Here is a 57671-nt window from a genome sequence, read left to right as displayed (position 1 = left end):
CCTTGATGCCACCCACAGCGCTGGCCACCACCGCCGTCTCGCAGGCCATGGCTTCCAGATTGATGATGCCAAAGGGCTCATAGATGGACGGGCAGCAGAACACATCCGCATGCGAATACAGCGCGATCTTTTCCTGCAGCGGCACCATGGCCTGCACCCAGATCACTCCCGGACGGACCTTGCTCGCCTCGGCGACGGCGGCCTCCATCTCCTCCTTGATCTCCACAGTGTCAGGCGCTCCCGCACACAGCACCACCTGGAAACCCGGGTCCAGGTGCTGAATGGCGCGCACCAGATGCACGATGCCTTTCTGCCGGGCGATGCGGCCCACGAAGAGCACATAGGGCTTGTCGGGGTCGATGCCATGCTTGCGCAGCACGTCCGGAGCTTCGGTGCGGCGGTACTCGGCGAGGTCGATGCCGTTGTAAATCACGTGAATCTTGTGCGGGTCGAGGTCGAAGTGCTGGAGCAGATCTGCCTTCGTTCCTTCGGAGACGGCGATGATGGCGTCCGCCATTTTCAGCGCGGTGCTTTCCAGCCAGACCGTGAAGTCATAGCCATGGCCGAGCTGCTCGCGCTTCCAGGGGCGCAGCGGCTCCAGCGAGTGCACGGTCAGCACCATGGGCACGCCGTAGTTCAGCTTCGCTAAAATGCCGCCGAAATGCGCATACCACGTGTGCAGGTGGACGAGGCTGGCATCGATGCCGCTGGTGTTGAAGTCCAGGCAGCGCTGCAGCGCGCCAAAGACAGACTTCAGATTGAGCGGACTGTCCCAGCCGGTGGTGTCCAGACCGAAGCCCTGGACCTTGAGGTTTCCCACGTGGCTTTGCTGGTCGCCGAAACAGCGCACATCCACCTCCATCAGCTTCGCGAGCTCGCGGGTGAGGTATTCGACGTGGACGCCGGCGCCCCCGTAGATGTGAGGTGGGAATTCGTTGGTAAGGAAAAGGGCTTTCATGAGAGACGAATGCGGGCGGGGCGGAGAGGAAAGATCAGGGCAGTTGCAGTATCACTTCTCCTGCGATTTGAACCACTCCTCGATAGCGGGAATGTCAAAAATACGGAAGCGTTTTTTCACACGCTGTTCCAGCGCCAGCTGTGCGTGCTTGGCCACGTCGAGCGAGGGATCTTCCTTGATGGACTTGATGAGCTGCGCGTTGGTTTCCGGCAGGGGGCTGCCCAGCAGCAGGAAGCAGACCCGCAGGCGCACCTCCCAGGGCTGCTTGTAGTCTGCCAGCAGCTTCAGCAGCACCTCGGGCTTCACATCCGCCTCATCGCGGATGCTGCTGTCCTTGAACATTTCGGCCACCGGCAGGCGATAGCCCGGATCTTCCCGCTGCAGCAGCTGGATGGCACGCAGGGCGCGCATGAACTCGGCCTGCGCCGCCGCATGCAGGTGCTCCAGCTGCGGGTCGCGCATGTACTCCACCAGCAGTTCCAGCGGCCTGCGCTCGCCGGTGGCGATGGCTTCATCCGCATACTGCGTGAGGCGGTTGCGCTCCTTGAGCTGGATAAACTCCTGCTGTGTCGGCGAGACCTCCATTTTCATCTCGGCGATGCGTGATGTCCCCGCCTGGTCCGATGAGGAGGCCACAGGCGCTGGTGCGAGCTGGGGATTCTTCAGCGCCGTGGAGATTTTTTCCAGCGACTCGCGCGTGTTCTGCTGGGTGAGCAGCTGCTCCCTGCGCATGACGTCCACCTGCTTCTGCAGCGCCGTGATCTGCTCTGCTGACTGGGCAAGCTGCTCCCGGAGCGCACTTTCCGTGGCACCTCCCGCCGCGGCGGAGGAGCCTCCGCCTCCGGAGAGTCTGGGCTCAATTTTGCTCAGGTAAAACGACCTCCCCGCCAGGCAGAGCAGCAGGCCGACGACGAGCGACACGCCGAGCGAAATGACCAGGTAGGAACGGGTCAGGTGCGAGATTCGCGGATCTGGCTGATTGGAGGCCATTTCCTCGGACTGTGGGTGATCATGGCTGGCCACTTTTCCGGTTATACCGTTCTCCGCGTTTTGTTTCGACACTTTCTTTGTGTCGGCCTCGTCTTTTTTCCCGCCCCCGTCGGATTCTTCCGCCGGCGTCTTGCACCGCGCAAAGAGCAGGCCCTCCTCTTCTTCGTCTTCGTGGTCCGCGGGAGGAGTGTTGGGGGAAATCAGGTTAGACATGAACAAGCGTCAGTGACGTTACGCGATGAGGGTTGCCAGAATCAACAAACAAGGCCAGCCTTTGTCAGTCAATCCTAGTCATGGCAACAGAATCCTCCCAGAGCACCCACTTGTCCACATTTGCGCCAGCCCGGATGCACTCTTTGCAGCAGCCCGGGGCCCTGCGGCAGGTGGCCGTCTGGAGCCTGCCCGTGGTGCTGGCCCTGCTCTTTCTGCTCTGGCCCTACCAGCAGTGGGACTATGGCAAACGGGAGAGCATCCTCATCGGCTGGGCACGCTGGGTGCTCCGGCATTCGGACTGGTGGTTCTGCTTTGTGGTCCCTCCTCTGGTGGGCTGGCTGGTCTGGCTGCGGCGTGCAGAGCTGTTCAGACTGCCCCTGAAGGGCACCTGGCAGGGCATCATCCCTCTCGCCTTGGGTCTCTTTTGCTACTGGGTGGGGTACAAGGCGTCCACCGGTTATCCCGGCTTTCTGGCGGTACAAGGCGTTCTGGCGGGCTTCATCCTGCTGGTAGCGGGGAGGGACTGGATGCGCAGCCTGTTTTTCGCCTGGCTCTTCCTGCTCTTCAGCTGGCCCATGCAGCCGCTGGAGGATTCCCTGGCCTCTCCCCTGCGCCCCTACACGGCCTCCATGGCGGCCTCCATCCTGAACACCCTGGCTGTCCCTGCGGTGAGCGAAGGCTCCGCGCTGCAGTCCGCCCCGGATCCATCCGCCGGAAAACAGATCGGCGATGCCTTCAGCCTCGATGTGGATGCCAAGTGCAGCGGCATCAATTCGCTCTTTGCGCTCATGATGATCTCCGCGCTGCTCGGCAGTCTGGCGCTCAAGCGGCCCCGCTCCCGGCTCATCCTGTTTGCCTGCTCGGTTCCGCTGGCCGTGGCGGGCAATGTCGTGCGCCTGCTGCTGCTGGTGGCGGGGACATTGAAACTGGGATCTGAAGTGGCCGTGGGCAGGCACTTTGAAAATCACCAGGAAATGACCTTTTACCACACGATGGCAGGCTTTGCCGTCTTTGGCATCGCTCTGGCGGGCATGTTTGGGATTTGCTGGCTGTTTGAAGGGCGCGAGATGAAGGCCAATCTTCAGCGCCTGGGCAGGTCCGCGGACGCGGGAGATGCCTTTGCCATCCCGCAGCCGCGCCGCATGCAGGCCCATCTGCTGGCCGCCATACTGCTGCCACTGCTCACCCTGGGCATCTGCCTCGGCACAGACATTGGCTTTCACGTGGCCGCCCCCGGCGTCAAGCTCAGCGAAGAAGCCCCGAAACACCCTGTGCTGCCTTTGTCTCTGGACGGGTATCAGGGGCGGGAGCTTGAAATGACCATCGATGAAAAAAACCTTCTCGATGAAGGCGTGAAGCTGGCGCGCACCGGTTATGCCTCCGCCACCGGCAGGCAGATCCTGGCCACGGTGATCATGAGCGGTTTTGAAAAGCGCAGCCTCCACCGTCCCGAGGTCTGCCTGCCCAACCAGGGCTGGACCGTGAGCGACCGCATGCCCATCTCCATCCATCTCGAAGATGGCCGCGACATCGATGTCATGATGATGCGCGTGTTTCGCGATGTGGAGCCCCGGCCAGGCGTGCGCATCCGCACGCGGGCGGTTAATTTCTACTGGTACATCGGCTCTGACGGCGTCAGCTGCGCGGACCACTACGAGCACATCTTCCTGTCCTACTACGACGCCGTGTTTCGCAACATCCAGCACCGCTGGTCCATGGCCTCCATCTATGTGCCGCTGCCGGAGCAGCAGGTCGGCCAGGAAGATCCCATGCTTGAGCTGGGAGCCGTGGAGGACGGACGCGTTTTCATCGCCAAGCTGGCCCCCGCCTTCATGCTCACCCGTGAGCAGTGGCTCAGCGGCTCAAATCTTCCTGCGTCAGCACCTTGAACCCGGCATTGGAAAGCACCTCCGCCCCCACCTCCGGGGAGTCCAGGTGCAGCGCAAACACCGGGTGCTGCCCCGGCCGCGCGAACAGCGCATAGGTAAAGTCGATGTTGATCTCCGCCGAGAGCAGGGCGGAAAGCGCGTGCACCAGCGAATGCTCCGTCTCCCGCAGCTCCACCACGGTCACCGGAAACACCACATGCGGGATGCCTTTCTCGATGAAGAGCATTTCCGTGGTTTCAGGATCGCTGGGGATGAGGCGCACCAGCGCCAGCTCCGTGGTGTCCTGCAAGGACAGGCCCATCACCTCGATGCGGTGCTCCGTGAGCAGCTTCACCAAAGACATGAGCGCGCCCACGCGGTTGTGCAGAAAGACGGACAGCTGTTTCACCGGCGAGCCTGCTGGGGTGCCGGTCGCGGAGTGGGGCTGGGGCTTCGAGGTCGTCATGGGTGGCTTAGGGGGAGTTTCCGGGGGTTAATCACTCCTGCCCCACTCCTAGCCTGCGGGGCCGGAGGTGGAGCGGCGCTCGTCAAACAGGGTCACTCGCAGAGGAATGCTGGCCAGCGTGTCGCTCTGGTGCTGCACCAGCCAGCGGTACATCCCCTGGCGCTCAAACTTCAGACGCTGGAGCGTGTACACGATGTTGCGTGAAACAAAAGGGATGAACGATGACGGAAAGGTCACATCCAGCTGCGCGGGCATGGGCGGCAGGCACTCTTTGCCATCCGGATCCACGCAGCGGATCACGAACTCATGCTTTCCGGCGTCTTCCGCCTGAAAGATCGCCCGCACGGCGATGGAGCACTGCGGATGCACCACGGGAAAGGTCTGGGCGCAGAGCGTGTCAAACGCGCCCTGGATGCAGAGCTTCCCCTGGTAGTCGGCGGCAAAGTCACAGACGATTGCGAGCTGGATGTTCATCGTACTCGAATCGGTTACTGACGTCCAAAGAGCCTGCTGAAAAACCCGCCGATGCCCTTGCGAGGAGGTGGAGCCGCAGCCTGCGCCGGACGCACAGTCTGCGTGCGGGCCGCTTTTTCACCACCGCCGCCGCCGCCGGATGCCTCGTCCACCAGCGTTGCCTTGGGCACTTCCTTCATGGCCAGCAGCATGGGATCATCCGCAGGGGCTTTTTCAAAGATGTTGGTGAAGACTTCGTTCACGATCGGCGCGGCCTTTTTACCACCGCTGATGTCCTCTCCGGGCTCGCCCTCATACACGACAGCAAAGGCAAACATGGGCTTGCCTGCTGGCAGGAAACCCGTGAACCACGCCAGGTTCTGGTCCTTGGCGATGCGCCACTGCGCGGTACCCGTCTTGCCGGCGATCTCGGCCTGCTTGATCGCCGCCGCATGTCCGGTGCCACCGCCGCCATTGACCACCGCCACCATGCCGCTGATCACCGTCTGCCGTTGTTCGGGATTGAGATCGATGCGCCGGCGATCCTTCGGCTCGTAGGCCATGACCACCCGGTCCGTCATGTCTTGAATCTGCAGCACCAGACGTGGCTGCGGGATGCGTGTGCCGTCTCCCAGACCGGCCATGCACTGGCACACCTGCAGCGGCGTGGCCAGCACCATGCCCTGACCGATGGCGATGTTCGCCAGATCTCCCGGCAGCATCTTGTGGCCGCGATGCTGGAGCAGGTAGCTGTTCGTCGGCACAAAGCCCTCTCCCTCCGCCTTGAGCGGAATGCCCGTGCGCTCTCCAAAGCCAAGGCGCAGCGCCATGTTCGTGATGTAGTCGGCACCCGACTCCAGCGCGGCGCGGTAGAACCAGGTGTTGCAGGAACGCTTGATGGCGCTGACCACATTCATGGAGCCTTCACCCTCCTTGTTCCAGTTTTTGAACACACGGTCGCCGATCTCCATCGCGTTCGGGCAGTCAAACTGCGTCTTGGCATCCACCTTGCCGCTGTCCAGCGCACCCAGGGCCGTGACGATCTTGAACGTGGAGGCCGGCGGGTATTCGCCGCGGAAGGAGCGCGGGTAGAGCGGCAGATGCGGATCCTTCGTCAGCTCGTCATAGCGTTTCTGGCGGATGCCCGGCACGAATTCATTCAAATCAAATCCTGGGTTTGAAGCCATGGCCAGGATGTCGCCATTGGTCACGTCCATGATCACCATGGCACCGCCGGTGGTGTGCCGTTTCAGCGCATTTTCAGCGTACTTTTGGAAGTTGTAGTCGATGGAGAGCACCACGTTGCGTCCAGGACTCGGGGTGCGGCGCACATCTTCGGAGAGGCGTTTGCCATCGGGGCTGAAGAGCACGTTCACAATGCCCGCCTGGCCTTTGAGATCGCTGTCAAACGCGGTCTCGATGCCCTCACGGCCTTCCATTTCCTCAAACACCGGATCGCCATCCACAATCGGTCCCGTGGGCAGCGGACGCGTCTTGCCCGTGTAACCGATGATATGGCAGGCCGTGGTGCCCTGCGGGTAATGGCGCAGGTAGGCGGCCTGCAGCACCAGACTGCTGCCCAGCAGCGGCTTGAGCTTCTCCTCCATGTCCGGCGTGATCTCAACGTTCAGCCCCTCCTCCACTGAAAACACCAGCGGCAGCCAGCGGCGGTGCTTGTAGTGCATGAGCACCTTGTCGTCTGAAAGGGACCACGTCTTGCCCAGCGCCTTGTTCACCTTGTCGATGGTGCTGCGCGCAAAGGCGGTCACCTGTGAATCGCTGGCGCCTTCCATGTACGGCATGACCAGAGCGAGGTAATTGGCGGCGCGGTTCTGCGCAAAGGGAATACCGTGGCGGTCCACGATCTGGCCGCGCGGAGCAGGCACGCTCAGGGTCATGGCACGCGCCTCTTTTTGCGTGGCCCAGGAGGCACTCAGGTCCTGCTTCTCAGGCGCGGTAATCTTTGCCTTCTTCGCTTTGCTGTCCTCCACCTCCACCACCGGCTGTGCCTTCAGCACCACCTGGGCCTGCAATGTCGGGCCGAGCACGGTCAGCAGCGAAAGACCCGCTGCCAGAAACCGGCTGGTCAGACGCAACGAGGTGGGATCATACGATGGAAGCATGGGAAGAATTGGGCTGCCGCCAGTCCCTCTTCACAAGGAAACACGGCAGACCTCCGAACATGCGGTGACGCACCCCCTCCGTCAAGCCGCAGGTCAGGCCCCAATCGGGCAGCGCGCACCTTTCACTGACTCACCCGGAGCCGCATGAAACGTCGCGGATGCGCAGGATCGGTGGTCTGGTAAAGATCGGAAACTGAAACCGCACGCGGGCTGCCCATGGCGCTTTCAAGGATGCTCGCACCGGGCGTGATCACGCTGAAGGCAGCGCCGTTCGCGCTCTGCGCAAGGTCGGTCCAGGGCCCCGCCAGACTGTCCGCCGCCTGCACAATGAGCGTGATGTCATTGCGGCTCGGGTAGCGGTTGAAACTAAGCTGCAGTCGGTTTCCCGCGGCATCCACACCGGCCCCCGGCAGCACGCCACTGCCTGAGGAAACGCCCGCAGGATCACCACCCAGCGCATACTCCATGAGATTGGGAATGCCATTGTGGTTGGGGTCCGCCCCCGGCGCTGCATTTCCCGCCCCCGTGATGACACCAAAATACTGCTGCTGCCAGCCCTGATTGGCCGTCACTCCCATCCCGCTAAGCGAGATGTCAAAAGGACTCTTGCTGCCCCCCACATTGCTGACGATGTGCAGCCCAGCGCTGCTGCCCGCCGTCAAAGCACCAGGGGCATAAGTCACATTGAAGGTCACACTCTCCCCCGGCACAAAATGCGTGTCGCTCAGCGCACCCGCCGCAAAGTCCGCATTGTTCGCACCATCAATGCTTACGCTCAACCCGCTGATCTCCGCATCACCCGGATTGGTCAGCGTAAAAGTCAGCGCCGCACTCCCACTCCCCGCCACCACCGGCCCAAAGTCCACACCGCCAGTGCCATCGCTCAGCGCAGCGGATTGCGTCACCGCAATATCGGGCGTGGGAGTGGGCAGATTGGCCTGCACAAGATTGGGGGATACAGTGTTAAAGCCAACGGTGGTGAAATTACTACCACCCACAAAGAGATGGTTATTGGAGTCCGTGGCCAAGGCTTCAATAGTGGGAGTCGAATAAATCGGGTAACCGGCTGAAACCCCTGAACCAAGACCCGACAAGGTGCTGCCATTCCATTTCGCAATGCCACGCATGTAATCAGAATACTTTCCGCCTACATAAAGATTGGTTCCGCTGACAAGCAGCGCATAAATTGGGTAGAAGGGCACCCATATGTAGGAAGAAAACGAACTTCCATCCCAGACCCATATGCCAATGCTAGATCCCCCGACATAGAGACGCGAACCGCTCACTGCCAGAGAATAGACGATGTTTGGGTAACCCGAACCGAGAGCGCTCCAAGCACTGCCATTCCATTTGGCGACGTTGGAAACGGACACTGCTCCAGCTGTGCTGAAATAGCCCCCGACATAGAGATCTGTACCGGCCACAGCCAGCGCGAAAACTTCAGCAAAATCTCCTCCAAGACCCCCATCGAGCGCCGACCAAGCACTGCCGTCCCACTTGGCGATGTTGTTGGCGGTGATACCATCCGCTGCGCCGAAATGACCTCCGGCATAGAGATCGGTCCCGATCATGGCCAGCGCATTGACAGTTCCGCCTCCCGCACCACTCATCCCCTGCCCCAGGGCGCTCCATGCGGTGCCATCCCACCTAGCGATGCCGTTGGCGGCTACGCCGCCCGCCGTTGTAAAAAAGCCGCCGACATAGACATCGGTACCATTAACTAAGATCGCTGTGACGGTCCCATTCACGCCGGAGCCCAAAGCAGTCCAAATGCTACCATTCCACCTAGCAATGCCCTTAGCCTCCACACCACCAGCCGCAGTGAACGCCCCGCCAGCATAGAGATACGAACCACCGACCGCCAGCGCACGAACGGTGCCGTTGATCCCAGCGTAGAGCTGCGACAAGGCTTCGCCGTTCCATTTCACAACATTGTTACTGAAAGGATAACCATATCCTTGCAGAACGCTTCCCCCGACAAACAAATCCGTCCCGTTGACCTCCAGCGCGTAAATAGCGAGCGCCCCATACCATGTCGTTTGAATACCGACAGTGGACCAAGTGCTGCCATCCCACTTCGATACACTAGGCATGTCTCCCAATAACGACGACAGCCCCGCGGCATAGACGTTCGTGCCACTCGCAACCATCGCCTGCACTTCGTTCTCGGACCCCGTTTCGAGAAGTGTCCACGTAGAGCCGTCCCATTTTGCGACATTATACTGAACTTCCCTGGGATCAAACGGGTTGTAGAGAAAGGCCCCTCCAGCGTAAAGCATTGTGCCGCTGACCGCCAGCGTATTGACTACTCCATTCCGAATTCCCAAGCCTCCCCCCAAGGCAGACCAGGCACTGCCATCCCATTTGGCGATGCGATTCACGGAAACACCACCGGCGGTTCTGATGGTTCCCCCAGCGTACAAATCAGTCCCCATAACCGCTAGGGCGTTGATGTTGCCGCTCACTCCGCTACCTAGCGCCGACCAGGCACTGCCATTCCATTGTGCGATGTAACTGGCGGGCACTCCTCCCGCTGTGGAGAACGCACCCGCCGCATAGAGAGTGCTGCCGACGAGCGCCAGTGCAGACACGGAGTCGTCCACCCCCGTGCCCAGAGCCGACCACGCAGTTCCGTTCCATTTCGCGACGCGGTTCGCCGTCACGCCACCCGCTTTGATGAAAGAACCACCAGCATAAACATCCGTGCCGTTGACGGCCAGTGCCGTCACCGCTCCATCCACTCCAGAGCCGAGAGCACTCCATTTCACACCGTCCCATTTGGCAATATTGCTGGCCGAGGCTGCTCCCGCTGTGGCGAAAGTCCCGCCGACGTAGAGATTACTGCTGCCATCCATGATCATGGCGTACACCGTGCCATCGGTTCCAAGAATACCCGGATTCATGCTCACCCAGTCGGAATCGCTGAAGGTAGGATCAATCCGCACGGGATAAGTCGCTCCGGCATCCTCCACACATACCATGATGCGATCTGTCCCCACCCCCTCCAGCCTCGCGCTGAGTGCCCGCCCATTGGCATCCGTCACATGCAGTTTGCTGTAGCCAATCTCCCGCCCGCTGTTTGGCAGCGTGAGCTTGATGCCATAATCCGCCTGATCAACCCGCGCCCCCGTCACACCAAGCGTGACGCGCAGTTCTCCCATCCCTTCCGGGCGCTGCAATACCACGAAGTCCTGGCGCACGCCGTCTGCGCTCACCCGATACTCTTCCAGCAGGCCCGGGCGTGCAAAGGAGGCTGCCTCAGCCGTGACCATCACCGTACCGGTGGCTGGCAGGAGCCGTGGAGCAGTGGCAGGGCGGCCGAGGGCGGTGGCCAGCACGCGAAACCGCTCTGAACGGCCTGCGGCAGTTGCAGTGGAGGAAAGCCATAGCCCGTCCCCCTTGACCTCAGCTTCCAGCTTCTGAAACGAAGAACGCAACAACGCGCCCTCTGCAGTCGGCGTGATGGCGATGCCCTCGCCTGGGCATTGTTTCTGCGCCTCCACGCCAAGTTGATCCCATGGGATGGCTCTGGCTAACGCCGTCGTCGTTTCCACTGCTCGAAGTTCGAGCGTAAAAACCATCAGGAACCAGAGTTGAATAGCAGCACAAAGAAATTTCATCAGGCAGGACGAACGACCTCATCAAGTGACGTGAGAATAATTTCTACTCTTGAAAAACCACCGCCTTTTGCAAGTCGGAAATTCTTGCCACTGATGAAGTCGACCGGCCTTCCCTTAGAAGTGCGGCAGCGTTACTTCTTTTCCACCTGCGCACGCAGCGTATTCACCGCGGAGGCTGCGGTCAGCCAGTCGGCATAGCGGGAGAAGAGCAGCGTGAACTCGCCCTGCAGGGCGTCGATGGAGTGCTTGATGATCTTGTCCAGCGCCTGCGCCTCCTGTCCGCTGATGGGATGCCCAGGCACCCCGGGGCCGGCGAGGATGGCGTCGAGATCCTGCTTCAGCACGCCCCGCAGTTCATCGTTTTTACGCTGCTCATCGCCATAGATCTCGCCGAGTTCAGGATTGGAGGCCCTAACGGCCAGCTCTGCCAGCGTGCGGTTTTCCTGCTCCAGGCGTTCGATGTTGGACTTCAGGTCCTTGATCAGCTTGTTGCGCATCGTGTCCGTCTGGCTGGTGAGGCGCAGGTTTTCCCGGTAGTCCTCGCTGTCCACATAGCGCACGCCGCCAAAGCGGTAGTGGCCCGCGGCCTTGTAACGCGCAAACTCCTCATGCTTCGGGAAGGATTTGTAGAGCTCCACGATCTGCTTCACACGCTTCTCGATGCGTTCCTCAAAATCGTTGCTGATGCTCTGCTTCTGCGTCTGGGTGAGATTGAAGGTGGGGCGCACCATCTGCTCCTTCAGCCAGGCGCGCTTCTGCTGGTAGTAGCTGATGCTCTGCTGCAGGCTGGCAATGGTCTCCTCCTTCATCCGCGTCACCTTCGTGTGCGAGTCCTTCGAGTCCGTGACGGTGCGCAGGGTGGTGAGCAGGTCGTCAAAGCGGCTCTCAATGCGCTGATCCGCATTATGGATTTCGCTGCCCAGCAGGCTGGCGCGCTGCGCCTGGCCTGCGAGCCGCGCTTTGAGAATTGCCTGGGCTGGTGTGATCGCGGCGGCGGCGGGTGCCGGAGCAGTTGCGCCGGCGGCCGGAGCGACGGCTGAAGGCGGAGGTGGCGTTTGGGCTGTGGCGTTCATGCCAGCCTGCATCGCCAGCAGAAGCACCGCACAATGGCGGAGTGAGCAAAGTTTCATGGTGGAGGCAGCCGCTGTTGGCTGTCACAGCTTAAAACAGCGGCACCCCGCGGAAGTTTTCACCCCTCCGCAAACAAGGACCTGCGCAGCACAAGAGAAGCACTGCCGCAGGCTGAAACCACGCGCCGGAGGCTGCGCGCTACGCTCCGCGCAGCTTGCTCACATCATACAGCGTCAGCATGGAAGCCAGCACCTCGTCCCTCTTTCCCTGCTTGAGCTGGTCAAAGGTGACGTACTTGCCGGGGAGCAGCTTGAAGTGGCCGGAGCGCGTGCGGCGCAGGGCGCTGAGGTGCGCGCCGCAGCCGAGCTTCTGGCCCACGTCATGTGCATACGTGCGGACGTAGAAGCCCTTGCTGCACACCACGCGGAAGTCCACATACGGCGGCTCAAAGCGTGTGATCTCGTAATCATACACACGCACAAAGCGCGGCTCGCGCTCCACCTCCTGGCCTTTGCGGGCGAGTTTGTACAGCGGCACTCCATCGATCTTGATCGCGGAGACCATGGGCGGCATCTGGTAGAAATCTCCGCGCATGCTGTCAAAGGCAGCCTTCACCTGTTCGAGCGTGAGATCGGCAGGCACAGGCTTTTCCTCCGTGACTTCGCCCTCGGCATCCTGGCTGTTGGTGGTCTGGCCCAGTTTCAGGGTGCCCACGTATTCTTTGTCCTCAGACATGAGGAGATCCGAAAGGCGCGTGCCGTTCCCGAGCACAAGGATGAGCATGCCGGTGGCCATGGGGTCGAGCGTGCCGCAGTGGCCGATCTTCTTCATGTTCAGGCAGCGCCGTGCGACGGCCACCACATCGTGCGAGGTCATGTCCTGGCCTTTGTCCACCAGGAGGACGCCGCTAATCAATTCGTCTGACTTCATGTTCGAGTACTTGCAAAAATTTCTCCGCTGCTTCGCCGATGGGGCCCTTCATGCGCGCTCCTGAGGCCATGCGGTGGCCGCCGCCGCCGAACTGCCCGCAGATGGCGGACACATCCAGACGGCTGTCCTTGGAGCGGGCGCTCACGCGCACCTTGCCCCCGGCAACGTCTTCAAAAATGACGCAGCTCACCACGGAGTCGATCATGCGCAGGGTGTCGATGAGGCCTTCCGTGTCTCCGGGCTCCATGGAGATGGAGTCCATCAGCTCCTGCTTGAGCTGCCAGCTCACGATGCGGCCCTCCGCGCGGAACTGCATGTGATTGAGCATGTCCCGCATGAGCTCCAGCCGCCGCACGGGGTAGGACTGGTAAACGAGCTGCGACAACCGCGCGGTGTCCAGCCCGGCCTCCATCATCTCAGCGGCGATGCGGTGGGAGCGCGCCGTGGTGCAGGAGAACTGGAAGGAGCCGGTGTCCGTGGAAATGGCGATGAAGAGATTCTGCCGCACCGCGTCATCCATGGGCAGCCCATGCTCAGTGAGCAGATTGTAAATGATCTGCCCGGTGGCGGGCTCAGTGGGCACGATGAGATTGAGCGTGCCGTAGCCGGGATTGGTGGGGTGGTGGTCGATGTTTACCAGCACGGGCGCGGCATCCAGCAGGGCCTTGGTTGTCTCCCCCACGCGCTCATGCGTGGCGGTGTCCAGCGCGATGGCGAGGTCGATGCCCAGCGGCGGTGTGGCGGCATCTGGCTGCAGGACAGTGTCCGTTCCAGGAAGAAAGGCGAGATTGGAAGGCACTCCATCCTCCAGCATGGCGATGACATCCTTTCCCAAGGCCCGGAGACTCAGCGCCAGCCCGAGGACGGAGCCGACGGCATCGCCGTCCGGACGCACGTGGGCTACGATGGCAATGCGCTGCGCAGAGCGCATGGCGGCGACGATTTCAGCGGTGGTGGAGTTGGCAGGCATCCGGGGGGTGCGCACAAAGCACCATGGCCGGAAAGCTGCAAGGCGAAGATGATGCCGCCAGACGGAAGTTTGGCACGGGCAAAGACAGCAGCCACGGAAGGCTGCGCTCCAGGCTAACTTTTACCCACAAGTTTAAGAAACCCGGCCTGTACAAAAACCATAACGACTAAACTGTGGGTGATGATATCAACAGCGTCATCGCAAGGTTTGGGCAAGGGACAGGCAGAGATGCCGGGCTGGTCGTGGCATGAATTGCAGCATCTTGGTGGCCTTGAGAGGCGTCTTGTGAAAAGATTGGCCACCATGCTCGAAGACTGGGCGGCGCAGCCGCAGGCATCCATCCCTGAAAGCAGCCGCAGCAAGGCTGCGGCCAAGGCATCCTACCGACTGCTGGCCAATGAGCGGCTCAATGTCGTGGACCTCGAGCAGAGCCATCGTGAGGCGACATGGGGACGCATGCTGGGCCATGAGGTCGTGCTGGCGGTGGCCGATACCACGAGCTTCAACCACACGACCCATGACCAGACGGAGGGCATCGGGCCCATCGGCCAGGGCAACGGCAGTGCGCAGGGGTTCTTTCTTCACAGCGTGCTGGCATTGAGTGAAGCCGGCGAAGCGCTCGGTGTGCTCCATGCCCACACGTGGGCGCGTGCCTGTGACGGGCCGAGCCGCAGGCAGCGCCAGGCGCAGAAGAACCGCAAGGCGCTCGGTGAGCGTGAGAGCCACCGCTGGGTGAGCACTTACGAGGCCGTCGCGGCCCGGCAGGAGGAGTGGCGGCAGCGTGAGGCCCCGGATACAAGACTGCCACGTGTTGTCATGGTGTCGGACCGCGAGAGCGACATTTACGAGCTCTTTGTGAGCAATCTGCAGCACGATAGGCACTGCGCGGTGCTGGTGCGGGCGCTGCATCCGCGTCGTCTGCATGAAAGCGGGCAGATCGTGTGGGAGCATCTTGAGGCGCAGGCCGAGCTCGCGCACGTGGAGATCATGGTTCCCGCCCAGGGAAAGCGCCCGGAGCGGCGGGCCCAGCTGGCGTTGCGCAGCATGCCCGTGGAGCTCGGAGTGCCGCGGGACAAGGCGCGGTTCTTTGGTGCGAGCACCCCGCTGAAACTCTGGGCCATTGAAGCGGTGGAGAGTGAAGCACCGGCAGGCTGCGAGCCGCTGCACTGGAAGCTGCTCAGCAGCATCCCCTGTGCGGATGCAGCCGGTGTGCAGCGGCAGCTGCGCTGGTATGCGAGGCGATGGAACATCGAGGTGTTCCATCGCACGCTCAAAAGCGGCTGCCAGTGCGAGAGGAGGCGGCTGGGCAGCTACGAGCGGCTGCGCCGTGCACTGAGCCTGGACATGATCGTGGCCTGGAGGCTCATGGCGCTGCGTGATGCGGCACGTCAGCAGCCCGAAGCTCCGGCGACCCGATGGCTGGAGAAAGAGCAGTGCGAGGTGCTTGTTGTGTGGGCCACGCGCAAGAAGCCGCAAGCAGGTCCTGGTCCCACCATTGCTCAAGCCGTGCGCTGGATCGCACGCCTGGGCGGTTACCAGGACCGCAAGAACGATCCGCCTCCCGGAGCGGAGGTCCTATGGCGCGGTCTCCACCATCTCCATGACATGACGGAGACTTGGAAGCTGTCTCAACTTGTGGGTAAAAGTTAGGCTCCAGGGCTTCCTTCAGGCGAGACAGGCCATGCACCACTTCCACAAGGCCGCCGCGGGTTCTGGCTGCGAACGTTTGGTGACTTCTTTTGCAGCCGTCCGCCGGCTACCTGACCATGAACGAACCCATCACGCCGGCCAGCCGGATCGCCGCCAAAGAACAGTTCCGCAAAACGGTGCGGCAGTTCGTGGCCATCACCCGGGCGTTTTTCAAATCAGAACGGCGGGTGAAGGCGCGCGGCATGCTTATTCTGCTCCTGCTGCTTTCGGTGGCCTACACCGGCGTCATCGTTCTCACCAGCTACGCCGGGCGGGACCTCATGACGGCCATCGAGAGCAAGAACTGGCACGCCTACTGGGAGGCCATGGGCCGCTACGCCCTCACCTTTGTGGTGGCCGTCGTCATCAATGTTTACTACCGCTGGACGCAGGAGACGCTGGCCCTGCTCTGGCGTGAATGGCTCACACAGCACCTCATCAAGCGCTACTTCAACAACCGCGCCTACTACCGCCTGCGCGGTTCCGAGAGCATCGACAACCCGGACCAGCGCATCAGCGAAGACGTGCGGAACTTCACCTCGGACACCCTCACCTATGCCCTCATGCTGCTGCAGTCGGTGATGACGCTCATCGGCTTCTTCGGCGTGCTGTGGAGCATCTCCGGAATGCTGGTGGGCCTGGCAATGGTGTACGCGGCCTTCGGAACCTTCATGTGCATTGTCATCGGCCGGAAACTGGTGTCCCTGCAATACGAAAAGTACCAGAAGGAGGCGGACATGCGCTACGGCCTCGTGCGCATCCGCGACAACGCGGAATCCATCGCTTTCTACCGTGGCGAAAAGCGCGAGCACCGGGACCTCATCCACCGCCTCTCCGCCATCGTGGGAAACTTGCGCACCATCATCTTCTGGAACCGCAACCTGGGCTTCTTCCGCAACAGCTACAACTACCTCGCCCTCATCCTGCCCATCCTCATCGTCGCCCCCATGTTCATGAACGGCTCCAAGCCCTTCGGTGTGGTGACGCAGACCATTGAATCCTTCGCCCAGGTGCTCGGTGCCGTGTCTCTCGTGGCAAACAACTTCGAGGACCTCAGCACCTACCTCGCCGGCGTACAGCGCCTCGGCATCCTGTGGGATGACCTGGATGACTTTGACGCCGAAGAAGAGCGCAGCGCGCGCGAAAGCCTGCAGCAGATCGATGAAGCCGGAAACGCCGTAAAGCTCTGCAAGCTCACCGTCCTCACACCCGACAAGGCCAAGATCCTCGCCAAGGAGCTGACCTTTGAGCTCAGTCCAAACCAGAGCCTCATGATCATGGGCCCCAGCGGCAGCGGCAAAAGCTCCGTGCTGCGCACCATTGCCGGGCTGTGGGCCGGCGGCGTGGGCGCGCTGGAGCGCCCTGCCCTGCAGCATCTCATGTTCCTCCCTCAGCGCCCCTACATGATCCCCGGCAGCCTGCGCGACCAGCTCCGCTACCCGGACCACGACTGCAACGCGGACGACGACACCATCCGCCGCGTCGTCGAGCAGGTAAACCTCACCGACGTGCTCGACCGCGTCGAAGGAGATCTCGATCGCGTCATCGACTGGACCAACATCCTCTCCCTCGGCGAGCAGCAGCGCGTGTCCTTTGCCCGCCTCTTCCTCCGCAAGCCCAAGTTCGCCTTCCTCGACGAAGCCACCAGCGCCCTGGACGAAGATAATCAAAAACGCCTCTACCAGTTGGTGCTCGATTCTGGCATCGGCTTCATCAGCGTCGGCCACCGCGAGACTTTGGTGCAGTTCCACGATCACATTCTCCGCCTGGAAAGCGTGGGCGAATGGGAGTTGAAGAAGCGGCTGTGAAGGAACACAAACAGGTGTCTATTTTTGATCCTGAAGCGGTGTCGATTGATCGTGTTGCATTGGTCGCGGATGTAGCAGCGGCGCCCCTTGATCATAAGTCCACTCGCGGTAGCGCTTGGCAGCCTCAGACTTCCACCATGCAGGAAGGAGATCAAAGTCATCGCCCTCCACCCACTCGCTCTTTTTGGCCCGGCCCGCTTCATCGCGCAGCGGAGATTTGTCCCCCAAAGCCTGTTGCAGAGCCTGGCACGCATAGAAGAAATTGGCGCGGCCCATCAGTCCAATCGGCAGCAGGCGGCCATGATCAGCCGTGGCGGCCGCAGGGTTCCTCGGGTCGGAAATAAAGCGGGCGATCTGCTGAATGGCTTCCATGCTGCCGAGCTCGCCGAGACACCTCAATGCGCTCGATCGTTGCTGCGCTGCCTTGGGATCACTCGATAGCCGCTCCACCTCATCCCCCAGCAGCACGGCATGACCTGGGATCGAGGCGAGTCCTTGCCGCGTCAGCTCAAAGATGCGCTCATTCAACTCCGTTTGAAACGCCCGTGCCCCTTTTACGCGGGCCAATTCGAAAAACAACCACAGCCGTTTCACATCCCGGGCCACCACCGCTTTGGAGATCGGAGAAAGGTCTCCGGAGTCTAGCAGTGCCTTGTCATCCGCGATCTCCGCGAGATCCGCCTCGCGCTTCGCCATCATTTCCTTTTCTCGCAGGTGCATTTGCCGGATGAGTCCGGACTGCTCTTCAGTTTCTGCCTCCGTGAGCGTGGCACATTTCGTCATCTCAGACGCAGGTTGGGGCAGCAAGGTCTTCTGCGATTTTGCGGGGTTCGATTCTCCACCCCAGGCCCACCCAGCCGCCACCGCGGGCACCAGCCACAGGCCTGAGAATGAATGGAGCTTTTTCATGGAAGGAAACAAACACCCCTGCGCCCCACGGTAGCCCGGTTTGAAGAAATGCCACCCGCATTTCAAATCCGTGGCGATGTCATCGCGAGTCCAGTTCACGGCCTTCATGATGAAGAGTGGTGGTGCGACAAACTCTTTGCCGCGCCCGGCCAAAAGCTCGGCCACAAACGATGCACAAGTGTATGGCCACCCGAAAAACTGCAGCCAAGGATCCCTGGGACAAGCCGCCTCCAAAGAAAAGCCGGCGCACAAAGCTCAGCCCGCAAAGCAAGACGGCGGCGAAAGCCGCAGCAAAGAAGGCCGGGCGGAAATACCCCAGCCTCGTGGATAACATGAATGCTGCGAAAAAGCAGCGCAAGGCGGCCGCAGCCCGCAAGAAAAGCTCCCCATGAGCACCCCGAGGAAAAAGCCCGTCAAAAACCCGAAGGGCGGCCTGACGGCTGCCGGTCGCCGGAAGTTCGCCAAAACTGAGGGCGCACACCTCAAGCCCGGCGTGAAAAAGCCGGTGGGCCAGATGACCGCCGACGAAATGCGGCGCAAGGGAAGCTGGGCTGTCCGGTTCTACGGCCGCGAGGGCCCACTGCCAGCACTCAAGAACGCGAAGGGCCAGCCGACCCGCTTTGCACTCACTGCAGCCGCATGGGGTGAGCCCGTCCCCAAAACCGAAGCCGCCGCCCGAAAAATTGCCGAGAAAGGCCACCGACTTCTGGAACGCTATCGAAAGCTGAAAGCCGCTTCGTGAAAGGGTCACGCCACGATCGCGAGACCGGCCCCCAGACGCTGATTAATCCGGCAACTGTCTCCAATGTATGTTTCAGAGCGCAATTGCCCGCTATTCCAAGCTTACCTTGCGCACTTTTGAAACAACACCTTTCTCCAGATCAAACTCCCACAGCCAGCCGCCTTCGCCAAAATCAAAGCGGTAGATGATCACCCGGTCCGTGCCTGAGGAGGGCTGCCCCATCCACTGGATCACCTGCTCCTTCGGCAGGCCCACAGGCGACCACAGGTTCATGAGTTTGTGCATGTCCCTCAGGGACGTGATGACATCGCCTCTGCCACGACGATCCGCGATGTCCCTCGCCAGCTTCGCAGCATCCCCTGAAAGGCGGTTCGTTGCAGCGGGTGTTCTCTCTTGCGCCACGCAGGCTTTCGTTTGTACCATGAGCACACTGAAAAACAGCAGCAAAGGAAGAATCGAAGCCGACTGGTTCATAGGCACCTAACGGCACCCAACCGAATCTCCGTGTGAAGATCCGTTCCCCTACTTCGTGCTCTTCCCTTTTTCCTCTTTCTGCTCCTGCTCTTTCTCCGCTTCCGCCGGCAGATCCGGCAGCGGCGGCGGCAGATTATCAATGATGTTCAGCAGCGGCACGCCGCGCTCCACGGACTTGTCCAGGCGGAAAAAGAGCTGCGGGCTGCTGCGAAGTTTGACACGCTTGTACAGATCACGCTGAATGAACCCGCGTGCCTTCGTGAGCTTCTCGATGGCTGCGTCCTGCTGGTGCGGCTTACCAATGACTCCCACATACACAAAGCACTGCCTCATGTCCGGCGTGGGACTCACGTCGTGAATCGTCACCAGGCAGTCTTCAATCCGGAAATCCTTCTCCAGGATGGTGCTCAGCTCACGGCGAATCAGTTCGCGGACTTTATCAACTCGTAGGGACATGAAACTTCGTTAAAGCGTCTGGGCGATCTTCTCGAGTTCGTAGCACTCGATGACGTCGTTTTCTTCGTAGTCGCTGAAGCCGGAGAGCTTGATGCCGCACTCCAGGCCGTTGCGCACTTCGTTGACTTCGTCCTGGAAGCGCCGCAGCGTCTCGAAGCCGCCGTCGTAAACTGCCTGGCCGTCGCGCAGCACGCGGGCGCGCTGCTTGCGGTTCATGATGCCATTGGTGACGACCGAGCCGCCAACGAAGCCCTTGTTCACCTTGAAGACCTGCTTCACGCGGGCGTGACCCAGCACCTTCTCGCGTGTAATCGGGTCGAGCAGTCCGGCCATCGCTTCCTTCACCTGGTCGATGAGTTCGTAGATGATGGAGTAGAGCTTGATCTGCACCGTCTCGCGCTTGGACACCGTGAGCGCCTTGTTCTCCACCTTGACGTTGAAGCCGATGATGATGGCGTCCGAAGCGCTGGCCAGCAGCACGTCGGATTCGTTGATGGCGCCGACTTCCTTGTGCAGGATGTCGAGGTTGCACTTGTCGCTCTGAATGTCGGTGAGGCACTTGGAGACAGCCTCCACGGAGCCCTGCACATCGCACTTGAGCACGATCTTGAGAGCCTTCTTGTTGCTGTCCTCGATGCTGGCAAACAGATGCTCCAGTGTGGAGCGGCGCGGCACGCTGAGCTTCTTCTGGCGGATCTCCTCCAGGCGCTCCTCGCTGAGCTTCTTGACATCACGCTCGCTCTTCATCACCACCACTTCGTCGCCCACATGAGGCATGTCACTGAAGCCGATGACTTCGCAGGGCATGCCAGGAAGCACTTCCTTGATGGACTCGCCGCGATCGTTGATCAGCGCTTTCACCTTGCCCCAAAGCGGACCGCAGATGAAGGGCTGGCCGACGGTAAGCGTGCCCTGGCCGATGATGACCGTGGCCACCGGGCCCTTGCCCGCGACCATCGAGGACTCGATCACCGTCGCACGTGGCGAGGCTTTCGGGTCCGCTTTGAGCTCCAGCACTTCGGCCTGGAGGCTCATGGTTTCCAGCAGGTTGTCCAGTCCCATGCCAGATTTGGCGGAGACTTCCATGACTTCGATCTCACCACCCCAGTCCACCGGCGCCAGGCCGATGTCTTGAAGCTGGCTCTTCACGCGCATGACGTTGGCGGTGGGCAGGTCGCACTTGTTCAGCGCCACCATGAGCTGCACGCCGGCCGCCTTGGCATGGCTGAGGGCCTCTTTCGTCTGGGGCATGATGCCGTCGTCCGCCGCGATGACGAGCACGACGATGTCGGTCACATTCGCACCACGTGCGCGCATCGCGGAGAAAGCCGCATGGCCGGGGGTGTCGATGAAGGTGATGGGCTTGCCGTTGTGGAAAATGCAGTACGCACCGATGTGCTGCGTGATGCCGCCCGCTTCTCCAGCGGTGACCTGCGTCTTGCGCAGGGCGTCCAGCAGCGAGGTCTTGCCATGGTCCACGTGGCCCATGAAGGTGATAATGGGAGCGCGCAGCTGCAGCTTCTCCTCCTCCACCTCTTCAACCACCTGCGCCACAGGCTCCACGATGACTTCCTCCACCTTGTGGACGCCGCCGCCTTTTTCGCGCTTGTCACGCTCCAGCTTGAAGCCGTGCTTCTCGCAGATTTTCTCGGCGATCTCGATGTCGATGGCCTTGTCGGCGCTGGCAAACACCTTGAACGCAATGAGTTCGGAAATGATCTTGAAGGGCTTCAGGCCCATCTTGTCCGCCAGATCCTTCACCACGATCGGGGGCTTCAGGTGAATGATTTTTTCACCGCTTTCTCCAACTTCAAACTCCGGCGCGGGCACCTCCGCCGGCGGAGCATGCACGATCGGAACGATCGGCTTCGGCGGCGTGGGGTCATTCAGCAGGGAGATGGGCGGCAGAGCGTTCTGCGCGGCGTTTTCGTCCACCGGGCGGCGGCGCACCTTGGGCTTCTCGTCATCCTCAAAGAGGTTCAATGCGGCGGCCTTACGCTCGTCCAGAGTGGGCTTGGCAGGTGCGGGTGGCGGCTCCGGTTCTGGCGCGGGAGCTTCCGGTTTCCTGGCCCCCAGCGGTGGCAGGGACGTCGCTTCTTTGTTGCCCGTTCTGGCCCTGGGCTTCTTTTCCTCAATCAACGACAGCACCTTGCTTTTGACCTCTTTTTTGGTCTTGGTGCTATCGACAGGCAGTTCCGCTTCACCGACCTCGTCGGCGGGGGACTTGCTTTTTTTGGCAGATGAGGGCTTGCTGGGCATGAGAGAATGAGATCGGGCGAGCGGCGTGGGAAGCGGGCTTGTCGTAAGTTGGGTGTTGGTTTGAAAACGTTGTCATGGCGACACAGGGGCTGCTCCTCTGTAGGAGCTTAAGCATGTGCCTTGGCTTTGTCGAAAATCTGCTGGGCAAGGGCCTCGTCTCCGCCGAGCACCTCGGCGATGTCACCGACATCGACTCCGGTTGCCAGCATCTTGAGATCGCCCATGCCTCCTTGGGTAAGCTGAAGAGCCACGCTCTCAGTGATGCCCAGGGCATCCACGAGGTGGTGCACCGCGCTGCCCATCTGGCCTTCAAAGACCTCGGCGGCGTGCTCATCCTTCTCAATGATCAGGTCCATGCCCACGAGGCGGGAGGTCAGACGTGCGTTCTGGCCGCGGCGGCCGATGGCCTTGGAAAGATCTTCATCCGTCACGGTGAGGCGGGCTTCCTTCTTCTCCGTGTTCACGGAAATGGAGATGACCTTGATCGGCTTCAGCGCTTCGCGCACGAACTCGGCGGGGTCAGCCTTCCAGCGGATGATGTCCACCTTCTCGTTGTTCAGCTCACGCACGATGTTCTTCACTCGGGCGCCGCGCAGGCCCACGCAGGCGCCCACGGGGTCCACCTTTTCGTCGGCGCTGTGCACAGCCACCTTGGTGCGGTAGCCGGCTTCACGGGCGATGCTGGCGATCTCCACGGTGCGGTCACCGATTTCGCTGACTTCAAATTCAAACAGACGGCGCACAAAGTTCGGATGCGCACGGGAGAGAATGATCTCCGGGCCGCGGCCGCTGTCCTTTTCCACCGCCTTCACGTAGAAGCGCATGCGGTCTCCGGGCGTGTAATCCTCGGTGGACACACGTTCCTTGGAGGTCATCACGCCTTCAAATTTGCCCAGGTCCACGATCACGTCTGACTTTTCAAAACGGCGCACCACGCCGCTGACCACGTCTCCGGTGCGGTCCTTGAACTCTTCGTACAGGTTCTCCTTTTCCGCCATGCGCAGGCGCTGCAGCATCGTCTGCTTCGCCGTCTGCGCGGCGATGCGGCCCATGTTGTTGGGAGTGACTTCCACTTCGATCTCATCGCCCAGCACCGCCGTCTTTTTGAAGCGTTTCGCTGTGGCCAGCGGCAGCTCTTCCCAGCGGTTGGTCACAGTCTCCACTGCGATCAGTTTGGCAAAAGCCTTGATCGTTCCCTTGTCAGGATCAATGTCGATGCGGAGTTCGCGGGCGGGGCCGATGCTTTTCTTGGAGGCGGCGAGCAATGCCTGTGACAGGGCCTCGACCATCTTGAGACGGTCGATTCCTTTCTCTTTCTCGTAGTAGTCGAAGAGGGCTTTGAGTTCGCTGATCATATGAAAGTCGTGATTTCACCAGACAAAAAAGAGCGGGGAGGACCCCACTCTCGCCGTGAAAACGCTAATTCTGTCCGGGAAGGAACGCGGATCATAAAGGAGGGCTAGGAATCAGCAACCGAAAATTTAGCGGGAAATCCGCAGTTTTCTCAGGCGTTTTCACCAGCCGCGTCATTCGGCCCTCTTCGCTGATTCTGATGGCTCTCCGCATGCCTGAACTCGTTCTTTGTCCATTCGCCCTGTTCACGATGCCGCATCGTTCATTCATGCACCCCAACCATGGCCTTCACCGCAAATAGACTGCACTTTTCACTGATGCAGATCTAAGATTATCCACCCTTTCTTGAAAATAATCTCATCGCCGCAGTCGCTCCCTGGTGGCAGATCATAGGGTGTGCAGGGCCTCACAAATAGCACGCCGCGGCTTTGCTTCAGTTCGGCGCAGAAGGCTTGAGCATCTTCAGCATCGCCGCCCCCATCTCGGCGCCCATCTCGTAGTGGGTGAAGCCGTTGTGGTTCCAGTGGAAGTCGAAATTTGAGGGAGACACGGTCCTTTCCCGCCACATGGGCCTTGTGTCCACCACGGCCACGTTCCCCTTGAACTCGGGATGTCTGGCGCCGTCCGCCATGGCGTTTTGTGCGTTGAGCACCTCCAGCCGGATGCCGCTGAGCTTGTCGCCGAAAAAGCCGCTGTTGGCGATGACCACGGCAATGCCTGCACCGAACTCCTTGCGCACGTCATGAATGAGGTCGGCCATGTTCGCCTCATACTCTTCCGCCATCGCCTTTTCTCCGCCGTCCTGCCAGCCCTGGTGCCAGCCAAAACCGGCCACCTCATAGTCTCGTCCTGCCAGTTCCGGAAACTCCCAGCCCATATCCTTCAGGGTTTCTTTCACCAAGCCGACCATGTGCGTGTAGCGCGGCCCAACCGCCCCGCCCCGTCTGGCCGCGGCGGTGGGCGGGCGCCAGTCTTTGGCCAGACTGGTGCCGCCTGTGGCTACCTTGAGAATGAGAACGTCTTCTTCCAGCGCCTGCCCTACCGCATGCCCGAAGCCAAACTCCGGCCCGAACCAGGTCATGGCGCCCGGCGCCGCATAGCCGAGCCCCAGGCCGCCCTTCCGGGTCTTGCCATCGCAATAGGCAAAGATTTTGACGTCCTCGCGCACCAGCCACCGGCCGTTTGCATCCACCAGCGGCATGGTGCCTCCCGGGCCAAACTTTGCGGGATTCTCATTCACCATTGCACGCAGGCACCCCAGGCCTCCCGGCACTTCGCGGGGGTTGTCCTTCCCTTGCGGCACTGAGAAGTCAAAGCGCGGGTTGCCGCCCTCCTCCGCCTTCCCGTGCCCCACCATGTTTGACTGCCCGCAGAGGATAAAAACTTTCATCTTGGCAGCCCGCGCAGGGCTGCCAAGAAACACTGACATCACCAGCAAAGAGAGGAATAGCTTCATGGGCGCAGGGAGGCGTGAATTGCCTTCGGACTGTGACAGCATTGGCGGAGAGCGTTCCCCTGCGAGTGATTTTTTGAGGCGCCACCGATTCACAGCCCCTCGCATTGTCATTCAAACGCCGCGTCGTTTTTTGAACGGGGATCATACGCGTCCACCTCCCACATCTCTCCCACTTGGCAGAAGATTCGGACCTCCCGCCACGTTCACCCCCCATGCGCCAGCCACTCGCCGCCCTTCTCTCGTCGTTTGCCCTCTCAGTTTCCACCCTTGTCTCGGCCGCTCCGGCCCAGCCAAACATCGTCGTCATTTTTATGGACGACATGGGCTACGCCGATGTGAGCTGCTTCGGCGCCCAGGGCTACCAGACCCCGAACATCGACCGCCTGGCCGCAGAGGGACGCAAGTTTACCAATTTCCACGTCTCCCAGCCCGTGTGCAGCGCCTCGCGCACCGCCCTTCTCACCGGCTGCTACTCGAACCGCCTGGGCATCCACGGCGCCCTCGGGCCCACCGCCAAGCACGGCATCAATTCCAACGAAATGACCCTGGCCGAACTGGTGAAACAAAAGGGCTACGCCACTGCTGCTGTGGGCAAATGGCACCTCGGTTCCATGCCCCAGTTCCTCCCCACGAAGCACGGCTTTGACCAGTACTACGGCCTCCCCTACTCCAACGACATGTGGCCTTACCACCCGCAGGCGAAGAAGGCCTTTCCGAACCTTCCCATGATCGAAAACGATCAAGTCGTGGATGCCGAAGTCACCCCAGAGGAACAAACCCACCTCACCCACGACTACACCATCCGCGGCGTGCAGTTCATTGAGAAGAACAAGGACAAGCCCTTCTTCCTCTACCTCGCGCACAGCATGGTGCACGTGCCCCTGTTTGTGAGCGACAAGTTCAAAGGAAGGTCTGGCAAAGGCCTCTTCGCGGATGTGATGATGGAGGTGGACTGGTCCGTGGGCCAGATCATGGAATCGCTGAAGGAAAATGGCCTGGAGGAAAACACCTGGGTCATCTTCACTTCCGACAACGGCCCTTGGCTCAGCTACGGCGAGCACGCCGGCAGCGCAGGCCCTCTGCGTGAAGGCAAAGGCACCTGCTGGGAAGGCGGCACCCGCGTCGCCGGCATCATGAAATGGCCCGGCAAAATCCCCGCCGGCACCACCACCGACACCATGATGATGACCATCGACGTTCTCCCCACCATCGCCCACGTCATCGACGCCAAGCTGCCCGAACATAAAATCGACGGCCTCAACTGCTGGCCCATCGTTTCGGGCGTTCCAGACGCCAAAAACCCCCACGACTTCTACGCCTTCTACTACGAGCAAAATCAGCTCCAGGCCATCACCAGCGGAGACGGCCGCTGGAAGCTCCAGCTTCCCCACACCTTCCGCAGCCTGCCAGCCGGTCAGCCCAAAGCCAAGAACGGCATCCCTGTCAATTACACGCAGGTCAAGGTGGAGCAGCCCGAACTCTACGATCTCTACACCGACATCAGCGAATCCAAGAACCTCGCCTCCCAAAATCCCGCCGAAGTCGCCCGCCTCCAAAAACACGCCGAAACCATTCGCGCGGAGCTGGGAGACAGCCTCATGAAGATGCCAAACGGAACAGGCTCACGCGAAGCGGGGAAGTAACCTCCGGGCTCGTTGAGATGTCCCTCCGCCAGCATTTTTGCCACGGGCCCCTGTGCCACTCGACACCTCGCAATTTAAAATTCGATTTTAAAGTCTTGATCGCAAATTGAGCATCCAGCCTCAAGCATGGTCAACTTTTGTCCGTCACGAACGTCTTTGCCACGAAGGGATTGCATTGAGCACCGCATTGGCCACAAACCAGTGCATGCCCCCCGCTTCACCACGCTTCCGTTCCTTGGGATCCGCACCCACCGTCGCGCTCTTGCTCGCCGCGCTGCTGGCATGCCACGCCCCCGCTGCTGAAAGACCAGCGAAAGTGATTCCCGAAAAGGCCGAGGAACTGCCCACCATGGTCATCACCGCCTCCCGCACGGCGCAGGAGCAGAAAAAGGTTCCCCAATCCACGAACGTGGTCGAGCAGAAGCGCATCGAGCGCTTTCAGGCCGCGACACCTTCTGAGATGCTGCAGGAGCAGCCGGGCATTTGGGTCAATCAGGTGGCCGCGCAGGGTTCACCGGTCATCCGCGGCCAGATGGGCAACAAGCTGGTCTATCTGTGGGATGGCATCCGCATCAACAACGGCTCGATCTTTTCAGGACCCAATCCCTTCTTCAATCAGTTCCCCATCGATGCCGTGGGCCGCATGGAAGTGGTGCGCGGCGCAGGCTCCGTGCAGTACGGCAGCGATGCAATCGGCGGCGTGATCAATGTATTCTCGAAGCGCGGTGAATTCTCTGAGAGCCTCAACGTCGGCGGAGACATCTATTCCCGCTACGGCAGCAACAACTCGGAATTCACCAATGCGGCCAACATGCATGCAAGCAATTCGCAGTGGGCCTTCGCCGCAGGCTGGTCTGCGCAGGACGCAGGAAACTACCACAGCTCTACCGGTCCGCTGCAGCCCACCAGTTTCAATACGAGCGGTGGCTACGCCAATCTGGCCTTCCAGCCCGCAAAGGGGCACGTCTTCCGCCTTTCCTGGGTGGGGAATGAGCGCACCGCAGTGTCCAGCTACGTTCAGTCCCAGCTCAATGCCAATGGCGTGCCGCGCATCTACAGCCCGCTGGAGCGCCGTGGCATCGTGAAGATGGACTACACCGCCAGCGATCTCGGCCTGCTGAGCGATGAGCTCAAAGTATACGGCTACTACCAGTACTATGACCAACTGCGCGAGCGCCGCGTGCAGACAGCCACGCTGTTTAACAACACCATCACCAATTCAGATCAGGACGTGTGGGGCGTCGGCATCCAGAACGCGGCCACCTTTGGCTCCAAGAACACACGCCTGGTGTATGGCATGGACTACCGCCATGAGAACCTCTCCTCTTCGCAGCTGCTGAACTCCCGCGTGCTGGCCACCGGCGTCACCACCACCACGCAACCCGCGGGCATCACCCCGGACGGCACCTATTCGGTGTTTGACACCTTTGTGACGCTGGACTTCAAGCCCGCGGACAAGCTGCTCATGAACATGGGCGCGCGTTATGAGCGCACACACCTCCGCTCCAATCCGGAGCCGCTGGATGTGATCCCCGGCGCGGGCTACACGCTCAGCGATCTGATGGCCAACAAGTACTGGAATGCGGTGACGTGGAACGTAGGCGCGGTGTATCAGGCCACAAAGTCCTTCGACCTGGTGGCCAACGTGTCCACCGGCTACCGCACACCCACGTTCAGCGATCTCCTTAGCGCCGGCACTCCCGTTTTCTCCAGCCTCACCGCATCCCTCCCCACCACCAATATCAATCCGGAAAAAAGCATCACGTATGAACTGGCCGCGCGCGTGCACACGGAGAAGTTCAAAGGCTCCATCACCGGTTATCTGACCAAGCTCTCCGACCTCATCACCTCCACCACGCAGGGTACGGTGGTCATCGGCGGCGTGACCTACAATGCCACACGCAATGCCAACTCCGCCAAGGGCTACATCACCGGCGTGGAACTGGCGCTGAGCTACGAGCTGGACCGGCGCTTCACCCTGTTTAACAATACCACCTGGACCTACGGCCAGAACCAGTCCCAAAACGTCCCGCTGCGCTTCATTCCGCCGCTGTATGGCAACTTCGGCGTACGCTTTGAGACAGATGAAAAGAAAGCATGGGTGGAGCTTTCCGAGCTGTGGGCAGGGCCCCTGATCCGCCACAACACGAGCGATGAAATCGACGCCGGCTTTTCCATGGACCCCGCATTTGGCTCTCCGAACACGACCAACAATCCAGCCATCAATCCGAACTTCCAGATCTCCGGTTTCTTCATCACCAACATCCGTGCGGGGGTAAAGGTATGGGAGCGTGGAACCCAGTCCTTTGCCCTCACGCTGAACCTGAACAACCTTTTCGACACCAAGTACCGCCAGGCCTACTCCCAGCAGCAGCGCCAGGCCGTTGGCTTCAACGTGGTGGTGGGCGGACGGTTGACGTTTTGAGAAGGCCCCGTGACGTTGCTCGCTTCTCATGCTCCGCCTCTCACAGCTCATCGTCCTCGGCCTCCACTTTCTCCTTGGGCATCTGCGTGCAGCGGAACCGCTGGACTGGGCCTTCATCGGTCTGTGGGACCGCTCCATGCCGCAGGTGGAGGCGGCATGCCGCGAAAATGGCATCAAAGCCTCCTTTTTCAGAGGGCAAAGCTTTAACGAAACGCAGAAGCCGGAGCAGGCCGCGGAGCACCGGCTGGTTTTCGTACTGAATCTGGAGGCCGATCAAGCCCCAGCCCTCACGCAGCGCCTCAAAGAAGCCCGCGCGCTGAATCCCGAGCAGCGCGTCATCCCGCTGGATGCACGCGGGAGTCAGATGGATCTGGAGAAGGCCGGACTCCTCCTGAAAGACGAAGCCGTGCCAGCCTACTGGCGCCCGAATGGCACGCTGAATGTGCGCCGCCTCATCCGCTACTGCATGGTGAAACACTGCGGCGTGCAGGGAGAAATCGAGCCGCCTGTGCTCATCCCGGATTCCGGCTACTATGATCCCGCACGCGAAGAGTCGTTTGCGGAGATCGGAGAGTTCATTGCTTTCAAGCGCGAGAAGAAGCGCTGGGTCGAAGGTGCCTCCGTGGCGGTGCTCCTGCTGCAGCAGTCGTTTTGGATCACGCATGATCTGAAGGTCATCGACGCACAGATCTCCGCGCTGGAAAAAAACGGGATCAATGTGGTGCCTGTGTTTGGAGACCGGGAGGAAAATGTGACCAAGCTCACACGAGCAGCCAGCCCCACCATCATCATTGAAGACCGCCATGGCGCCATGTGGCAGAGCACCACGCTGCTCAAGGAACTGAATGCGCCCTATCTGAGGCCCATCTCCATGCTGGCCACCACGAATGAGGAGTGGCTGAAGGACCCGCGCGGACTCTCCGCTCGTGATGTGGGCATGTTCATGGCACTGCAGGAATCCTGGGGCACGCTTGAGCCCGTGGTCGTTGGCGGCTTGAAGGAAAACATCCAGGGCTTCCGCCTGCACGAGCCCATTCCTGACCGCATCGAGGCCTTTGCCGCCCGCGCCGCACGCTGGGCCGCTCTCCGCCGCAAGAGCAACGCCGAGAAAAAGATCGCGCTCATCTATTACAACAAAGGCCTCGGGCAGGACGACCTCATGCGCGGCAGTCCCACCGGCGGCTTTTTGGATGCGCCTGAAAGCTTAATGCGCTTCTTGCCGCAGTTGGAAAAGGCCGGCTTCAGCGTGAAGGGCACGCCCAAGGATTCGGCATCACTCATCGCCGCCATGAAGCGCTGCGGTCGCAACATCGGCCCCTGGGCACAGGGAGATCTGGAAAAGCTGGTGGATGAATCCCAGCCCGTGCTGGTGCCGCTGCAGCAGTATGAGCAGTGGTTTAACACGAAGCTTAGCGAAGCGGCGCGGAAGACCATGGTGGAGAAATTTGGCCCGCCGCCCGGGCGCATCATGGTGGTGCAGCGGAATGGCGAGCCGCACATCGTGCTGCCGAAGATCGAGCTGGGAAACCTCGTGCTCATGCCGCAGCCGGAGCGCGGGGAGAAGCAGGATGAAAACCTGCTGCACAACCGCGATGTGCCGCCGCCGCACAACTACTTGGCCTTTTACTGGTGGCTAGAGGAACAGTATCATGCCGATGCCATCGTGCACTGGGGCACGCACGGCACGCTGGAGCTGCTGCCCGGAAAAGAAGCGGGCCTTTCCAAAGACTGCTGGAGTGATGTGTGCGTGGGCCGCCTGCCCGTGGTGAACCTGTGGATCACCGACAATCTCGGCGAGGCGACGCTCTCCCGCCGCCGCTCCTACGCCGCGCTGGTGGACCACATGCCGCCGCCAGCCATGGCCGCGGGGCTGGACGGTGAATTCAAAAACCTGCACGAGGACATCCACAAATACCGCACGCTGGAGGACGGCCTGCTCAAAGAGGAGTACCGCAAGCGCATCACCCAACAGGCGCGCGCCGCCAGCCTGCATGGTGCCGCCGGCGGTTCTGAAGCCGTGATGGATGACGCTGCGGTGACAAAGCTCGATGAGCATCTGCACAATCTCCTCGAATCACGCACCCCCCTGCGCCTGCATGTGCTGGGAGAGGGGCCGCACGATGACGAGATGGTGCCCTACCTCACGCAAATCCTCGGAGAGCCGCTGCTGGAGCATCTTTCAGCCACACGCGGGCTGCAGCGCGTTGCTTTGGAACACAAGACGCAGGACCACGGCGCTGCGGCAGAATTTCTGCGCGCCGCGCTCAATGGCACTCCGCCTGCGGATGTGCGCATGACGCCAGAGCTGGAGAAGGATGTGGCCTTTGCCCGTGAAATGCGCGCACGCTTGCTGGATGCCGGGAAAGAACACGCGGGGCTCATCACCGCATTATGCGGCCACTACATCGAGCCTGGCCCCGGACCAGACCCGATTCGCAATCCTGCCACCGCGCCTGGCGGTCGAAATCTATATTCGCTCAATCCCGAGGAAATCCCCACACGGCCCGCTTGGGAAACCGCGCGCAAACTGGTGGACGAACTGCTCCGCACGCGGAAGCCGAAGAAGATCGCCATGGACCTCAACGGCATGGAAACCATGCGCGACTTCGGCGTCATGGAAGGGCAGATCCTCGCGCTGCTGGGCGTGCGGCCCATCTGGAACCAGAACAATCTCGTCATTGATGTGGAGCTCATTCCCGCAGAAGAACTGGGCCGCCCGCGCGTGGAGGTCTTCATCGCCATGGGCGGACAGTACAAAGAAAACTTCCCTACCCGCGTGGCCCTGCTGGACAAAGCCGTGCGCATGGCCGCCGCCGCACCCGAGGCTGCCAATCCTGTGCGCGATGCCGTCGCAGCCACCCATGAGCGACTCCTCAAGCGCGGCTACTCCGCCGCCCGTGCGGACCAGTATGCCGCTGCGCGCATCTTCGGCACCAAGCCCGGCAACATGAGCGGCACCAACATCCTCTACCTCATCCCGCGCTCCGGTGTGTGGGACAAGGACGAGGAAGTCACCAGCGTGTATACGGACAGCATGAGCTTTGTTTACACCCAGGACACGTGGGGAGAAAAGGTGGACGGTCTCTACGAAGAGGCGCTGCAAGACACCGACACCGTGCTGCGCGTCTGGGCTTCCAACATGACCAGCCAGCTTTCCAACCATCACGCCTATGAATACCTCGGCGGGCTGAGCATGGCGGTGAAAAAAGTCACCGGCAAATCGCCCGCCGCCGTCATCTCTGATGTGCGCGACCCCTCCGGCGCGCGGGTGCGCGACTTTGAAGAAGTGCTCGCTGCCAACCTGAAGTCGGAGCTGCTGAACCGCCGCTGGCTGGAAGGCATGAAGTCCCACGACTACGCAGGCGCAGGGCACATCACCGAGCTGGTCAAAAACACCTTTGGCTGGTCCGTCACGCGAAGGGAGAGCATCACACAGGAGACGTGGAACGAAGTCTATGAAGTCATCGTCAAAGACAAGCACCAGCTCGGATTGAAGGAGTGGTTTGAGCGCGTCTCTCCCCATGCCATGCAGGAGATCAGCGCCACGCTGCTGGAGGCCGCGCGGAAGGATCTCTGGCAGGCCACGCCCGAGCAGGTGCAGGCGCTCTCACAGATCTATGCGCAGTCTGTCAAAGCCCACGGCGATTCCGGCGGCCTTGTCAGCGGCGGGAACACCCGGCTGGCGGAATTCGTCACCGCCAAACTCAATGCACCGGGAGATCAGGAAAACGCCGCGCTGGCCAAAGCCATGCGCGCCAAACTGCAGGAAAGTGCCGAGCCGCCCGCCTCAGCCGCAGAGAAAGTCAGCGGCCCGCAGATCGGTGAAGCCCCGGAAAAAGCAGCGCAACCGCAACCGCCCCCACAGCCGGAAGGTCCCGTGCTGCAACCTGCATGGAACTCATTCGCGTGGTTGATCGGCGGAGCGGCTGTGCTCTTGATCCTTGCCGGTTTCTTCAAACGATCCGGGTCTGCCTCATGAAGTTGCTCGAACAACTGCTCTCCATCATCTCCGAAGCCGTCCTGCTGCCCACGCTGGCGGCCATCGTCATCCTCGTGGCCTGGAGCGCCATGCTGCTCGGCGGACTGCTTCGTGAATGGCTGGGCCGACGCACCGTGAGCTCCACCCTCACTGCTCTGCGTCGTGCGCATGTCGAAGGCGCGGATGCCGTGAAAATGCTGCATATCCTCAGCACCGCCACCACCGGCCTGCCCGCACGGCTGAATCAACTGCTCTCCCAATGGGGCGGCGCCGCAGATCTCACGCACTGCCTCGTGGAGCTGGAAATCGAAACCGCCACCACGCTTTCCCGACTCACCTGGATGACGCGCATCGCGCCAATGCTCGGACTCATGGGCACGCTCATCCCGCTCGGCCCAGCCCTAACCGGTCTTGCCTCCGGAGACCTCGCCACGCTCTCCAGCAACCTCGTCGTGGCCTTCACCGCCACAGTCGTGGGCGTGCTGCTCGGGTGCACCTCCTACACCATGAGCCTCGTGCGCAAAAACTGGTACCAGCGGGACCTCAGCACCCTGGAGCACCTCTTCACCAACGCGAACCGCCCCGCCCTCCCATGAAGAAGCGCCTCTGGGACGACTCTGAAGGCGATGATCCCGCCACCGGCCTCATCAATCTCTTTGATGTGTGGATCGCCTTTGCCGCCGCTCTGCTGCTCGCCGTGGTGAGCTACTTCAATCTCCCCAAGCCCGCGCCATCCGCCTCTACCGACTCCCCGACAGACAAATCTCCCACCACCGAAACGATCGACGCCGCGCGCATGAAGATCGACCGCTTTCAGGAAAGCCAGGCCAGCAAAAGCGGCGAAGGCGAACGCCTGGGCACCGCCTACCGCCTCAAATCCGGCGAGATCATTTACGTGAAGGACAAGCAGAAGAAGTAGCCCTCACTTCCTTCGCCGGGACTCGCGCACAGGTTCAAAAGTGAGCCTACTTCCGCGTCGCACTCTGGTCCCCGTTCAGCCAGTCGTCCTCGGGCTTCAGCACCAGCTTCCCCGTCTTCGCGCCTTCAGTTGGCCCCTTCCAGGAAAGGGCACGGGTCCACGCACCGTCCGCCGCGGCCACCACGCCCACATTCACGGCCAGCGGATGATTCTGCAGCAAGCCGCGCATCATCTGCCAGCGCCGGTCCATGACCTCGTTCACGATCTTCGGGTCAGGCTTGCCACCACCGCTCGCCTCATCCGCCAGGCGATGCGCCTCCCTGCTCGCTGCGGTGAATTCAAAGCCCGCGCGCAGAAACGCCACCCTTCGGTGCGCCGCGGCATCTCCCTCCGTGGCCTTCGCCGCGGCCACCAGATGCGCCCGCAGCGCCGCCATCGTTTCATCCGTGATCTGCGGAAAGACACGCTTCCCCGGGGTGAGCACGATCCCCTTCTCCGCCAGCAGAAAATACTGCCTCACCTCCTCTGCTCCCGCGCCAAAGCCTGTTTTGCAAAAGTCATCCAGCAGGGCGTCGTACTCCTGCGTCGGATTCCAGCTTAGCTTTGCCATCATGTAATAGTGCAGGCCCTGCGTGGCCCAGTGATGGTACAGGCTGTCCATGTCCGTGGCCAGCATGCCGCTTGCCGCCAGGTAGCGCAGCGTTTCGGAGTTCTCCCGTGCACGCGGACTCAGCGCACCGTCGTAGTGGCCGCTGTGCAGGTTGTTGGGCCGCCAGTACACCCGTTTCGCTCCGGCCGCCTGCCAGCCTTTCCATCCATCCGCACTGTTCGGCACATAGCGCAGCACCAGGTTCGGGTGCAGTTTCTCACGCATCGGCGGGTCGGAGTAGTAGCTGTAGGCCTCCACCAGGAAAAGCTGGTCCGGCACCACCTTCGTCACGCGCTCCACCACGGCATTCCAGTAATGCACAAAGCGGTCCGTCAGCGCCACATGCTCCACCTCGCTGCGCTCTGATTCGCCCACCTTTTTGAAGATGAGCATTCGCACCTTCGGCGCGTTCGGCGCGTCGAGCTTGTTGCACGCCTCGCACAGGCAGAAATTCGAATAACCCCCGTCATTCGGGCACAGAGAGATCGCCGCCTGCGCCTTCCCATTGAGCCGTGTGAGAACGTCGTTGGCCACATGTTCCACCAGTCCCGGATTCGAAATGCACAGCCGCCACCGCCCCTTTGCATTGCTTTGATCACGCGTGCCATCCGGCTGCAGGGCAAACCATTCCGGATGCGCCGCTCCATGCTCATCCCATCCGCCTCGCAGTCCGTAGCCCGCCGCACCACCCACCACGCCGATGTTCCCACCCAGCCCATGCCACTTCTCCCAGCTCCCATCCGATTCCGTTAGGGACGCGGCGTCCCGCGCCTTCTTGTAATCATCCAGTGTCAGCCCCAGCGCCGTCAGCCCCTCCGCCGCCCCACGCGCATCCAGCCCGGCAAACCGGATCTTCCGCTGCCCGATCGGCGGAGTGAACCGCACATCAAGGCTCGCCACTGAGATCGTCGGTTTCTTTGGGATCACCTTGCCAGATTCCCCCGGCCACAGAAACCGGCAGCCCAGCGACTCAAGAAAAGTGAAAACCGCCATCGTATTCGGATCTCGCGACTTCGCGGCGATGTCGTCATTCATTCCCGCGATCACGATGAAATTCCCACCGCTCTTCAGCATGATCCCGCCGAGACCAAGTCCTTCTGTGGAGGCACCCAGCCGCTTGGTCAGCTCCCCTTCCCCCAGCACAATGAAATTCGCCGCCAGCTTGCCACCAGCAGCCGGAATGATCCCATCATTGTCCACACTGGCCCCGCTCAATTCCTTTTCGTGAACCACCGCCAGCGTTGCGCCGGACATTTGTTTGAGGTGTCCCACCAGCGCCTTGGTCGAAAGATCCCCCGCTGCGGCACTTCCCGTCAAAACGACCGTCGCCCTCGGCTGGCCATCCTGGGTGATCACAACGTCCGCCAGCAGGGGCTGGCAGAGGGAAAGGGACAGAAACCAGGCAAAACAAGTCCGTGCGCGCATGGCTCAAAATACGTCCGATTCGCCACGGTATTGCGCCGCCCCTTGCCATGCCCTGATCACATAAGCACGACAAAAGCCGCAGCGGCTAAAAAACCGCTCCAGCGACTCCGAAAGGAGCATTTTTCGTGCCTAGATTACAAAAAAGGTTGTCACATTTCGCGAGCCTGAATAGCATCGCCGCGGCTCCAACCAAGCCCGGCCCCAACCAGGCCGTATTCCCAACCAGCCGCCCAACCAACCATGACCCATCCCCTGCTGAAAAGCACCGGGAGCGGGGCCGCACGGATTTTATCCGCGATGGCCGCGCTCGTACTCGCCACCACCTCCGCCCATGCTGCGGACGGCACCCCCACCCTCAACAGCGGAGACACCGCCTGGCTGCTCATCTCCACAGCCCTGGTGCTCTTCATGATGATCCCCGGACTGGCTCTATTCTACGCCGGCCTGGTCCGGTCCAAGAACATCCTCTCCATCCTCATGCAGTGCTTTGCACTGACCGCAGTGATGAGCCTCGTCTGGCTCGCCTGCGGCTACTCGCTGAGCTTTGCGGACGGCGGCTCCTTCATCGGCGGCCTCGACAAAATGTTTCTCAAGGGCGTCACGGTCAATTCCGCGCGCAGCGACTGCCCCACCATTCCGGAACTCCTTCATTTCGCCTACCAGATGATGTTCTTCCTCATCACGCCCGGGCTCTTCATCGGTGCCTTCGCCGAGCGTATGAAGTTCAAGGCCATCCTCGTCTTCAGCGTTGTCTGGAGCTTGGTCGTCTATGTCCCCTGCTGCTACGGCGTGTGGCACAAGGCGGGCGCCTTCCTTGGCCTCACCGGCGTCATCGATCTCGCGGGCGGCATCGTGGTGCACATCACCGCCGGCATCGCCGCCCTGGTAGCCTGTATCATGGTCGGTCCGCGCAAAGAATTCCCCAGCGCGCAGCTCATGCCGCACAATCTGCCCCTGACCATCGTCGGCGCGGGCATGCTGTGGGTGGGTTGGTTTGGCTTCAATGCTGGCAGCCAGCTCGCGGCGAATGGCGCTGCAGCCATGACACTCATCGTCACCCATCTTTCCGCCTGCGCGGCCTCCGTGGTGTGGATGCTCATCGAGTGGATCCGCAATGGCAAGCCCAGCGCCCTCGGCATCGCCACCGGCTCCATTGCCGGCCTCGCCGCCATCACGCCCGCCTCGGGCAAAGTCGGCCCGGTGGGAGCCATCTGCATTGGTGCCATCTCCGCCTGGGTCTGCTGGCTCGCCTGCTCAAAGTTGAAGCACAAGTTCCGCTATGACGACTCCCTGGACGTTTTCGGCGTGCATGGCGTGGGCGGCTTCATCGGCACCATGCTCGTGGCCGTTTTCGGCTCCACCACCTTCGCCGGCGGCCTCGGAGACTTCAGCATCGGCAAGCAAGTCGTCACACAGGGTCTCGCCTCTCTCTACACCATCCTGCTCTCCGGCATTGCCAGCTACGTGATCCTGAAAGTCATCGATCTCACCATTGGGCTGCGCGTCTCTCATGAAGAGGAAAATCAGGGACTCGACCTCGCCGAGCATGGCGAGACCGCCTACAACGACTGAGGCCTGCAACCTAAACCTCGATGATGAAGCCACGCCCCCGTGGCTTCATCATCATTTTTGCGAATGCCTGATTGCGAATTGTCATTCAGGCGCGCATAGGCTTAAATTTATTCCTTTTCCCCTCCGCACCTCCCTCTCTCCTTCCCCCAAGTCATGATCGATGTTCAGGAACTCACCAAGCAGTATGCCGGTCGCACTGCGGTGAACAACATCTCCTTCCAGGTGGAACCGGGCGAGATTGTGGGCTTTCTGGGACCCAATGGTGCCGGAAAATCCACCACCATGCGCATTCTCAGCGGCTACATGCCGGCCACCTCCGGGCGGGCCACCGTGGCTGGCTTCGATGTCTTCCACCAGTCCATCCAGGTACGCCAATCCGTCGGCTACATGCCGGAAATGGCCCCGCTGTACACGGACATGAAGGTCAAGGAGTACCTCCGCTTCCGGGCCGAGCTCAAAGGCCTCTCCGGCATGTCCATGCGCCGCCGCATCGGCGAGGTGATGGAGCTCACCGGCGTCACCGACATGCGCAAGCGCCTCATCGGAAACCTCTCCAAGGGCTACCGCCAGCGCGTGGCCCTGGCAGATGCCCTCGTGCACCGGCCCAAGCTCCTCATCCTCGACGAGCCCACCAACGGCCTCGACCCCGTGCAGATCCGCCATGTGCGCGACCTCCTGCGCAATCTGAAGTCCAAGCACACCGTCCTGCTCTCCACCCACATCCTGCATGAGGTCGAGCAGACCTGCGACCGTGTGGTCATGATCCACCAAGGCCGCATCCGCGCCAATGACACGCCGGCAAATCTGACCCGCCAGCTGCGTTCCACCACCCTGCTTCATCTGGAAATCGATGGCACGGGCGATCTGGCGGAAAAACTCTCCGCCATTCCCGCCGTGCGCAAAACCACGGAGGAGCCGGTCCTCGTTCACCCATGGCGGCGTTTCACCCTCAGGGTCGAACCCGACCACGACGCCCGCGATGAAGTGATGGAACTCGCTATGAAACAAAAATGGCGCATCCGCGAGATGCACCGCCAGCTCCCCACTTTGGAAGATGTCTTCGTCGAGCTCTCCATGAACGCCGGAACCCCCACCGACATTCCCACTCACGTCCTATGAGGATATTCTGGATCCTGCTCAAAAAAGAACTGCATTCCTTCTTTGTCTCCCCCGTGGCCTACGTGGTGCTGGCCCTCGTCATGATATTGAACGGCTTCGCTTTCCGCGCTGCCCTTTCAGTTCTGGAAAACGCCCCCAGCGAAGGCTCCATCGTCAGCTGGACCTTCCATGCCATGTGGTTCTGGCTCTCCTACTTTTTCATCTTCCCGCTGCTCACCATGCGCCTCTTTGCCGAGGAGAAAAAGATGGGTACGCTGGAGACGCTCTTCACCGCCCCGGTGCGCGCCTGGCAGGTGGTCGGCTCCAAGTATCTTGCCTCAGTCATCGTTTACTGCGTGCTCTGGCTGCCCAGCCTGATCAATTTCAAATTCGCGCACTGGATCTCCGCCGGCCAGGTGGAGCTGCCCGGTGGCGCCATGCGCGGCGCCTACCTCATTCTGGTGGTCATGGGCATGTTCAATCTCGCCGTGGGCTGCTTTGCCTCTTCGCTGACAGCCAATCAGATCGTGGCCGCCATCATCTCCTTCACGCTCAGCCTGCTGCATTTCCTGCTGGGCATCTTCATCATGGTCGTCGGGCGCAAGATCTCGGACACCATCGTGGACATCGTCAATTACTTCGCCGCCACCGAGCATATCCGCATCTTCACCGCGGGTCTCATCGACAGCAGGCCCATCATTTATTACCTCAGCATGTCCCTGCTGTTTCTCTCCTTCACCCACCACGTGGTCGAGTTCCGCCGCTGGCGCCCGTGACAATCCGATTGATCCAACCCCATGCCGGATTCCGCACCGAACACCCCGTCTGAAACGCCGCCAGCAAGGCCGCAGCAGGCCATGCCCAAGCGCGCCGGCATCGGCCTGAACGTCGCCATTCAGGTCTTCCTGGCCCTGGCCCTCTTCGCCGGCGTCAACCGCCTCAACTACTACCACTACTGGCGCTGGGATCTCAGCCCCAGCCAGGACTACACCCTCAGCCAGGCCACCCTCACCTACCTCGACAGCCTCTCGCGCGATGTGCAGATCTACATCGTCTTTGGCCGGGACTCCAAAGTCTATGGCGATGTCCAGTCCCTTCTGGACGAATACCACCTCCACGGCAGGCAGCGCATCAAGGTCCGCTCCATCGATCCCATCCGCGATATCGAACGCGCCGAGCAGCTCAAGGCGGACACCGGCCTCTCCCTCGCGCAAAACGGCGTGCTGATTCGATGCGGGGTGAACAAGCGCTTCATCACCGAAGAAGAGCTCGTCGTCCGTGAGTCGGGCACCAGCACCAACAAGCAGATCATCGAGTTCCGCGGTGAAGACGCCATCTCCTCCGCGCTCATGTCCGTCGTGGAGGGTCGCGTGCGCAAATTCTACTACGTCGTCGGCAAAGGCAGCCGCTCCGACGAGGCGCAGAGCGACGCCTACAACGCCGCCATCGATCTCGGCAAGCAGCAGAACTTTGAAGTCATCCAGGTCAATCTCTCGGAAATCAGCCACATTCCCACGGACACGGACGGCCTTCTCATTCTCGGCGCGCGCTATGACCTCTCCGAACGCGAGATCGCCATGCTCAATGACTACTGGCAGAACAAGCGCGCGGGCATTTTCATCATGCTCGATCCCGGCGGTGAAACGACCCGCCTGAATGCCTTTCTCACCTCCATCGGCGTACACCCCCGTGGCGACCGCGTTCTGATGGCGGAGAGCACCAGCACCGGCCCCAAGAAAGAGTTCTCGGTGCTGGCTGAATTCACGAAGGATGTGCCCTTCACCCGCCACCTCACTTCTTCCGCCATCACACTGGCCGGGCAGACGGAATCCCTGGAACTCATCCAGGACAGCCCCACCCTCAGAGAGCAGTCCATCAGTGTTCAGCCTCTCATAGTGGCCGCTCCACGCTACTGGGGCGAACGCCAGTTTCTCGAGGAGCTCCCCATCGTTGATGAAGAGGACACCGTGCCGCCCATCTACGTCTCCGCCAGCATCGAGCGCGGCTCCAAGCAGGACGAAAACCGCGCAGACAGCGGGCGCATGGTCGTGGTTTCCAATTCCACCCTCCTGGACAAGCAGACCATGCTTGCTGTCAGCCGTGACTTTGTGGCCGCCGGGGTCAACTGGCTGATGAACCGTGGCAACAACATCGGCATCCCGCCCAAGTCCAAGCACTCCTACCGCATTCAGCTCACCAACAGGCAGCATGAGCTTATTTTCTGGATCACCTCCATCACCCTGCCAGGCATTGTTCTGGGCTTTGGCTTTCTGGTCTGGGCCAGCCGGCGTGCCGCATGAGAACCGACTTTGACGCATGAGCGCACGCACCACCCTCCTCCTGTTTCTGCTGGTCGCGGCCATGGGCGCGATCATCCTCGGCATTGAGCGTTACTTCCCTTCCGCTGTGACCACCCGCGAACTCCGTCGCGGCCCCACCCGTTTCGAGAAGGAAAAGATCACCCGCATTGAAGTGCTGGGCGCGGAAAACGCCCCCCTCACCCTCGTGCGCGATGGCAACGCCTGGCACATGGAGGCGCCCTTTGATGACCTGGCAGATCCGCAGAAAGTCGCCGCGCTCATCCTCACACTCCATGGCGTTGACTGGATCTCGCGCATTCACCGCGACGAGTTTGACGAGGGTGAATGGCGGAAGACAGGACTCGACAAGCCACGCTACAAGGTGCGTCTGCTCGCCGGAGATGCCCTGGCCTACGAATGCTGGTTTGGCCTGCCGGCGGTCGTGGAAAACAGCATCTACATTGGCATCCCGGATACTGCCAAAGGAGAGGTCGCCTATTACCATGCCAAGAGCGGCGCACTGCCCATCCTGCAGATTCCGGCGTCGTCCTGGAGAGATCCCAAATTGCTCCGCCTCCCTGCCGAGGTCATCACCGGCATCACTCTCAGCCAGGCTTCCGGCCAGATCGTCCTTTCCCGCGAAAACGAGCATGCCCCCTGGCAGCTCGACAAGCCCCTCAAAACCCGTGGCAGCAAGGAGCGCATCACCGAACTCCTCTCCACCATCCTCAACATCGAAATTACTGAGGCCAAGGACGTCACGGCCGCCACCAAGGAACAAGCTCAGACCGCACACGCCGATGAGCTGAAAGTCACCATTGAGTCAAAGACTCGTGGCAAATCCTACGAGCTGACCTTGAAGAAGCCGGCTGATGAAAAGCAGGCGGTCACCACGGCCACCACCACTTATCGCAAGCCCGCCTTCACCGTCGTTGCCAAAAACCTCCTCTCCCTCTGGGTCAGCCCCAATGCCCTGCGCGACCACCTCCTGGCGCAGATCGATGGTGAGCGGATCGAATTCATCACCATCACCAGCAAGGCGCATCCGGAGATCAACCTTCGCAATGAAGGCGGGTCGTGGTACCTGCAACGGCACGGCAAGTGGGATCCCGCCAACGGCGAGCGCGTTTCGCGCTGCCTCAACGCTCTCAACACCTTCGAGATCCTCCAGTTCGCCGCCGATTCCGCCGCGGATCTGACTCCCTATGGTTTGGATGATCCTTTCCAAACTGTGACCTGGACACCGCAGCGCGAGAAGCCGGTGAAGCTCATGTTTGGCACCAACCCCGAAGGCACTCAGTTCTTTGCCAAGTACGACAGCGAGCCCTTCATCTACCGCATCGATGCCTCCCTTCTGCCATCATTGGCCACGGACGGCATCAAATGGAAAGGCCTGGGCGCTCTGCGCTTCACCACCTTTGCCTTGCGCCGCATCACCATGTCCACCGGCGCCAATGCGCCCATCGTTCTCGACTACAACCCTGTCACTGCCGAATGGAAAGCCACCCGTGGCGGCCGCGATGCCACTGCTGAACTGGACCGCGTGAAAGCAGACCAGCTCGCCAGCAATCTCGCGCGCTTCACCGTGCAGGACTGGGCCGCCGACCGCAGCGACGCACTGCAGGCGCTTAAAACGCCCTTCCTCACCATTCAGATTGTGCTCGGTGAACCGGGGCGTCTGGACGGACCTGTGCGTGAAGTGGAAATTTTGTTCTCACCAACGCAGCCCAATGCCTCGACCGCCTTTTATTTTGGCCAGATCAAAGACGATCCCGACATCTTCTACATCAGCAACAGCGCCCTGCTGCAAATCGCGGGCATCAATGTCTTCAAGGCCAAACCGGCCAAGTAAGGTGCGCCCCGCAACCCCTCCGTTTCGCACCCAAAAAAAGTGCGCTGGACGGGAAAGTCCAGCGCACTTCGGTCAGCTGCCAGCAAACAGCCCGAGGCAGATCAATGGCCGCCGCCGAGAAGATAAAAGATCAGCAGCACTGGGAGCGGCACGCCAAGCAGCCAGAGAACTGCCCAGCCAATTTTACCTTCGTCTTTCTTGAAGTATTGTTCGATTTTCGTTTTCATAGGAGTTTTGGTTCTCAATTAGTTCGTGTGTCACGCAGCATGCGGATGGGTGTCACTCTCCATTCATGCTCAGTGTTTTTTTCCTGGCAGCGCCGGAGCCTGAGGTGCAGCCGCCGGAGGCGCAAGATGCGGCGGAGCGACGGGTGTGACGTGAGGAGCGTTGCCACCCTGCGGCGGTAGCGGACGAGTGGGCGCAGGCTGCTGCGGCGGCGGCGGCATTGGTGCGGGTCTCACATGTGGCGGCGCTGCTGGCGCTGGGTTCGCACGAGGCGGCTGTGGCGAAGGTGAAGGTGGGTTCACACGGGGAGCCGCAGGTGCCGCTGGGAGAGCGCCGGGCACTCGTCCTGGCGGATGTTCCATTTGAGTACGACCGGGGGTGTGACCTGGATTATTGGGGAAACCACGGTGACCTTCGGGCCCGTTCGGTGAATTGGGAGTATTCTCAGGCACAGAGGGACGCGGCGGAGACTCCTTAGGAGGGTTGGGAGGGCTTGTCGAAGGAGCCTGATTGCCGGGAATCACTTGCGGACTGCCCGGCCTTTTACGCGGCCCTTCATCAGTGGGTGGTGGCTTGCTTTCTCCGGGCCTCATGCCTGGCTGTTGGTTCCCGCCGCGGCGGCCGCGGGGAGTCAGTCCTGGCTGAGGCACGATCCCTCCGTTGCCGGGCTCATCGATCTTCTTCTTGGGAATGCCTGGAGGTGCATCGCCAGAGATGGGTTTCGCAGGTCGCACCTCTTCCGTTGGATTGCGTGGATCTCCACCCGGTGGCACGACCGCGGGCGGCACTCCGCCTCCGCGGCCAGAGCGTTCGTGAGGCTCCAGCGCGCGCCCGAAAGCAGGCGGAGGAACGGCGGCAGTCGCGGGCTGGATGTTCTTCTCCGGCAGAGTGGGAGGCCTCATCCGTGCCAGCTCATCACGTTGCTTCTTCCGCAATTCTTCGGCGTTTTGAGCGCCCTTACCGCCATGCCAGCCACGGTCAATCTCAGGCTGCTGAAAGGCTTCACGCACCTTCGATGGGAACATGTGGGAGGACGCATCTCTGCGAATGGATGGCGCAGCTATGACGAGCTGATCCTGCTCCACCCGGGCCGGATTGCCCATGCCGCGATGTGGAGGCCCTCCATTGGGACCTCCATTCCGATGCTCAAGCCATTCGCGGCGAAATCCGTCGTCATCACGCCGCAGGGTCAGCCGGCGTACTTGATTGCCGCCCAGCCCGTCAATGCGCTGCGGATCGGGGCCGCCCACAAACACTTGGCTCATCGCGTTCTGCCGAAAGCTCGTGTTGGTAATGTTTACCGACTGGTCATAGAACCCGAAATTGCGGCTGCGATCCAGGATGAACGGCCTCAGCGATGTGCGACTGGCGAACGCAGTGAAAGGTACAAAATTGTAGTACGCAGGCCCAACATCATAGTAGCTGTCCGTCCAGCCTCCGAAGCCAATGTTCGGCACCCAGGCTGCTTCGGGCGGCAGGGGCGCCCAGCCTATCTGATTCTGCGTCTGCCGCCAGGACACCCAGGCCGGCGCCCATTCATACCCCGGCACCCAGAACCAGTGGTGCTGCATGCGGATCCAGCGGCCATAGTGGTAGGTCAGCCAGCCAAAGTCCTCGTTGGACATCCAGGTCCAGCCGGCATCCGTGTACACCCAGTTGCCATCGGCGTAGGGTGACCACCCCGGCTGCTGGGAGGCCAGGGGCTCCCACACATAGCCGTAGTTTGGCGTGTAGATCCAGTCGCCGTAGGGACTGAGAGCATCGTAGAAGAAATCGACAGGCACGGAGTCATCCGCACGCGCCTGGGGCAGCGGAGCTGCCACCGCTATCAGGGTGGCGCATAAGAGAAGCAAAGTTCGTTTCATGATTGGGCAGAAGGTTGAGCACAATGGGGTTTTGGCGCTCTCGCCGGATTCCTCGTTTCACGAACAATCCCGGATGAGATGCCGGTTGTTAGCACGCACCGTTACCCCTCAGGATCGGCAAGCACCGCCATGCCGGATGCCTGGTTTCATTACCGAGCCCCCCTTCCACACCATTCCTCGCTCGTCTTCTGCTAAGGCACACCCCTGCTCTGAGGATCAGGTTGAAGAAACACGGCGGGACGATGTCCCTCTAAAGCTCCGCCTTTTAGGTCGGTGTAACTGGCGGTGAGGGAGGGATTCGAACCCTCGGTAGCTGTTAAGGCTACGCATCTTTAGCAAAGATGTGCTTTCGACCACTCAGCCACCTCACCAATAGTTGTGTCGCGGCCGGGCGGCCAGCGGATCGCTATTTAGCGTGCTGCGTGGCGGATCGTCAAACGAAAATGTCATGCACTCACCCATCTCACCCGATTAAATCCGGCCGGTTTGCCCGCGTTCGTTCCAGCGCCTGCTGCGCCCGCCACGCCGCAATCTTCGCATGGTTCCCGCTCAGCAGCATCTCCGGCACCTTCAGGCCGCGATATTCCGCAGGCTTTGTGTACTGCGGAGCCTCCAGCAGCCCGCTCTCACCAAAGCTCTCCTCCACCGCGCTCATCTCATCGCCCAGCACTCCAGGCAGCAGCCTCACGATCGCGTCCATCACCACCACAGCCGCGATCGCTCCGTTCGTCAGCACGTAATCCCCCAGGCTGATCTCCTCATCCACCCAGTGCTCAATGATTCGATGGTCGATCCCTTCGTAATGACCGGAAAGAAAAATCAAATGCTGCTCCCCCGCCAGCCTCCGAGCCGTCGCCTGGTCAAACCGCTTCCCCGCCGGCGACAGGTAAATAATCCGCGCTTCCGGCGTATCCAGGCGGTCCAGCGTTTCAAACACCGGCTCCGGCCGGATCACCATCCCCTGCCCGCCCCCGTAGGGCGTGTCGTCCACATGCCGGTGTTTTCCCAGCCCCTGCTCGCGCAGGTCGTGCACCCTCAGGTCCAGAATCCCCTTTTCCTGGGCACGGCCCATCATGCTCAGGCCCATCGGCACCGAGACCAGCTCTGGAAACAACGTCACGACATCAATTTGCATGACCGCGCTATGCCCCAGCCTTTCCGGCACGGCAAGCGCGGCATTCTCACCTTCACCGGGAATGCGCCTTGACGCTTCCACCCGCACTCCTACTATCGCGGCTCCCCCATTTCTCTTCCATGAACATCCACGAGTATCAAGCCAAGCAATTGTTCGAAAAATTCGGCGTCGCCAGTCCCAAAGGAATCGTCGCCAGCACGGCGGAGGAAGCGGGAGCGGCCGCACGCGAAATTGGCGGTGCAGGCCTCGTGGTCAAAGCCCAGGTACATGCCGGCGGCCGTGGCAAAGGCACCTTCAAAAATGGTTTCAAAGGCGGTGTTCATGTCGTGGACACTCCTGAGCAGGCCCAGGACATCGCGGGCAAGATGCTCGGCCAGACCCTTGTCACCCACCAAACCGGCGAGGAAGGCAAGCTCGTGAGCAAGGTGCTCATCGCCAAAGCCGTCAACATCACCAAGGAATACTACTTCGCCATCCTCTTTGACCGTGGCACCAGCAGCCACGCCATCATCGCCTCCACCGAAGGCGGCATGAACATCGAAGAAGTCGCCGAAAAAACTCCCGAAAAGATCACCAAGGAGTTCGTCCACCCCACCATCGGCCTCCAGCCCTACCAGTGCCGCAAGGTCGCCGCCTCGCTCGGCTTGAAAGGCCCCCTGGCAAACCAGGCCGTGAAGCTCTTCTCCGCCCTCTGGAATCTCTACCTCAAGAGCGACTGCTCCCTCGTGGAGATCAATCCTCTCGCCATCACCGATGACAATCAGGTCGTCGCTCTCGACGCCAAGTTCAACTTCGACGACAACGCGCTCTACCGCCAGAAGGACGTCGTGGCCATGCGCGACACCACCGAGGAAGACCCTCGTGAAGTCGCCGCCAGCGAATACGGCCTCAACTACATCGGTCTCGACGGCAACATCGCCTGCCTCGTCAACGGTGCCGGCCTCGCCATGTCCACCATGGACATCATCAAGTTCCACGGCGGCGAGCCAGCCAACTTCCTCGACGTCGGCGGCGGCGCCACCAAGGAGCAGGTCACCGCAGCCTTCAAAATCATTCTCGGAGATCCCAATGTGAAGGGCATCCTCGTCAACATCTTTGGCGGCATCATGGACTGCAACATCATTGCCACCGGCATCATCGCTGCGGCTCAGGAAGTCTCCCTGAACATCCCCCTCGTCGTCCGCCTCGAAGGCAACAACGTGGATGCTGGCAAGGCCACCCTCGCCGCCAGCGGCCTCAAGATCACCAGCGCAGACGGCCTCACAGACGCCGCCCAGAAAATCGTCGCCGCCGTCAACGCCTGACCGTAGCACGACCGTTCTGGTTGCTCAGTCCCCGCAGGGGATCTCCCAGATTCCCTAAACAACTTTGAAAACCCGATTTACGCCAACGTAAATCGGGTTTTCATTTGCTCACCATGGCCAGCATCACAACCGAAGAACTCCTCTCTCATTCTCAATGGCTCGAAAGCGGAGGCAAAAGCGGCCGCAAGATCGACGAAACCGGCATGAACCTCGCAGGAGCCGTCCTGAACGATCTTAACCTGGCCAAGGTCCATTTCGTGGGCACCACCCTCACCAAAGCCAACCTGGCCGGCACGAACCTTTCCGGCGGCGACTTCAGCGGTGCCAATCTGGACAGCGCCAATCTCAGCGGCGCTGACCTCAGCGGTGCAGACCTTGGCGGCGTTTCCCTGCGTCATGCCAACCTCAGCAACGCCAACGTCCGCGGTGCAGACCTTTCCGGAGCCAATCTCGAAGGTGCCAATCTCACCAACGCCGACTTCACCAATGCCGATCTCATCGCCGCAAACCTCAACGGCACAATCCAGACCGGCATGGTTTACACCGGCGCCATCCTCGCAGACACCCAAGGCCTGAAGTAATGTCTTCACGGAGGATAGCCGTCCCGGCTGTCCATGGCCGACAGGCTTCCAGCCTGTCGGCTCCAGCGCAAAGGACTCCATCAAGGCGGCGTCTTGCGCATGTACAGTTTCCATCTCGCTCCGTCGAGATGAGCACAGCGTCTGCACATTCGCTCAGTGCCTTCTCCCGCAACATCCCCCTCCGCATGGCGTAATCTACCCATGCCCTCACGCCGCACCGTTCTGTCCACCGGACTCGCCGCCCTCGCCTCCCGCGCCCTGGCTCAAACGCCATCCGCCCCTGAGCCGATCATCGACATCCATCAGCACATGAACTACCACAAGCGCGCAGACGAGCATCTGCTAGCGCATCAGCAGATGATGGGAGCCACCACCACCATCATCCTGCCCGCAGGAACCTACTTGGACCGCCCTTCCACCCACAACGGCAAGTCCAACGGCCTCGCCGCTCAGTGCGCCACCACGCAGGCCGCGTACGACTTCGCCAAAGCCCATCCAGACGCCTACCTCTTGGCCGCCAATGAAGTCACCGACCTCGACACCGCTCCCACCGAGATCGAAAAATGGCTCAAAATGGGAGCCTGCATGATCGGCGAGCAGAAATTCATGGTCCAGTGCGACTCCCCCGAGAGCCAGAAACTTTACGCCCTCGCCGCCGCCTACAATGTGCCCATACTCCTCCACTTCCAGCACCAGACTTACAACCTCGGGTACGATCGCTTCCACACCATGCTGGAGAAGTTTCCCAAGACCAACTTCATCGGCCACGCACAGGCCTTCTGGGGCAACATTGACAAACAGCACGATCAAAAGGTGAACTACCCCAAAGGCAAGGTCACTCCGGGTGGCATCACGGACCGCTATCTTTCCGACTACCCCAACATGTTTGCCGACATGTCCGCCGGCAGCGGTCTCCTCGCCTTAACTCGCGATGAAGAGCACACCACGAAATTCTTCGAGCGCCATCAGGACAAAATCCTCTACGGCAGCGACTGCGCCGACCACTTCGGCCGCGGCCCCGGCTGCCAGGGCGCGCAAACCATCGCCGCCATCCGCAAGCTCGCCCCAAACAAAACCGTCGAGCGAAAGATCCTCTTTGAAAATTCCCGCAAGCTCTTCCGCCTGGCCTGAGCCACGCGCCCTTGTGGAATAGGTCCACGACCACTTGCATCTTTTCGGCGGCTGCCCCCATTGAAGCATCCTCTATGCCCGACTCTGCCCCCAGCAAGAACGTAGCATCCCACGCCAATGTGAGAGTCGAGGCCTGGACTTTCGATGTCGGCGACGCTGGCAAAACCATTGACAGTTTTGCCGAGCACGTCATTCACCAGGTGGAAACCTCGTGGGCCAGTGGCGTGGACATTGTCCTCCTCCCCGAGTACCTCTGGGCCGCTCTCGAACCCCTTCTGCCAGGCAAAGACGCGGACATGGACGACATCGCCAAAGTCGTCTGGGTGGATCTCATGCCCCGGCTCAAGCAGCACCTCTCCCGCAAAGGCAAGCACGCCGTCCTTGGCACGGCCCCGTATCTCGATCCATCCACCAGGCATCTCTACAACCGCGCCATCATATTCAGCGACGGCCGCCTCCTCCATCAGGACAAGCTTTTCCTCACCCCCTGGGAGCATGAATTCCACGCCGGTAAAGAACTCTACGTCTTTGAGATGTCTGGTCTTCGCGTGGCCATCATCATCTGCCTGGACATCGAAGTGCCCGAACTCAGCGCCCGCCTGCGCGGCCTGAATATCGACCTCCTCCTTGTCCCCAGCGCCACGGAAACTCTCTACGGCAGCGAGCGCGTCACCCGCTGCGCCTCCGCCCGGGCCATCGAGCTTGGCTGCGCCGTCGTCGTGTGTCCCCTCGTCGGCAAATGTGATTCCAGCATGGTCAATGTGAACCTCGGCAAAATCGGCCTCTATCTTCCGGCCTTGAAGGCTTTTGAAGCCTATGACCGCACCGAAGACACCCGCCTTGTTCATCAGGGCTGGCACTCACTCCGTGTGGAAGTCCCCGAGGCCGTCATCCATGAGGCCCACCTTCGCCGCAAAGAAACCAATCCCTCCCAGCTGAGCGTCAGTCTCACACCCGATGAAGTCCAGATCGACGAAAGCGCCCGCACGCCCCCGAAAAAAGCAGTGCGGAAGGAGCGCATGTGAAACGAAATCAGCCTGAACCTCTTCCATCATCATGAAGCAAAAACTGCTCGCCATAGGCAGCGTCGTCTTTCCCCTGCTGTTTGTAGCTGAAACGATTGCTCTTTTGCTGATGACTCAAAACATGGCGCCAGACGCGACCATCCCGCGCCACCTTCTTCCATGGGTCTTGCTCGGCATGGTCATGCTCCTTGTCACCATCATCGGGATCTGGTTTTACATCGTCTATTTCATGATCCACGCCATCCGCAATCAGTCGCTTTCAAACGGCATGAAAGCCGTCTGGGCCACGGCTTTGTGGTGTCTCAACATCGCCGCCATCCCCGCCTACTGGTTCATGCACGTTCGCACCCGCAGGTGAAGCCCGCCGGCGCACAACTGCCCGGCGCGTCAGCCCCGTCTTCAAACCCACCTCAGCCCCAAAGGGGCTGCGTAATTCAGCCCAGGGTCAGCCGAGCCTAAGCGAGGCGACCCTGGGTTGCCGCAAGCAAATCGGAAAGCAAACCCAGCGCTTCGCCGCATCTGCAGGCTTCCAGCAGCGTCTGTAAAAGACTCCGCCACACGCCTGCGCACAACGCCGCCGCCAAAAACTAACCCCTCACAGCTCGGCCCCACCGTGACTCAGCCAAGGCTGATCCAAACCGTCATCACAAACCATCCAGCGAAGAGTCCTCCAGTCAGCCAGCTGAACCTCTTCCGCCGAAGATCCCGCACACCGATCGCGATGCAAACGCACCACAGCAGCCCCAGAACCACCACCGGGAGATAACGCTGTTTGGCCACACAGCACGCGACCAGCCAAATCGGCCCGCCGACAAACATCGCCGCTGCAAGACTACCGTAGAAGATCAGTTCGATGGCATCCAATCCATCGAACAGTCTCCACAGCCATTTCATCGCTTTGGGACGTTAGGAATTCACTTCTTCCCACGCACCTCGTTCACAAACTCCTCCATCAGATCCATCGCCTTCGCGATGAGCTCCGGAGCAGTCGCATAGCAGCAGCGCACAAAGCCCTCGCCCGCACTAGAGAAAGCACTGCCCGGCACCACGGCCACGCTCTTCTTCTCCAGCAGCTGAATGGCGAACTCCTTGCTCGTCAGCCCCGTGCTGCGGATCTCAGGGAACACATAAAACGCCCCGCCCGGATTGAAGCAGTGCAGCCCCATCCCGTTCAGACGGCTCACGATCAGGTTGCGCCGCTGCTCGTAGCTCTGCCGCATGTCCTCGTACGCAGTCTCGCCCATCTTCAGTGCCTCAATGCCCGCCATCTGGCTCATGATCGGCGCGCACAGCATGCAGTACTGGTGGATCTTCATCATCGCCTCGCGCAGCGGTGCCGGAGCACACGCATAGCCCAGGCGCCAGCCGGTCATGGCAAAGGCCTTGCTGAAGCCGTGCAGCAGCACCGTGCGCTCCCGCATTCCTGGAAACTCCACGATGCTCTTGTGCTTCCGTCCGTCATACAGCAGCTCGCTGTAGATCTCGTCCGTAAACACAAACAGATCATGCTTCACCGCCAGCGCCGCGATCTTCGCCAGCTCCTCATGCGGCATGATGCCGCCTGTCGGGTTCGTCGGGAAGTTCAGCGCGATCACCTTCGTCTTCGGTGTGATCGCCTTCTCCACATCCTCCGCCATCAGAGCGAACTCATTCTCCTCGCGCGTCTGCACCACCACCGGCACACCGTAGGCCATCTTGATGCTCGGGCTGTAAGAGACATAGCACGGCTCATGATAGATCACCTCGTCTCCCGGGTTCAGCACCGCACGAAACGCAATGTCCAGCGCTTCAGACACACCCACCGTCACGAGAATCTCCGTCTTCGGATCATAAGTCGTGCGGAAGTGCTTCGTCACATATTCGCTGATGCCCACGCGCAGCGCTTCCAGTCCGAGATTGGAGGTGTAGCTCGTCTGCCCCTTTTCGAGCGAACGAATCACCGCCTCGCGGATCGGCCACGGCGTCGGTTTGTCGGGCTCGCCCACGCCCAGCGAAATCACATCGCTGCGGCCGATGACCAGCTCAAAGAAATCGCGGATGCCGGAGCGCGGCAGATCGCGAATGATGGTTGAAATTTTGTTGTCGTAATCCATGACCTCAGGTTCCTCGTTAAATCATGGACTCACCGGCAGGCGCTCTTCATCGCCGCTGGAATTCGCGAGAAACCCGCCCTCTTTGTACGCCTTCAGCTGAAAGCGCGTCGCCGTGGAAAGCACACCACCCAGGGTGCTGAGCTTCTCCGCCACAAACGTCGCCACATCCAGCAGGTCCTTGCCTTCGACGATCACAGCCAGGTCATAACCACCGCTCATCAGGAAGCATTCACGCACCTGGTCAAATTTCGATATACGACGAGCCAGCCGGTCAAACCCGCCATCACGCTCGGGTGCGATACGCACCTCGATCAACGCCGTCACACCACGATGCCCCGCCTTCAGACGGTCCACCACCGCGCTATACCCCAAAATTGTCCCATCGGCCTCGGCGGCGGCGATCCGTGAAGCAACTTCGGATTCCGTGAGGCCCAAGGCTGCGGCCATCTCTTGATGGGAGCGATTGGAGTTGTTGTGCAGTAGTTCGATGAGCGGGTCCATAATAGGGGGCGCGACAGTAACCCCACTCCCCCATTTGAACAGCAGAAACCCGCAAGAATCCTCAGCCTCATCCTCCTCTTCCTCCCTGTCCCCCATCTCTGAAATCATAAATCATAAATCGTAAATCATAAATCCTCCGCCCCCTCCCCTCCCGTTCAGGTTGACCCCCACCCCCGCCACGCCAAATCTCCTCTCATGCGCGCCACCGCCATCAAAGTCATCCAAAAGCTCACCCACTCCGGCCACACCGCCCTCCTCGCCGGCGGCTGCGTACGCGATACCCTCCTCGGCCGCACCGCCAAAGACTACGACGTCGCCACCAGCGCCACGCCCGAGCAGGTCGTCGCCCTCTTCCCCGGCGCACAAACCGTCGGCGCCCACTTCGGCGTCGTCATCGTTCGCCTCGACCACCACCACATCGAAGTCGCCACCTTCCGCAGCGACGGCAGCTACAGCGACGGCCGCCGCCCCGACAGCGTCACCTACTCCACGCCCGAGCTCGACGCCCAGCGCCGCGACTTCACCATCAACGGCCTCTTCTTCGATCCCCTCACCGACAAGGTCATCGACTACGTCGGCGGCCAGACCGATCTCCGCATGGGCCTCCTCCGCGCCATCGGCGTCGCTAAAGACCGCTTCGAGGAAGACCACCTGCGCATGCTGCGCGCCGTTCGCTTCGCCACCGTCCTCGGCTTCGACATCGAGCACGCCACCTGGGAGTCCATCTGCGGCCTCGCCCCCAAGATCAAAGGCGTCAGCATCGAACGCATTCGCGAGGAGTTCGTCAAAATCATGCTCCACCCCAATCGCGTTCGCGGCTTCGACCTCCTCGTGATCAGCGGCCTCATGGAGCAGTTCCTGCCGGAAATCCTCGCGCTGCAAGGCTGCGAGCAGCCCCCTCAGTTCCACCCCGAAGGCGATGTCTTCATCCACACCCGCCTCATGCTCAGCCTCCTTCCCGCCGAGGTCTCCCTGCCGCTCGTTATGAGCGTCCTCCTCCACGACATCTGCAAACCGGCCACGCAAACCCGCGATGCCGACACCGGTCGCATCCGCTTCAACGGCCACGACAAACTCGGCGCTGAAAAGACCGGCGAAATCATGCGCCGCATGAAGTTCCCCAACGACGTCATCGAGCCCACTGTCATCGCCGTTGAAAATCACATGGTGTTCAAGGACGTCAAAAAGATGCGCACCGCCAAGCTGCGCCGCTTCATGGCCCGTCCCTCCTTCGATGACGAACTCGCCCTCCACCGCGTTGACTGCCTTGGTTCCAACGGCTGGCTGGACAACTACGAGTTCCTCCTCGCCAAGCGCGCAGAACTCGCCAGCGAGCCCATGCTGCCCCCGCGCCTCATCACCGGCGCCGATCTCATCGCCCAGGGCTGGCACGCCGGCAAAGCCCTCGGCAAACTCCTCACCACCCTCCAAACCCTCCAGCTCGAAGGCACCCTCAAAACCAAAGAAGACGCCCTCGCCTGGGTCTCCCAGCACGCCCCCGTCCCGGATGTATTTGATGCCTTGGAGGAATAGTTCTGAAGTACGATAGACACTCCTGTCTGTCGATCAGCGCTCACCCATTCAGCCATCACCGCCAAAATACCGCTCACGATAGCTTCCTTCGCACTCGTTATCGCTTCAATCTCCCCATGTAAGCCCCTTTGATCCTCCTCTTCATCGGCGCACTCACCTCATGCGGACCATCCTCGTCTCAAAAACAGGCCCGCGCTGAAATCGAAGGCTCGCAGGCAGAGCGCGTCGCCATTCCCTCCAAAGACGGCAAGCTCGCTGGCGCTCCCGGCTCTTACGCTGCGCAGCCAAACCTCGTGGGTCGGATCACCGAAGCATTGATCGCATCAAAGCTCGACGACCTGACTCCGCACACGTCTTTGGACCGCGACAAAAAGTTTTCCTACAACCTGAAGTCAGTGGACTGCCTCGGCACCATCGAGCGCGGCACTGAGAGTTTCCTTCTCGCCACCGCACTCTTCATCCGCTCCTCCGCTGAAAACAGCGAATATCCCCCGCCACGCGGCCACGGCTTTCTCCTCTGCCTTTCCCCCCAGTTTGAATTGGTCTCGTATTGCGCTCTCGACTTCCCGCAGGTCTCCCTCAGCGGCACCGAGCTCCTGCGCGGGGACAAGCCCATCGCCGACTTCGCCGCTTCAGGCACCGCCACCCGGCAAAGAGGCTTCCTCATCGACCGCGCCACCTTCCTCCCCTACCCCTTCGCCGATCGCCTGCCCGATCCCTCGGCGCCCTGAATTCACCTCCGCCAATTTCCAGTTTTCATTTTTCAGTTCTCAGTTGGCAGTATCACCGCATCCGCAAATTCCGGGAACACGAATACCCAGCATGAACTCCACCAACCCCAAGGTCGATGACCACATCGCCCAGGCCAAAAAATGGCAGGCTGAGCTTACAGCGCTGCGCCGCATCGTCCTCGACTGCGATCTCACCGAAGAGCTAAAGTGGGGCCAGCCCTGCTACACCTATGCCGGGGCCAACATCATCATCCTTGGCGGTTTCAAAGAGCACTGCAGGCTCATGTTCATCAACGGCTCGCTCCTCAAAGATCCGAAGGACCTTCTGCAAAAGCCCGGCGAGCACACCCAGGCCGGGCGCTTCATCCCCTTCACCAGCGTCAAGGAAATCACCGCACTGAAGCCCCTCTTGAAGGACTACATTCTCGAAGCCGTCGCCGCGGAAAAAGCCGGTATGAAACCCGTCTATAAATCCGCTCCCGAACCCTTCCCCGAAGAGCTTGAAACCAAGCTCGACAAAGACCCCGCGCTCGCAGAAGCCTTCGCCGCCCTCACGCCGGGCCGTCAGCGTGCCTACCTCCTGCACTTCAACGCCGCCAAACAATCCGCCACCCGCACCTCCCGCATCGAGGCCTGCAAGTCCCGCATCCTCTGCGGCAAAGGCCTCCAGGACTGCATCTGCGGCCACTCCAAAAAAATGCCCGCCTGCGATGGCTCGCATAAGCTGTTCGCCAAGTAAGCTTTCCTCTTCCGCAGGACCCAGCGTCATTTGGAGTGCGGTCGCGCAGGAAGGAACGACCGCAGCTGCCGCCTTCCGCAGGCCACCCCGTTAACCTTATACCATAAAATACCAAAACACCATATCTCCGGCCCCGCACGCGGCCATTCGCATTAAGAATCTCAGCCAGCTTAAAACTATAAACCTTAAACTTTCAGCCTCTTCACCCCGCCCGCGTCACCCTCTTCCAGAAGAAATCCAGCTCCCGCGCCAGCACGCTCATCACCTGCGCAGGCGTGGCCTGCAGGCTGCCGCTTTCAGATTCCTTGATGATGCGCTGCATGGCATAAAGCGACGCCACATTCTGTGTGTCCAGATGGATCGCATCCACGTGAGAAGTCAGCTCCGGCGGAAAGGCGGTGCTATGCTGCAGGATGGCCCAGCTCTGCTGCTCGCGGTCCGTTTTAAAAGTCGTGATCTTGAGCCGTGCCGCGGACACGCCCGTGCTCTGTGCATCCAAATTGAGCTCCGCCAGACGTCCTGCGGCAAATCCCGCCAGCGTTCTCCAGTAGGAGCCATCGGCAAAATTCGCCAGACCAAACACGATCTCCAGCCCCTGAAGCGACCAGCACATGGCAAATCGGCCCGTCATGCCGGGCAGTTCATGCTCGCTGAAGCGCACCAAAGGGAAGCGCTTGCCCGCCAGCCGGATCAGATCCGCCAGTTTGGTAAAGTCCAGCGGCATGGAGACGGCCTCGGCGGCCATTTGCAGCCGCAGCGCCTCATAGCGTCCCAGAAGTGCATCTCGTTCCGCATTGGGCGTTGCCGTAGCGATGGCCGGTGCGGCAGCAGGAGCAGCGGCCTGTACTGGCCCAGGAACCGCCGCCGGAGCGGGTGCTCCTGCAAAAGAGGGCGGCGGAGGCAGTGACGAAGGCGAAGGTGCACGTGACGGCGCTGGCAGACCCGAGCTCGCCTTCGCAGCAACGGGCGCGGCGCTGGCGCTCATCACATCCGCCAGACGTTCAGCGACTGAGTGCGTCCCCTTTTCCTCCCCGGGCGGGTGCGGCACGCTGGGCTGGCGCAGTTTGCCCAGCATCTCGCGCAGATTTTCAAAAGCGCCCGCGGAGCTAGGAGAGAACTGCGGCGGCGGCGCCCCATTCTCAGCCGCAGGCGCTTCATCGCGCACCGTGTCTGGCGCTGGCAGATGTTTGCCATTGCCATTGATCGCGGCCGGACGCGGCGTCATGGGCATCAGCGGCGCTTCATTCTGCTGTGGCAGGGCGGGCTTGGGTTCCGCCAGCCCTTCCGCCATCATTTTCATCTGCGCAGCGGTCTGCGTGTCAAAGATCGAAGGCTCGGCAGGCTCCTGAGTTTCCTCCACATCGCTTACCGGCACTGCATCCGTCATCAGCGGCAGCACACGTCCCTCCTCAGGCGCTGGCGGGTGCTGGATGGGCGTGGCCGGCGGCGGTGGAGAGGCCAGCGTTTGCTGGAAAAAATCCCACTGTTTTGCGGCATGCCGCAAAAACGTGCGTGCAGATACGCTGCCCAGGGGGCGGCCGAGGAAGTAGCGCTTCACATCCAAAAACGCTGTGAACTCCCGCGCCTGCTCCGCTGAGATGGCTGAATGCCGCAGCCTCAGCCCCAGCAGCGTGGCCGCCTCGCTCTCACCGATGCCCCGAAGCAGCATCTGCGAAGCCGTCAGCCGGTCTTCCATCGCGCTCGGGAGGTGATGACCAAACGTCGCCTGCCACACATCCTGGTTCAGGCTCAGCACCACATGCACGCCGTCCATCTCAGACATGTCCAGCAGCAGGGAGGCGATGCGCAGTCCCGCCTCCGGATTGCGGTAATAGGCATCCAGGTGATCTACCAGCAGCACCACCGGCCGCCACAGACCCAGCAGGCGCAGCCACGTCACCGGCCCCTCATTGGCCTCATCCGCAGCCAGCACCCGCAGCACCGCCACATGGCTCATGCCGCCGTCCAGCGCGTGATTCAGCATCGCATTCACCCAGGACTCCAGCGCCGCGGGGATGGCCGGCACGCGCTTCATCGCCTGCTCCGTCATCGGCCTGCGCAGCTGGCTTTCAAAGCGCCGCACCCATTCGCCGATCAGGCGAGCCGAACCTTTTTCATCAAAAACCTCCACCGGATTT

General features: G+C 61.1%; 46 protein-coding genes and 1 tRNA gene (2 of these 47 running past the window's edge). 23 read left to right on the top strand and 24 right to left on the bottom strand.

What is annotated here, in order from left to right:
• Both glgA and ACILSR_RS03325 read right to left on the bottom strand, forming a co-directional pair.
• Window positions 1-958: the 5' portion of a glycogen synthase gene (gene glgA, locus ACILSR_RS03330; protein ID WP_395748306.1), read on the bottom strand. 245 nt of this gene lie to the left of the window's left edge; only the first 958 of its 1203 coding nucleotides appear in the window; it begins with the start codon at window positions 956-958; the stop codon falls past the left edge of the window.
• Window positions 959-1009: 51 nt separating this feature from the next.
• Window positions 1010-2161, bottom strand: a complete 1152-nt coding sequence (locus ACILSR_RS03325; RefSeq protein ID WP_395748305.1) for a hypothetical protein — start codon at window positions 2159-2161, stop codon at window positions 1010-1012.
• 80 nt (window positions 2162-2241) lie between these two features.
• On the opposite strand from ACILSR_RS03325, the gene ACILSR_RS03320 reads away from it, so the two are divergent.
• Window positions 2242-4050, top strand: coding sequence for an exosortase/archaeosortase family protein (locus ACILSR_RS03320; RefSeq protein WP_395748304.1), 1809 nt, complete (start codon window positions 2242-2244; stop codon window positions 4048-4050).
• Here the strand turns inward: ACILSR_RS03320 and ACILSR_RS03315 are convergent.
• From ACILSR_RS03315 to ACILSR_RS03285, 7 genes are all read right to left on the bottom strand, one after another.
• Window positions 4016-4495 carry a hypothetical protein gene (locus ACILSR_RS03315; protein WP_395748303.1) on the bottom strand — a complete coding sequence of 160 codons (480 nt, stop codon included), beginning with the start codon at window positions 4493-4495 and terminating at the stop codon, window positions 4016-4018. The genes ACILSR_RS03320 and ACILSR_RS03315 overlap by 35 nt on opposite strands.
• A gap of 48 nt (window positions 4496-4543) precedes the next feature.
• A complete protein-coding gene (locus tag ACILSR_RS03310; RefSeq protein ID WP_395748302.1) occupies window positions 4544-4969 on the bottom strand; it encodes a DUF6941 family protein in 426 nt (141 codons plus the stop codon).
• Window positions 4970-4983: 14 nt separating this feature from the next.
• Window positions 4984-7071, bottom strand: a complete 2088-nt coding sequence (locus ACILSR_RS03305) for a penicillin-binding transpeptidase domain-containing protein (protein ID WP_395748301.1) — start codon at window positions 7069-7071, stop codon at window positions 4984-4986.
• Between the two features lie 122 nt (window positions 7072-7193).
• Complete coding sequence (locus tag ACILSR_RS03300) at window positions 7194-10691, bottom strand: hypothetical protein (protein ID WP_395748300.1); 3498 nt, start codon at window positions 10689-10691, stop codon at window positions 7194-7196.
• 131 nt (window positions 10692-10822) lie between these two features.
• Complete coding sequence (locus ACILSR_RS03295; protein ID WP_395748299.1) at window positions 10823-11821, bottom strand: hypothetical protein; 999 nt, start codon at window positions 11819-11821, stop codon at window positions 10823-10825.
• A 139-nt stretch (window positions 11822-11960) separates the two neighbouring features.
• On the bottom strand, window positions 11961-12692 hold the full coding sequence (gene truB, locus ACILSR_RS03290) for a tRNA pseudouridine(55) synthase TruB (RefSeq protein ID WP_395748298.1): 732 nt from the start codon (window positions 12690-12692) through the stop codon (window positions 11961-11963).
• Window positions 12670-13662, bottom strand: coding sequence for a bifunctional oligoribonuclease/PAP phosphatase NrnA (locus ACILSR_RS03285; protein WP_395748297.1), 993 nt, complete (start codon window positions 13660-13662; stop codon window positions 12670-12672). The genes truB and ACILSR_RS03285 overlap by 23 nt, the downstream gene beginning before the upstream one ends.
• A 180-nt stretch (window positions 13663-13842) precedes the next feature.
• Between ACILSR_RS03285 and ACILSR_RS03280 the strand changes: the two genes are divergently transcribed.
• Both ACILSR_RS03280 and ACILSR_RS03275 read left to right on the top strand, forming a co-directional pair.
• A complete protein-coding gene (locus tag ACILSR_RS03280) occupies window positions 13843-15312 on the top strand; it encodes an IS4 family transposase (protein ID WP_395748296.1) in 1470 nt (489 codons plus the stop codon).
• Between the two features lie 116 nt (window positions 15313-15428).
• The gene (locus ACILSR_RS03275; RefSeq protein ID WP_395748295.1) at window positions 15429-17159 is read left to right on the top strand and encodes an ABC transporter ATP-binding protein/permease; all 1731 of its coding nucleotides are present in this window, start codon (window positions 15429-15431) and stop codon (window positions 17157-17159) included.
• 18 nt (window positions 17160-17177) lie between these two features.
• Here ACILSR_RS03275 and ACILSR_RS03270 read toward each other — a convergent pair whose 3' ends face one another.
• Window positions 17178-18176, bottom strand: coding sequence for a hypothetical protein (locus ACILSR_RS03270; RefSeq protein ID WP_395748294.1), 999 nt, complete (start codon window positions 18174-18176; stop codon window positions 17178-17180).
• 74 nt (window positions 18177-18250) lie between these two features.
• On the opposite strand from ACILSR_RS03270, the gene ACILSR_RS03265 reads away from it, so the two are divergent.
• Both ACILSR_RS03265 and ACILSR_RS03260 read left to right on the top strand, forming a co-directional pair.
• Window positions 18251-18460, top strand: coding sequence for a hypothetical protein (locus ACILSR_RS03265; RefSeq protein WP_395748293.1), 210 nt, complete (start codon window positions 18251-18253; stop codon window positions 18458-18460).
• Window positions 18457-18810, top strand: coding sequence for a DUF6321 domain-containing protein (locus ACILSR_RS03260; RefSeq protein ID WP_395748292.1), 354 nt, complete (start codon window positions 18457-18459; stop codon window positions 18808-18810). The genes ACILSR_RS03265 and ACILSR_RS03260 overlap by 4 nt, the downstream gene beginning before the upstream one ends.
• Before the next feature lie 90 nt (window positions 18811-18900).
• On the opposite strand, the gene ACILSR_RS03255 is transcribed toward ACILSR_RS03260, so the two are convergent.
• The 5 genes from ACILSR_RS03255 to ACILSR_RS03235 all read right to left on the bottom strand — a co-directional run bounded on the left by ACILSR_RS03255 (window position 18901) and on the right by ACILSR_RS03235 (window position 24808).
• Window positions 18901-19284: a hypothetical protein gene (locus ACILSR_RS03255; protein WP_395748291.1), complete on the bottom strand. Its 384-nt coding sequence runs from the start codon at window positions 19282-19284 to the stop codon at window positions 18901-18903.
• A 48-nt stretch (window positions 19285-19332) separates the two neighbouring features.
• Window positions 19333-19740 (bottom strand): 30S ribosome-binding factor RbfA, encoded by a 408-nt coding sequence (gene rbfA / locus ACILSR_RS03250; RefSeq protein ID WP_395748290.1) that lies wholly within the window; start codon window positions 19738-19740, stop codon window positions 19333-19335.
• Window positions 19741-19749: 9 nt separating this feature from the next.
• A complete protein-coding gene (gene infB, locus ACILSR_RS03245; protein WP_395748289.1) occupies window positions 19750-21999 on the bottom strand; it encodes a translation initiation factor IF-2 in 2250 nt (749 codons plus the stop codon).
• A 107-nt stretch (window positions 22000-22106) separates the two neighbouring features.
• Window positions 22107-23354, bottom strand: a complete 1248-nt coding sequence (gene nusA / locus ACILSR_RS03240) for a transcription termination factor NusA (RefSeq protein ID WP_395748288.1) — start codon at window positions 23352-23354, stop codon at window positions 22107-22109.
• Window positions 23355-23785: 431 nt separating this feature from the next.
• Window positions 23786-24808 carry a sialate O-acetylesterase gene (locus ACILSR_RS03235; RefSeq protein ID WP_395748287.1) on the bottom strand — a complete coding sequence of 341 codons (1023 nt, stop codon included), beginning with the start codon at window positions 24806-24808 and terminating at the stop codon, window positions 23786-23788.
• A gap of 212 nt (window positions 24809-25020) precedes the next feature.
• Here ACILSR_RS03235 and ACILSR_RS03230 point away from each other — a divergent pair, with 212 nt between their 5' ends.
• The 5 genes from ACILSR_RS03230 to ACILSR_RS03210 all read left to right on the top strand — a co-directional run bounded on the left by ACILSR_RS03230 (window position 25021) and on the right by ACILSR_RS03210 (window position 33774).
• Window positions 25021-26451 (top strand): sulfatase, encoded by a 1431-nt coding sequence (locus ACILSR_RS03230; protein WP_395748286.1) that lies wholly within the window; start codon window positions 25021-25023, stop codon window positions 26449-26451.
• 235 nt (window positions 26452-26686) lie between these two features.
• Window positions 26687-28876: a TonB-dependent receptor plug domain-containing protein gene (locus ACILSR_RS03225; RefSeq protein WP_395748285.1), complete on the top strand. Its 2190-nt coding sequence runs from the start codon at window positions 26687-26689 to the stop codon at window positions 28874-28876.
• A 28-nt stretch (window positions 28877-28904) separates the two neighbouring features.
• Entirely contained in the window at window positions 28905-32855 is a 3951-nt protein-coding gene (locus ACILSR_RS03220; RefSeq protein WP_395748284.1) for a cobaltochelatase subunit CobN, read from the top strand.
• On the top strand, window positions 32852-33451 hold the full coding sequence (locus ACILSR_RS03215) for a MotA/TolQ/ExbB proton channel family protein (RefSeq protein ID WP_395748283.1): 600 nt from the start codon (window positions 32852-32854) through the stop codon (window positions 33449-33451). Before ACILSR_RS03220 ends, ACILSR_RS03215 begins: the two co-directional genes overlap by 4 nt.
• Entirely contained in the window at window positions 33448-33774 is a 327-nt protein-coding gene (locus ACILSR_RS03210) for a DUF2149 domain-containing protein (protein WP_395748282.1), read from the top strand. The genes ACILSR_RS03215 and ACILSR_RS03210 overlap by 4 nt, the downstream gene beginning before the upstream one ends.
• Window positions 33775-33820: 46 nt before the next feature.
• Here the strand turns inward: ACILSR_RS03210 and ACILSR_RS03205 are convergent, their stop codons facing one another.
• Window positions 33821-35848: a DUF4838 domain-containing protein gene (locus ACILSR_RS03205; RefSeq protein ID WP_395748281.1), complete on the bottom strand. Its 2028-nt coding sequence runs from the start codon at window positions 35846-35848 to the stop codon at window positions 33821-33823.
• A gap of 240 nt (window positions 35849-36088) precedes the next feature.
• Here ACILSR_RS03205 and ACILSR_RS03200 point away from each other — a divergent pair, with 240 nt between their 5' ends.
• From ACILSR_RS03200 to ACILSR_RS03180, 5 genes are all read left to right on the top strand, one after another.
• Window positions 36089-37420 carry an ammonium transporter gene (locus ACILSR_RS03200; RefSeq protein ID WP_395748280.1) on the top strand — a complete coding sequence of 444 codons (1332 nt, stop codon included), beginning with the start codon at window positions 36089-36091 and terminating at the stop codon, window positions 37418-37420.
• A 153-nt stretch (window positions 37421-37573) separates the two neighbouring features.
• Window positions 37574-38539: an ATP-binding cassette domain-containing protein gene (locus tag ACILSR_RS03195; protein ID WP_395748279.1), complete on the top strand. Its 966-nt coding sequence runs from the start codon at window positions 37574-37576 to the stop codon at window positions 38537-38539.
• Window positions 38536-39294: an ABC transporter permease gene (locus ACILSR_RS03190; protein WP_395748278.1), complete on the top strand. Its 759-nt coding sequence runs from the start codon at window positions 38536-38538 to the stop codon at window positions 39292-39294. The genes ACILSR_RS03195 and ACILSR_RS03190 overlap by 4 nt, the downstream gene beginning before the upstream one ends.
• A gap of 21 nt (window positions 39295-39315) precedes the next feature.
• Window positions 39316-40818 (top strand): Gldg family protein, encoded by a 1503-nt coding sequence (locus tag ACILSR_RS03185; RefSeq protein ID WP_395748277.1) that lies wholly within the window; start codon window positions 39316-39318, stop codon window positions 40816-40818.
• Window positions 40819-40834: 16 nt separating this feature from the next.
• Window positions 40835-42670, top strand: coding sequence for a DUF4340 domain-containing protein (locus tag ACILSR_RS03180; RefSeq protein WP_395748276.1), 1836 nt, complete (start codon window positions 40835-40837; stop codon window positions 42668-42670).
• A 101-nt stretch (window positions 42671-42771) separates the two neighbouring features.
• Here ACILSR_RS03180 and ACILSR_RS03175 read toward each other — a convergent pair whose 3' ends face one another.
• The 4 genes from ACILSR_RS03175 to trmD form a co-directional block, all read right to left on the bottom strand.
• Window positions 42772-42897, bottom strand: coding sequence for a hypothetical protein (locus tag ACILSR_RS03175; protein ID WP_395748275.1), 126 nt, complete (start codon window positions 42895-42897; stop codon window positions 42772-42774).
• Between the two features lie 69 nt (window positions 42898-42966).
• A complete protein-coding gene (locus ACILSR_RS03170; RefSeq protein ID WP_395748274.1) occupies window positions 42967-44760 on the bottom strand; it encodes a DUF6600 domain-containing protein in 1794 nt (597 codons plus the stop codon).
• Window positions 44761-45040: 280 nt separating this feature from the next.
• Window positions 45041-45131, bottom strand: a tRNA-Ser gene (locus ACILSR_RS03165).
• A gap of 92 nt (window positions 45132-45223) precedes the next feature.
• Window positions 45224-45895: a tRNA (guanosine(37)-N1)-methyltransferase TrmD gene (gene trmD, locus ACILSR_RS03160; protein WP_395748273.1), complete on the bottom strand. Its 672-nt coding sequence runs from the start codon at window positions 45893-45895 to the stop codon at window positions 45224-45226.
• Window positions 45896-46014: 119 nt separating this feature from the next.
• On the opposite strand from trmD, the gene sucC reads away from it, so the two are divergent.
• The 5 genes from sucC (at window position 46015) to ACILSR_RS03135 (ending at window position 50294) form a co-directional block, all read left to right on the top strand.
• Window positions 46015-47199 (top strand): ADP-forming succinate--CoA ligase subunit beta, encoded by a 1185-nt coding sequence (sucC, locus tag ACILSR_RS03155; protein WP_395748272.1) that lies wholly within the window; start codon window positions 46015-46017, stop codon window positions 47197-47199.
• A gap of 113 nt (window positions 47200-47312) precedes the next feature.
• Window positions 47313-47780 carry a pentapeptide repeat-containing protein gene (locus ACILSR_RS03150; protein WP_395748271.1) on the top strand — a complete coding sequence of 156 codons (468 nt, stop codon included), beginning with the start codon at window positions 47313-47315 and terminating at the stop codon, window positions 47778-47780.
• 201 nt (window positions 47781-47981) lie between these two features.
• Window positions 47982-48911: an amidohydrolase family protein gene (locus ACILSR_RS03145; protein ID WP_395748270.1), complete on the top strand. Its 930-nt coding sequence runs from the start codon at window positions 47982-47984 to the stop codon at window positions 48909-48911.
• Window positions 48912-48985: 74 nt separating this feature from the next.
• Window positions 48986-49936: a nitrilase-related carbon-nitrogen hydrolase gene (locus ACILSR_RS03140; protein WP_395748269.1), complete on the top strand. Its 951-nt coding sequence runs from the start codon at window positions 48986-48988 to the stop codon at window positions 49934-49936.
• 31 nt (window positions 49937-49967) lie between these two features.
• The gene (locus ACILSR_RS03135) at window positions 49968-50294 is read left to right on the top strand and encodes a hypothetical protein (protein WP_395748268.1); all 327 of its coding nucleotides are present in this window, start codon (window positions 49968-49970) and stop codon (window positions 50292-50294) included.
• A 260-nt stretch (window positions 50295-50554) separates the two neighbouring features.
• Here the strand turns inward: ACILSR_RS03135 and ACILSR_RS03130 are convergent, their stop codons facing one another.
• Genes ACILSR_RS03130 through ACILSR_RS03120 form a run of 3 tightly spaced genes read right to left on the bottom strand, consistent with a single transcriptional unit; the run spans window position 50555 to window position 52530 of the window.
• The gene (locus ACILSR_RS03130) at window positions 50555-50830 is read right to left on the bottom strand and encodes a hypothetical protein (protein ID WP_395748267.1); all 276 of its coding nucleotides are present in this window, start codon (window positions 50828-50830) and stop codon (window positions 50555-50557) included.
• Between the two features lie 20 nt (window positions 50831-50850).
• A complete protein-coding gene (locus ACILSR_RS03125) occupies window positions 50851-52029 on the bottom strand; it encodes a pyridoxal phosphate-dependent aminotransferase (RefSeq protein ID WP_395748266.1) in 1179 nt (392 codons plus the stop codon).
• A gap of 21 nt (window positions 52030-52050) precedes the next feature.
• Complete coding sequence (locus ACILSR_RS03120) at window positions 52051-52530, bottom strand: Lrp/AsnC family transcriptional regulator (protein ID WP_395748265.1); 480 nt, start codon at window positions 52528-52530, stop codon at window positions 52051-52053.
• Window positions 52531-52725: 195 nt separating this feature from the next.
• On the opposite strand from ACILSR_RS03120, the gene ACILSR_RS03115 reads away from it, so the two are divergent.
• The 3 genes from ACILSR_RS03115 (at window position 52726) to ACILSR_RS03105 (ending at window position 55533) form a co-directional block, all read left to right on the top strand.
• Window positions 52726-54063 carry a CCA tRNA nucleotidyltransferase gene (locus ACILSR_RS03115; protein WP_395748264.1) on the top strand — a complete coding sequence of 446 codons (1338 nt, stop codon included), beginning with the start codon at window positions 52726-52728 and terminating at the stop codon, window positions 54061-54063.
• Between the two features lie 128 nt (window positions 54064-54191).
• On the top strand, window positions 54192-54794 hold the full coding sequence (locus tag ACILSR_RS03110) for a hypothetical protein (RefSeq protein ID WP_395748263.1): 603 nt from the start codon (window positions 54192-54194) through the stop codon (window positions 54792-54794).
• Window positions 54795-54885: 91 nt separating this feature from the next.
• Window positions 54886-55533, top strand: coding sequence for a DUF1801 domain-containing protein (locus ACILSR_RS03105; protein ID WP_395748262.1), 648 nt, complete (start codon window positions 54886-54888; stop codon window positions 55531-55533).
• A gap of 202 nt (window positions 55534-55735) precedes the next feature.
• Here the strand turns inward: ACILSR_RS03105 and ACILSR_RS03100 are convergent, their stop codons facing one another.
• Window positions 55736-57671: the 3' portion of a hypothetical protein gene (locus ACILSR_RS03100; protein WP_395748261.1), read on the bottom strand. 491 nt of this gene lie beyond the right edge of the window; 1936 of the gene's 2427 nt are visible here — the last part of the coding sequence; its start codon lies off the right edge, out of view; it ends in the stop codon at window positions 55736-55738.

Origin of the sequence: Prosthecobacter sp., from assembly GCF_044222565.1 — a bacterium.
Lineage (GTDB): Bacteria > Verrucomicrobiota > Verrucomicrobiia > Verrucomicrobiales > Verrucomicrobiaceae > Prosthecobacter.
This window is presented reverse-complemented; position numbering and strand designations above follow the sequence as displayed.

Bases quoted from the DNA above. Each gene is read 5' to 3' on its own strand.
- ACILSR_RS03270 (WP_395748294.1), bottom strand. From the start codon at position 18,176: ATGAAGGCCGTGAACTGGACTCGCGATGACATCGCCACGGATTTGAAA.
- truB (WP_395748298.1), bottom strand. From the start codon at position 12,692: ATGAAGTCAGACGAATTGATTAGCGGCGTCCTCCTGGTGGACAAAGGC.
- ACILSR_RS03120 (WP_395748265.1), bottom strand. From the start codon at position 52,530: ATGGACCCGCTCATCGAACTACTGCACAACAACTCCAATCGCTCCCAT.
- ACILSR_RS03275 (WP_395748295.1), top strand. From the start codon at position 15,429: ATGAACGAACCCATCACGCCGGCCAGCCGGATCGCCGCCAAAGAACAG.
- nusA (WP_395748288.1), bottom strand. From the start codon at position 23,354: ATGATCAGCGAACTCAAAGCCCTCTTCGACTACTACGAGAAAGAGAAA.
- ACILSR_RS03105 (WP_395748262.1), top strand. From the start codon at position 54,886: ATGAACTCCACCAACCCCAAGGTCGATGACCACATCGCCCAGGCCAAA.
- ACILSR_RS03295 (WP_395748299.1), bottom strand. From the start codon at position 11,821: ATGAAACTTTGCTCACTCCGCCATTGTGCGGTGCTTCTGCTGGCGATG.
- ACILSR_RS03140 (WP_395748269.1), top strand. From the start codon at position 48,986: ATGCCCGACTCTGCCCCCAGCAAGAACGTAGCATCCCACGCCAATGTG.
- ACILSR_RS03135 (WP_395748268.1), top strand. From the start codon at position 49,968: ATGAAGCAAAAACTGCTCGCCATAGGCAGCGTCGTCTTTCCCCTGCTG.
- ACILSR_RS03145 (WP_395748270.1), top strand. From the start codon at position 47,982: ATGCCCTCACGCCGCACCGTTCTGTCCACCGGACTCGCCGCCCTCGCC.
- ACILSR_RS03215 (WP_395748283.1), top strand. From the start codon at position 32,852: ATGAAGTTGCTCGAACAACTGCTCTCCATCATCTCCGAAGCCGTCCTG.
- ACILSR_RS03170 (WP_395748274.1), bottom strand. From the start codon at position 44,760: ATGAAACGAACTTTGCTTCTCTTATGCGCCACCCTGATAGCGGTGGCA.
- ACILSR_RS03200 (WP_395748280.1), top strand. From the start codon at position 36,089: ATGACCCATCCCCTGCTGAAAAGCACCGGGAGCGGGGCCGCACGGATT.
- ACILSR_RS03115 (WP_395748264.1), top strand. From the start codon at position 52,726: ATGCGCGCCACCGCCATCAAAGTCATCCAAAAGCTCACCCACTCCGGC.
- ACILSR_RS03205 (WP_395748281.1), bottom strand. From the start codon at position 35,848: ATGCGCGCACGGACTTGTTTTGCCTGGTTTCTGTCCCTTTCCCTCTGC.
- rbfA (WP_395748290.1), bottom strand. From the start codon at position 19,740: ATGTCCCTACGAGTTGATAAAGTCCGCGAACTGATTCGCCGTGAGCTG.
- ACILSR_RS03315 (WP_395748303.1), bottom strand. From the start codon at position 4,495: ATGACGACCTCGAAGCCCCAGCCCCACTCCGCGACCGGCACCCCAGCA.
- ACILSR_RS03255 (WP_395748291.1), bottom strand. From the start codon at position 19,284: ATGAACCAGTCGGCTTCGATTCTTCCTTTGCTGCTGTTTTTCAGTGTG.
- ACILSR_RS03260 (WP_395748292.1), top strand. From the start codon at position 18,457: ATGAGCACCCCGAGGAAAAAGCCCGTCAAAAACCCGAAGGGCGGCCTG.
- ACILSR_RS03210 (WP_395748282.1), top strand. From the start codon at position 33,448: ATGAAGAAGCGCCTCTGGGACGACTCTGAAGGCGATGATCCCGCCACC.
- ACILSR_RS03310 (WP_395748302.1), bottom strand. From the start codon at position 4,969: ATGAACATCCAGCTCGCAATCGTCTGTGACTTTGCCGCCGACTACCAG.
- ACILSR_RS03130 (WP_395748267.1), bottom strand. From the start codon at position 50,830: ATGAAATGGCTGTGGAGACTGTTCGATGGATTGGATGCCATCGAACTG.
- ACILSR_RS03220 (WP_395748284.1), top strand. From the start codon at position 28,905: ATGCTCCGCCTCTCACAGCTCATCGTCCTCGGCCTCCACTTTCTCCTT.
- ACILSR_RS03300 (WP_395748300.1), bottom strand. From the start codon at position 10,691: ATGAAATTTCTTTGTGCTGCTATTCAACTCTGGTTCCTGATGGTTTTT.
- ACILSR_RS03190 (WP_395748278.1), top strand. From the start codon at position 38,536: ATGAGGATATTCTGGATCCTGCTCAAAAAAGAACTGCATTCCTTCTTT.
- ACILSR_RS03305 (WP_395748301.1), bottom strand. From the start codon at position 7,071: ATGCTTCCATCGTATGATCCCACCTCGTTGCGTCTGACCAGCCGGTTT.
- ACILSR_RS03265 (WP_395748293.1), top strand. From the start codon at position 18,251: ATGGCCACCCGAAAAACTGCAGCCAAGGATCCCTGGGACAAGCCGCCT.
- ACILSR_RS03280 (WP_395748296.1), top strand. From the start codon at position 13,843: ATGATATCAACAGCGTCATCGCAAGGTTTGGGCAAGGGACAGGCAGAG.
- infB (WP_395748289.1), bottom strand. From the start codon at position 21,999: ATGCCCAGCAAGCCCTCATCTGCCAAAAAAAGCAAGTCCCCCGCCGAC.
- ACILSR_RS03195 (WP_395748279.1), top strand. From the start codon at position 37,574: ATGATCGATGTTCAGGAACTCACCAAGCAGTATGCCGGTCGCACTGCG.
- ACILSR_RS03235 (WP_395748287.1), bottom strand. From the start codon at position 24,808: ATGAAGCTATTCCTCTCTTTGCTGGTGATGTCAGTGTTTCTTGGCAGC.
- sucC (WP_395748272.1), top strand. From the start codon at position 46,015: ATGAACATCCACGAGTATCAAGCCAAGCAATTGTTCGAAAAATTCGGC.
- ACILSR_RS03175 (WP_395748275.1), bottom strand. From the start codon at position 42,897: ATGAAAACGAAAATCGAACAATACTTCAAGAAAGACGAAGGTAAAATT.
- ACILSR_RS03185 (WP_395748277.1), top strand. From the start codon at position 39,316: ATGCCGGATTCCGCACCGAACACCCCGTCTGAAACGCCGCCAGCAAGG.
- trmD (WP_395748273.1), bottom strand. From the start codon at position 45,895: ATGCAAATTGATGTCGTGACGTTGTTTCCAGAGCTGGTCTCGGTGCCG.
- ACILSR_RS03285 (WP_395748297.1), bottom strand. From the start codon at position 13,662: ATGCCTGCCAACTCCACCACCGCTGAAATCGTCGCCGCCATGCGCTCT.
- ACILSR_RS03325 (WP_395748305.1), bottom strand. From the start codon at position 2,161: ATGTCTAACCTGATTTCCCCCAACACTCCTCCCGCGGACCACGAAGAC.
- ACILSR_RS03230 (WP_395748286.1), top strand. From the start codon at position 25,021: ATGCGCCAGCCACTCGCCGCCCTTCTCTCGTCGTTTGCCCTCTCAGTT.
- ACILSR_RS03320 (WP_395748304.1), top strand. From the start codon at position 2,242: ATGGCAACAGAATCCTCCCAGAGCACCCACTTGTCCACATTTGCGCCA.
- ACILSR_RS03125 (WP_395748266.1), bottom strand. From the start codon at position 52,029: ATGGATTACGACAACAAAATTTCAACCATCATTCGCGATCTGCCGCGC.
- ACILSR_RS03180 (WP_395748276.1), top strand. From the start codon at position 40,835: ATGAGCGCACGCACCACCCTCCTCCTGTTTCTGCTGGTCGCGGCCATG.
- ACILSR_RS03150 (WP_395748271.1), top strand. From the start codon at position 47,313: ATGGCCAGCATCACAACCGAAGAACTCCTCTCTCATTCTCAATGGCTC.